Source organism: Rhodococcus sp. IEGM 1370, from assembly GCF_033142325.1.
Taxonomy (GTDB): Bacteria; Actinomycetota; Actinomycetes; order Mycobacteriales; family Mycobacteriaceae; genus Rhodococcoides.
In genome coordinates, this window is record NZ_JAWLRY010000006.1 from 168,628 (window position 1) to 226,298 (window position 57,671).

At 64.8% G+C, this 57,671-nt stretch carries 48 protein-coding genes (2 of these 48 only partly in view); 31 read left to right on the forward strand and 17 right to left on the reverse strand.

Going from position 1 to position 57,671, the window contains the following annotated elements:
* Nucleotides 1-1,538: the 3' portion of a PhoX family phosphatase gene (locus R4P47_RS11465; RefSeq protein WP_317784789.1), read on the forward strand. It extends 520 nt beyond the left edge of the window; only the last 1,538 of its 2,058 coding nucleotides appear in the window; its start codon lies beyond the left edge, outside the window; it ends in the stop codon at nucleotides 1,536-1,538.
* 73 nt (nucleotides 1,539-1,611) lie between these two features.
* Here the strand turns inward: R4P47_RS11465 and R4P47_RS11470 are convergent, their stop codons facing one another.
* Nucleotides 1,612-2,322 (reverse strand): glycoside hydrolase family 25 protein, encoded by a 711-nt coding sequence (locus tag R4P47_RS11470; RefSeq protein ID WP_411567325.1) that lies wholly within the window; start codon nucleotides 2,320-2,322, stop codon nucleotides 1,612-1,614.
* A 199-nt stretch (nucleotides 2,323-2,521) separates the two neighbouring features.
* On the opposite strand from R4P47_RS11470, the gene R4P47_RS11475 reads away from it, so the two are divergent.
* A complete protein-coding gene (locus R4P47_RS11475; RefSeq protein ID WP_317784790.1) occupies nucleotides 2,522-3,208 on the forward strand; it encodes a thioesterase domain-containing protein in 687 nt (228 codons plus the stop codon).
* A 7-nt stretch (nucleotides 3,209-3,215) separates the two neighbouring features.
* Here the strand turns inward: R4P47_RS11475 and ggh are convergent, their stop codons facing one another.
* On the reverse strand, nucleotides 3,216-4,553 hold the full coding sequence (gene ggh / locus R4P47_RS11480) for a glucosylglycerate hydrolase (RefSeq protein WP_094638385.1): 1,338 nt from the start codon (nucleotides 4,551-4,553) through the stop codon (nucleotides 3,216-3,218).
* A 106-nt stretch (nucleotides 4,554-4,659) separates the two neighbouring features.
* Between ggh and R4P47_RS11485 the strand changes: the two genes are divergently transcribed.
* Together R4P47_RS11485 and R4P47_RS11490 are read left to right on the forward strand one after the other, a co-directional pair.
* On the forward strand, nucleotides 4,660-5,175 hold the full coding sequence (locus R4P47_RS11485) for a DinB family protein (protein WP_317784791.1): 516 nt from the start codon (nucleotides 4,660-4,662) through the stop codon (nucleotides 5,173-5,175).
* A gap of 13 nt (nucleotides 5,176-5,188) precedes the next feature.
* Nucleotides 5,189-5,860, forward strand: coding sequence for an SDR family oxidoreductase (locus R4P47_RS11490; protein ID WP_317549102.1), 672 nt, complete (start codon nucleotides 5,189-5,191; stop codon nucleotides 5,858-5,860).
* Between the two features lie 173 nt (nucleotides 5,861-6,033).
* Here the strand turns inward: R4P47_RS11490 and R4P47_RS11495 are convergent, their stop codons facing one another.
* Nucleotides 6,034-6,408 carry a LuxR C-terminal-related transcriptional regulator gene (locus R4P47_RS11495; protein ID WP_094638547.1) on the reverse strand — a complete coding sequence of 125 codons (375 nt, stop codon included), beginning with the start codon at nucleotides 6,406-6,408 and terminating at the stop codon, nucleotides 6,034-6,036.
* Nucleotides 6,409-6,693: 285 nt separating this feature from the next.
* Here R4P47_RS11495 and R4P47_RS11500 point away from each other — a divergent pair, with 285 nt between their 5' ends.
* The gene (locus R4P47_RS11500; RefSeq protein ID WP_317784792.1) at nucleotides 6,694-7,881 is read left to right on the forward strand and encodes a TetR/AcrR family transcriptional regulator; all 1,188 of its coding nucleotides are present in this window, start codon (nucleotides 6,694-6,696) and stop codon (nucleotides 7,879-7,881) included.
* A gap of 66 nt (nucleotides 7,882-7,947) precedes the next feature.
* On the forward strand, nucleotides 7,948-8,373 hold the full coding sequence (locus R4P47_RS11505; protein ID WP_317784793.1) for a pyridoxamine 5'-phosphate oxidase family protein: 426 nt from the start codon (nucleotides 7,948-7,950) through the stop codon (nucleotides 8,371-8,373).
* Nucleotides 8,374-8,392: 19 nt separating this feature from the next.
* Here the strand turns inward: R4P47_RS11505 and R4P47_RS11510 are convergent, their stop codons facing one another.
* Both R4P47_RS11510 and leuS read right to left on the reverse strand, forming a co-directional pair.
* Complete coding sequence (locus tag R4P47_RS11510; protein WP_317784794.1) at nucleotides 8,393-9,667, reverse strand: lipase family protein; 1,275 nt, start codon at nucleotides 9,665-9,667, stop codon at nucleotides 8,393-8,395.
* Nucleotides 9,668-9,747: 80 nt separating this feature from the next.
* Nucleotides 9,748-12,570, reverse strand: coding sequence for a leucine--tRNA ligase (gene leuS, locus R4P47_RS11515; protein ID WP_317784795.1), 2,823 nt, complete (start codon nucleotides 12,568-12,570; stop codon nucleotides 9,748-9,750).
* A 68-nt stretch (nucleotides 12,571-12,638) separates the two neighbouring features.
* On the opposite strand from leuS, the gene R4P47_RS11520 reads away from it, so the two are divergent.
* The 4 genes from R4P47_RS11520 to R4P47_RS11535 are packed head-to-tail and all read left to right on the forward strand — an operon-like array spanning nucleotide 12,639 to nucleotide 16,437.
* On the forward strand, nucleotides 12,639-13,043 hold the full coding sequence (locus tag R4P47_RS11520; protein WP_094611645.1) for an SdpI family protein: 405 nt from the start codon (nucleotides 12,639-12,641) through the stop codon (nucleotides 13,041-13,043).
* Nucleotides 13,044-13,047: 4 nt separating this feature from the next.
* Nucleotides 13,048-14,028 carry a DUF1648 domain-containing protein gene (locus R4P47_RS11525; protein ID WP_149408151.1) on the forward strand — a complete coding sequence of 327 codons (981 nt, stop codon included), beginning with the start codon at nucleotides 13,048-13,050 and terminating at the stop codon, nucleotides 14,026-14,028.
* Between the two features lie 9 nt (nucleotides 14,029-14,037).
* Nucleotides 14,038-15,039, forward strand: coding sequence for a bile acid:sodium symporter family protein (locus R4P47_RS11530; protein ID WP_149408152.1), 1,002 nt, complete (start codon nucleotides 14,038-14,040; stop codon nucleotides 15,037-15,039).
* A 36-nt stretch (nucleotides 15,040-15,075) separates the two neighbouring features.
* Entirely contained in the window at nucleotides 15,076-16,437 is a 1,362-nt protein-coding gene (locus R4P47_RS11535) for a glutamate decarboxylase (protein ID WP_269596176.1), read from the forward strand.
* Between the two features lie 69 nt (nucleotides 16,438-16,506).
* On the opposite strand, the gene R4P47_RS11540 is transcribed toward R4P47_RS11535, so the two are convergent.
* Both R4P47_RS11540 and R4P47_RS11545 read right to left on the reverse strand, forming a co-directional pair.
* The gene (locus R4P47_RS11540; RefSeq protein WP_068047637.1) at nucleotides 16,507-17,124 is read right to left on the reverse strand and encodes a YqgE/AlgH family protein; all 618 of its coding nucleotides are present in this window, start codon (nucleotides 17,122-17,124) and stop codon (nucleotides 16,507-16,509) included.
* 88 nt (nucleotides 17,125-17,212) lie between these two features.
* Nucleotides 17,213-17,902 carry a TetR/AcrR family transcriptional regulator gene (locus R4P47_RS11545; RefSeq protein ID WP_149408154.1) on the reverse strand — a complete coding sequence of 230 codons (690 nt, stop codon included), beginning with the start codon at nucleotides 17,900-17,902 and terminating at the stop codon, nucleotides 17,213-17,215.
* Between the two features lie 118 nt (nucleotides 17,903-18,020).
* Between R4P47_RS11545 and R4P47_RS11550 the strand changes: the two genes are divergently transcribed.
* From R4P47_RS11550 to R4P47_RS11560, 3 genes are read left to right on the forward strand one after another with little or no spacing between them, the layout of a single operon-like run.
* Entirely contained in the window at nucleotides 18,021-18,953 is a 933-nt protein-coding gene (locus R4P47_RS11550; protein WP_149408155.1) for an NAD-dependent epimerase/dehydratase family protein, read from the forward strand.
* A 24-nt stretch (nucleotides 18,954-18,977) separates the two neighbouring features.
* Complete coding sequence (locus R4P47_RS11555) at nucleotides 18,978-20,264, forward strand: MFS transporter (RefSeq protein WP_149408156.1); 1,287 nt, start codon at nucleotides 18,978-18,980, stop codon at nucleotides 20,262-20,264.
* Nucleotides 20,265-20,323: 59 nt separating this feature from the next.
* Complete coding sequence (locus R4P47_RS11560; protein ID WP_149408157.1) at nucleotides 20,324-21,823, forward strand: DUF4185 domain-containing protein; 1,500 nt, start codon at nucleotides 20,324-20,326, stop codon at nucleotides 21,821-21,823.
* A 53-nt stretch (nucleotides 21,824-21,876) separates the two neighbouring features.
* Here the strand turns inward: R4P47_RS11560 and R4P47_RS11565 are convergent, their stop codons facing one another.
* A complete protein-coding gene (locus R4P47_RS11565) occupies nucleotides 21,877-23,328 on the reverse strand; it encodes a CCA tRNA nucleotidyltransferase (protein WP_149408170.1) in 1,452 nt (483 codons plus the stop codon).
* On the opposite strand from R4P47_RS11565, the gene R4P47_RS11570 reads away from it, so the two are divergent.
* From R4P47_RS11570 to R4P47_RS11605, 8 genes are all read left to right on the forward strand, one after another.
* Nucleotides 23,220-24,005 (forward strand): NUDIX hydrolase, encoded by a 786-nt coding sequence (locus R4P47_RS11570; RefSeq protein WP_410482269.1) that lies wholly within the window; start codon nucleotides 23,220-23,222, stop codon nucleotides 24,003-24,005. The two genes, R4P47_RS11565 and R4P47_RS11570, sit on opposite strands and share 109 nt — an antisense overlap.
* Nucleotides 24,002-26,413: a glycoprotein gene (locus R4P47_RS11575; protein ID WP_188078878.1), complete on the forward strand. Its 2,412-nt coding sequence runs from the start codon at nucleotides 24,002-24,004 to the stop codon at nucleotides 26,411-26,413. The genes R4P47_RS11570 and R4P47_RS11575 overlap by 4 nt, the downstream gene beginning before the upstream one ends.
* Complete coding sequence (locus R4P47_RS11580) at nucleotides 26,410-30,603, forward strand: murein biosynthesis integral membrane protein MurJ (protein WP_188078879.1); 4,194 nt, start codon at nucleotides 26,410-26,412, stop codon at nucleotides 30,601-30,603. Before R4P47_RS11575 ends, R4P47_RS11580 begins: the two co-directional genes overlap by 4 nt.
* Before the next feature lie 99 nt (nucleotides 30,604-30,702).
* The gene (gene sigM, locus R4P47_RS11585) at nucleotides 30,703-31,284 is read left to right on the forward strand and encodes an RNA polymerase sigma factor SigM (protein WP_094687344.1); all 582 of its coding nucleotides are present in this window, start codon (nucleotides 30,703-30,705) and stop codon (nucleotides 31,282-31,284) included.
* Between the two features lie 59 nt (nucleotides 31,285-31,343).
* Nucleotides 31,344-32,072: a hypothetical protein gene (locus tag R4P47_RS11590; protein WP_149408159.1), complete on the forward strand. Its 729-nt coding sequence runs from the start codon at nucleotides 31,344-31,346 to the stop codon at nucleotides 32,070-32,072.
* A 126-nt stretch (nucleotides 32,073-32,198) separates the two neighbouring features.
* Complete coding sequence (gene trxB / locus R4P47_RS11595; RefSeq protein ID WP_094638551.1) at nucleotides 32,199-33,188, forward strand: thioredoxin-disulfide reductase; 990 nt, start codon at nucleotides 32,199-32,201, stop codon at nucleotides 33,186-33,188.
* A 34-nt stretch (nucleotides 33,189-33,222) separates the two neighbouring features.
* Complete coding sequence (gene trxA / locus R4P47_RS11600; RefSeq protein WP_068047667.1) at nucleotides 33,223-33,555, forward strand: thioredoxin; 333 nt, start codon at nucleotides 33,223-33,225, stop codon at nucleotides 33,553-33,555.
* A 136-nt stretch (nucleotides 33,556-33,691) separates the two neighbouring features.
* On the forward strand, nucleotides 33,692-34,885 hold the full coding sequence (locus R4P47_RS11605) for an N-acetylmuramoyl-L-alanine amidase (RefSeq protein ID WP_149408160.1): 1,194 nt from the start codon (nucleotides 33,692-33,694) through the stop codon (nucleotides 34,883-34,885).
* Nucleotides 34,886-34,919: 34 nt separating this feature from the next.
* On the opposite strand, the gene R4P47_RS11610 is transcribed toward R4P47_RS11605, so the two are convergent.
* The 9 genes from R4P47_RS11610 to rpmH form a co-directional block, all read right to left on the reverse strand.
* Complete coding sequence (locus tag R4P47_RS11610; protein WP_149408161.1) at nucleotides 34,920-35,600, reverse strand: GNAT family N-acetyltransferase; 681 nt, start codon at nucleotides 35,598-35,600, stop codon at nucleotides 34,920-34,922.
* A 234-nt stretch (nucleotides 35,601-35,834) separates the two neighbouring features.
* A complete protein-coding gene (locus R4P47_RS11615) occupies nucleotides 35,835-36,911 on the reverse strand; it encodes a ParB/RepB/Spo0J family partition protein (protein WP_149408162.1) in 1,077 nt (358 codons plus the stop codon).
* 4 nt (nucleotides 36,912-36,915) lie between these two features.
* A complete protein-coding gene (locus tag R4P47_RS11620) occupies nucleotides 36,916-37,926 on the reverse strand; it encodes a ParA family protein (protein WP_149408163.1) in 1,011 nt (336 codons plus the stop codon).
* Between the two features lie 81 nt (nucleotides 37,927-38,007).
* On the reverse strand, nucleotides 38,008-38,685 hold the full coding sequence (gene rsmG / locus R4P47_RS11625) for a 16S rRNA (guanine(527)-N(7))-methyltransferase RsmG (protein WP_068047690.1): 678 nt from the start codon (nucleotides 38,683-38,685) through the stop codon (nucleotides 38,008-38,010).
* 1,728 nt (nucleotides 38,686-40,413) lie between these two features.
* A complete protein-coding gene (locus tag R4P47_RS11630) occupies nucleotides 40,414-41,088 on the reverse strand; it encodes a protein jag (protein ID WP_262498635.1) in 675 nt (224 codons plus the stop codon).
* A 25-nt stretch (nucleotides 41,089-41,113) separates the two neighbouring features.
* Complete coding sequence (gene yidC / locus R4P47_RS11635; RefSeq protein ID WP_149408164.1) at nucleotides 41,114-42,205, reverse strand: membrane protein insertase YidC; 1,092 nt, start codon at nucleotides 42,203-42,205, stop codon at nucleotides 41,114-41,116.
* Between the two features lie 4 nt (nucleotides 42,206-42,209).
* The gene (gene yidD, locus R4P47_RS11640; RefSeq protein WP_149408165.1) at nucleotides 42,210-42,539 is read right to left on the reverse strand and encodes a membrane protein insertion efficiency factor YidD; all 330 of its coding nucleotides are present in this window, start codon (nucleotides 42,537-42,539) and stop codon (nucleotides 42,210-42,212) included.
* Nucleotides 42,536-42,916 carry a ribonuclease P protein component gene (gene rnpA, locus R4P47_RS11645; protein ID WP_149408166.1) on the reverse strand — a complete coding sequence of 127 codons (381 nt, stop codon included), beginning with the start codon at nucleotides 42,914-42,916 and terminating at the stop codon, nucleotides 42,536-42,538. Before rnpA ends, yidD begins: the two co-directional genes overlap by 4 nt.
* 30 nt (nucleotides 42,917-42,946) lie before the next feature.
* Nucleotides 42,947-43,090, reverse strand: coding sequence for a 50S ribosomal protein L34 (gene rpmH, locus R4P47_RS11650; RefSeq protein ID WP_026347786.1), 144 nt, complete (start codon nucleotides 43,088-43,090; stop codon nucleotides 42,947-42,949).
* A gap of 621 nt (nucleotides 43,091-43,711) precedes the next feature.
* Between rpmH and dnaA the strand changes: the two genes are divergently transcribed.
* The 10 genes from dnaA to R4P47_RS11700 all read left to right on the forward strand — a co-directional run.
* Nucleotides 43,712-45,244, forward strand: coding sequence for a chromosomal replication initiator protein DnaA (dnaA, locus tag R4P47_RS11655; RefSeq protein ID WP_068047705.1), 1,533 nt, complete (start codon nucleotides 43,712-43,714; stop codon nucleotides 45,242-45,244).
* A gap of 584 nt (nucleotides 45,245-45,828) precedes the next feature.
* Complete coding sequence (dnaN, locus tag R4P47_RS11660; protein ID WP_068047709.1) at nucleotides 45,829-47,013, forward strand: DNA polymerase III subunit beta; 1,185 nt, start codon at nucleotides 45,829-45,831, stop codon at nucleotides 47,011-47,013.
* A 65-nt stretch (nucleotides 47,014-47,078) separates the two neighbouring features.
* The gene (gene gnd, locus R4P47_RS11665) at nucleotides 47,079-48,005 is read left to right on the forward strand and encodes a phosphogluconate dehydrogenase (NAD(+)-dependent, decarboxylating) (protein ID WP_149408167.1); all 927 of its coding nucleotides are present in this window, start codon (nucleotides 47,079-47,081) and stop codon (nucleotides 48,003-48,005) included.
* Nucleotides 48,006-49,256 (forward strand): DNA replication/repair protein RecF, encoded by a 1,251-nt coding sequence (recF, locus tag R4P47_RS11670; protein WP_149408168.1) that lies wholly within the window; start codon nucleotides 48,006-48,008, stop codon nucleotides 49,254-49,256.
* Entirely contained in the window at nucleotides 49,253-49,816 is a 564-nt protein-coding gene (locus tag R4P47_RS11675; protein ID WP_149408169.1) for a DUF721 family protein, read from the forward strand. The genes recF and R4P47_RS11675 overlap by 4 nt, the downstream gene beginning before the upstream one ends.
* Before the next feature lie 169 nt (nucleotides 49,817-49,985).
* Nucleotides 49,986-50,903, forward strand: coding sequence for a metal-dependent hydrolase (locus tag R4P47_RS11680; RefSeq protein WP_269596186.1), 918 nt, complete (start codon nucleotides 49,986-49,988; stop codon nucleotides 50,901-50,903).
* Nucleotides 50,904-50,935: 32 nt separating this feature from the next.
* The gene (locus R4P47_RS11685; RefSeq protein ID WP_149408173.1) at nucleotides 50,936-52,033 is read left to right on the forward strand and encodes a PDR/VanB family oxidoreductase; all 1,098 of its coding nucleotides are present in this window, start codon (nucleotides 50,936-50,938) and stop codon (nucleotides 52,031-52,033) included.
* A gap of 257 nt (nucleotides 52,034-52,290) precedes the next feature.
* Complete coding sequence (gene gyrB, locus R4P47_RS11690; RefSeq protein ID WP_094638409.1) at nucleotides 52,291-54,333, forward strand: DNA topoisomerase (ATP-hydrolyzing) subunit B; 2,043 nt, start codon at nucleotides 52,291-52,293, stop codon at nucleotides 54,331-54,333.
* Between the two features lie 68 nt (nucleotides 54,334-54,401).
* A complete protein-coding gene (gene gyrA, locus R4P47_RS11695) occupies nucleotides 54,402-56,945 on the forward strand; it encodes a DNA gyrase subunit A (RefSeq protein WP_068047539.1) in 2,544 nt (847 codons plus the stop codon).
* Nucleotides 56,946-57,671, forward strand: partial view of a DUF3566 domain-containing protein gene (locus tag R4P47_RS11700; protein WP_317784796.1) — the 5' portion only. The gene runs 639 nt beyond the window's last position; 726 of the gene's 1,365 nt are visible here — the first part of the coding sequence; its start codon is at nucleotides 56,946-56,948; its stop codon lies beyond the right edge, outside the window.

Sequence of the window (57,671 nt, forward strand, 5' to 3'; positions counted from 1 at the left end):
TGGTGGTCAATCACGAGTACACCACCGAGCCGGCGATGTTCAAGGGCTACGACGAGGAGAAGCCGACGCGCGCGCAGTTCGACATTGCGCTCGCCGCGCACGGGCTGACGGTGGTTCAGGTTCAGGGCGAGGGCAACTCGGGCAAGCTCACCCCTGCGATGGGCCGCTACAACCGCCGTATCACCGGCACCACGGAGTTCGTCGTCACCGGCCCCGCCGCGGGCAGCGACTTCCTCAAGACGAGCGTCGACCCGACGGGCACCCGAGTGCTCGGTACGTTCAACAACTGCGCCGGCGGCCTGACGCCGTGGGGCACGGTGCTCTCCGGCGAGGAGAACTTCAACCAGTACTTCGGCAACGCGGAGTCGGTCACCGAGACCGTCGCCGCCGAGCGGCTCGCCCGCTACGGCATCGAGGGTGCAGCCAGCGATCGCAAGTGGGAGACCTTCGACAAGCGCTTCGACATCGCCCAGGAGCCCAACGAGCCCAACCGATTCGGGTACATCGTCGAGGTGAACCCGTGGGATCCGCAGTCGGCTCCGATCAAGCACACCGCGCTGGGACGCTTCAAGCACGAGGCCGCCACCATCTACGTCACCGACGACGGCACCGTCGTCGCCTACAGCGGTGACGACGAGCGCTTCGACTACATGTACAAGTTCGTCTCGAGCCGCAAGATGATGCCCGGCACCGGCGCAGCCGCGATGCGCAACAACCTGACGCTGCTGGACGCGGGCACGCTGTACGTCGCCACGCTCACCGGCGACTCCCCGGACGAGATCGACGGCTCCGGTGCCCTTCCCGCCAGCGGCGAATTCAAGGGCACCGGAACGTGGGTGCCGCTGCTGCGCACGAACGAGGACGGCCGCGGCGAGTCCCTCGTCGACGGCATGACCGCCGAGGAGGTCGCGGTGTTCACCCGTCTGGCCGGCGACAAGGTGGGCGCGACCAAGATGGACCGCCCGGAGGACTTCGAACCCAATCCGGTGACCGGCAAGGTCTACGTCGCGTTGACGAACAACGCCAACCGAGGCACCGAGGGCAAGGCCGGGGCAGACGAGGCCAACCCCCGCAACACCAACAAGAACGGCCAGGTGCTCGAGCTCGAGGACGACCACGCGGGCACGTCGTTCACCTGGAACCTTCTGCTGGTGTGCGGTGACCCGAACGAGGCCGACACGTACTTCGGCGGCTTCGACAAGAGTCAGGTCAGCCCCATCTCGTGCCCCGACAACCTCGCGTTCGACTCGAAGGGCAACCTGTGGGTCTCCACCGACGGCAACGCTCTCGACTCCAACGACGGCCTGTTCGCCGTGGTGCTCGACGGCCCACGCCGTGGTGAGACCCGCCAGTTCCTGACGGTTCCCGCGGGCGGCGAGACCTGCGGTCCCATCGTCTCCGACGAGCGGGTCGTGGTGTGCGTGCAGCACCCGGGCGAAAGCGACGACGCCACCGCCGACGCACCGATCTCGCATTGGCCCGACGGCGGCGACACTCAGCCGCGGCCGTCCGTCGTCGCCGTGTGGAAGTCGGCGTAGTAGCGGTATTCGTCAGCGCCGGATCGCCGCGAGGTCATGGACCTTCGCGGCGATCACGGCGTGGTGGGGTCGACTACCAGCGAGCCAATGTCCTCAACGATTCCGATGTGCCCGCATAGTGGTTGATATCGGTACGCCCGTCGATTCCGGGAATCGTGCCGCGGTCGGTGAACTGCCAGAACAACCAGTCGGTCCAGCCGCCGGGCAGCGGCCCCAGCTCGTCGTCGTAGTCGGCGATCCACAGCGGATAGCCGTTGAACTCGTGGGTGTCGGCCATCGCCGTCCGCCAGAAGTTGGGATACGTGTAGATGATCGGCTGACGTCCGGTCAGCGTCTGGACGGTATCGAGATACCGGTGCGTCCAGTCGATCACCTCGGCCGGCGACCTACCCTTGGCATCTTCGAGGTCGAGCACCGGCGGCAGATCGCCTGGCCCGTTGATGCCCAGCACCAGTGCCGAGTAGTACGCGCCCTGCAGCTCGGGTGACAACGTCACATCGGCGTAGTGGTACGCCCCGCGCGCCACGTTCGCCGTGCGCATGACGATCGAGTCCTCGACGAAGTACGGGTTGACGTAATCCAGCCCCTCGGTGGCCTTGACCATCGCGAAGCCGTGGCCCGCAGCCTTGACGGCATGCCAGTCGATCGCGGTGCCGTCGATGTGCTGCCACGACGAGACGTCCGGACCCTGCGGAACAGCGGACGCGATCCCGGGCGCAGCGCAGGCGATGACGCCGACCGAGAACAATCCGAACAGGGCACGCACCGTGCGGGAGAAGACCACCCGGGTGAGGTTAGGGGCCCGGACCTGGGCACTCAATGGTGAACAGTCACTAATGCGTTCTGTCCACAGACGTGATTGAGTCGTCGGTGATGAGACGTGGGTAACACTCACGCTGCCGATGGCGACATACCCAGAGTCGGCACGAACAAACAAGTCCAATGGAAACACGAACTACATCTCTTGGCTCGGAGGCGCACCCATGACTGTCGTGAACGATCTCTCGCATCTGGCTCTCACGGAGCTCGACCCGTCCGACTACGCGGTGCCGACAATCGCACCGATCCGAACCACCGGACACCTCGACCCCGTGTTCTGCATCCACCCCTTGGTGGGTCTGGTCGATTGCTACGCGAGCCTGACCGCTCACGTGGACGACGACCGCCCCATCTACGGCGTCCAGGTACCCGCGTCCGGTGAGCGCGCCGAATCCCTCGCGGCACTGGCGGCGCAGTACGCCGACGACATCGTTCGCATTCAGACCGACGGTGCCGTCCACCTCCTCGGCATGTCGTTCGGTGGAGTTCTCGCTCACGCCATCGCCGTCGAACTGCAGAATCGGGGCGTCACGGTCGGCGCACTGACGCTGCTCGACAGCGACCCTGTCCGGGCCCGCGCCGAGGGTGCCGATCTCCTCGCCGCCATGGGTGACGAGATCGATCGCAGCCATGTCGAAGAGCTGCTCGCCGTCGCCTCGCACAACGACGAACTCGTTCAGCGCCACCTGCCCGGCATCTACTTCGGCGACATCCTCGCCGTCTCGTCCCTGGGGACCGACTCCGGTTCCGCGTGGCATCCCTTCGTCTGCGGCACCGTCGCCAAATACCTCGTGCCCGACGCCACCTCGTTCGACGTCGTCGGCCCGTTGGTCGACAGCTACCTCAGCTGATCTCGCGCTACCCCAGCCAGTCCAGTACGGCCGCGGCCGTCCACGATTGCTGCATGCTGCCGAGCGGCTTGCCGGTGAACGGCTCGTAGTATTCGGCGAAGCTGCCGTCGCTGGCCTGGCGCAGGCCTTCGTCGCGCAACGACAGTGACCGCTCGGACCACCCACGACGCGCGAATGCCCACGAGAACAGCCACGTCATCACCGGCCACACCGGCCCGCGCCAGTACTCACGGGCACGGAAGTCCTTGGAGACCGGGGACGTCGACGGCGGGACGGCATACCGCAGATCCGGGTGCCCGCAGAATCTCGTGCCCTCGAAGATCCGAAGCAGATTGCGTTCCTGCTCGCGGGGCAGGCCGCCACACAGCAACGGCGCGAACATCGCGATGGTCTCGGTGCCGATCCACTGGCCCGTCCGCAGATCGAAGTCACGGGCCCCGCCGGAGCGCGCGTCCGTCGTCGCAATCACTCCCTTGCGGAACTTCTCCGCCCACGACCGCAGCTCCCGAACATCGGAGTGCGGACGCGAATGGTCCTCGCCGATGGTCGCGAGCACATCGCAGGCCACCGCGAAGATGGCGCTGACGAACACATCCTCGACGGCGAAGCTCATCTTCGTCTTCAATGCGTCGTCGTCGTACCCGACCTGCTTCATCTCCTCCACGAGCCAGATGTAGCGGTCGTACTCGAGATTGCTGGGCCGCTGGGAGGCGTCGCTGATGACCGCCTTGTCCTCCCGGAAGTATGGATCCATTTCTCCGGGAACCACATTCGCGTAGGCCGAGTCCCACCGCGGCGAGTTGTCCATCCCCGACTCCCAGCCGTGGAAAACCGCGATTCTTCCGTTGTCGTCGACATCGCGGGCCTGGGCGAGCCAGCGGTGCCACCGCACCAGATCACCCCAGCGGCGATCGAGAAACTCCTCGGCGACGGCACGCGTCGTGCGTCCGTGGCGCTTGGAGTGGTCCAGGATGCGCTGCACCGCGATCGCGTGGACCGGCGGTTGGGTGATGCCCGAGGTCTGCGGGCTCATCGGTGCGTGCGACGCGAGCGTGCCGGTGGCCCACCGCGCCGGGCCGGGGAAGTAGCCGTCGACACCGTTGGCGAACACGATGTGCGGGATCATCCCGTTCTTCCACTGCGCGGAGAGCAAGGTGTCCATCTCCACCACGGCCCGCTCCACGCTCAGCGGGGCCAGTCCGACGGAGACGAACGCCGCATCCCAGCTCCACATGTGCGGATACAGCCGCGGAGCCGCACTGGTCATGGTGCCCAGGTCGTTGCCCCTGAGCAGATATGCCGCGCGCGCTGCCAGCTGCGTGGAAGTGAAACCTCGATCGCCCATGCAGACAGTTTGCGTGCACAGGCGACATTCCGCTCGTTTGAGATTGCGGACCGAACCTGTCCTCGATCGCTCCTACTGTGAACATCACCAACCACCAGGAGGAACAATGACCACCGAGAACACCGACATCGTGAAGATGCTCGACGAACAACGCGCCAATTTTCACATCACCGTCCGCGGAATCACCGAGGAACAGGCGCGCACCCGCACCACCACGAGCGAATTGACCCTCGGTGGGCTGCTGCATCACGTGATCAGCAACGAGCGCCATTGGATGAAGGTGATCGCCGACCTGGACGAGAACGCGGAATTCGACATGGAATCCGCCGGCGGCGAATACGTCGTGGCCGAGAACGACACCGTTGCGGGGTTGATCGCCGAATGGGAAGAGGTTGCGCGCTCCACCTCGGCTGCGCTCGAGACGTTGGACCTCGACCTGTCGGTCCCGGTGCCGACAGCACCCTGGGCACCCGAACGCATCTGGCAGAGTGCGCGATTCACAGTGCTGCACATCCTGCGCGAGATCTCCCAGCACGCGGGACACGCGGACATCATTCGTGAGGAACTCGACGGAGCGAACACCACCCGGACCTGGGCAGCCGAAGCCGGTATGAGCTTTTGAGTAACCTGCTTTCATGACTCGTACTGCGTTGGTGACCGGAGCAAGCCGTGGCCTCGGGGCCCATATCGCCCGACTGCTCGCGCCGGATCACCACGTACTGCTCGGCGGACGATCGGCCGAATCTCTCGAGCCGATCGCGTCGGAACTGGCAGGAGCTACCCCGTGGCCGGTGGAACTGACCGATCCCGACGCCGTTGCGGCGGCTGCGTCGGGCATCGATTCTCTGGATGTGTTGGTGCACAACGCCGGAGTCGCGGCGCTGGGGACGGTCGAGGAGTCGACGGCCGATGATTGGCGTCGGCAGTACGAGGTGAACGTCATCGCCGTCGTCGAGCTGACGCGATTGCTTCTTCCTGCACTGCGAAAGGCGAACGGCCATGTGGTGCTGATCAATTCGGGTGCCGGAATTCGCGCGAACCCCGGTTGGGGCGGTTATGCGGCGAGCAAGTTCGCGCTACGGGCCTTCGGAGACGCACTGCGGCAGGAAGAACCGTCGCTACGCGTGACATCGGTGCATCCCGGACGCATCGACACCGAGATGCAGCAGGAGATCGTCGCGCACGAGGGTGGGGAGTACGACGGCTCGAAGTTCCTGCAGCCCAGTACCGTTGCCCGTGCGGTACGCAATGCCATCGATACGCCTGCCGACGCACATCCCACAGAAGTGGTGCTGCGCACCAGGTGAGCGAAAGTCCCCTCGGTCGTTGCGCAGGCTCCACTCCGGCCTCGTAGTGGGGGTCAAGTTTCCGCTCACAACAGAGGGTTCGGCGTGAGTCTGGTAGTTCGTTGGCCAGACGACTTGCGTGGGCCCCTCGGCTACGCACGTTGCCTGCAATCAACCCCGCCGACCTTCGTCGCTCAGAGGTCGTCGAGTTTCACTATGCCGTCTTGCAGGGCCCTGGCGACGAGTGCCGCCTTGGTCGGCGCTGCCCGACCGACGCGGGAGTATTTGTCTCGAATTCGTGTCAGGTGGGTGTTGACGGTTCCCAGGGCGATGTGGAGGCGCGCACCGACTTCGACTTTGGAGTCGCAGTCCAACCAGACTTTCAGGACTGCAACTTCACGCTCGGTCAGTCCGGGTGACGCGTACGTCGGCGCTGGTCGTCGGCCCTGGACTCGCCCCGATGCAAGAGTGGAACGAGTGACGGGCGGCCTCGGGCCGAGGGGGTTGCGCACTGTCCCGGGCACTGCGACGCGCGTCTGGACTTGGGGTCGACGATCGATCAACACCATCGGGTCCTCCTCGAGATACCGGCCTTGAGGCCGATGAGTATCGGACCACGGACCGCGAACCCCCCTGCAACACAAACCAATTCGAGAACAACATCGATTCGAGTGTTACGACTACACAGACATGTAGTCAGAACTAAACACTGCGAGCTCGGTCACTGGGTTGCTATGGTTCGTGATCCATTCAGGTGCTGTGAAGTCCAGTGAAGGCGGTTGACGTTGAACCCTAGGCCCGTCCCGCGTGAACAATTTCTCCACGCCGGATACCGGCTCCTGAACGACGTGGACATGACCCACCTCGCCCGCTCGCTGTCCATCTCGGCGGTGGTCGACGGTGCCGGGCTGTCGCATCAAACGTTCCACAACACCTACCCAGGCAACTCTCGCAGTGGAGGTTCCGGCGGCAAAGAAGCGTTCGTGGCGGATCTTCTCGACAACCTCACCGTGAATTACATCGGCACGACGCCCATCGACCCGCCTGCCGGGCTGCGAGACGCGGCCGCGCCGGTGTCCGCCCTGTTCGAGGACCTGACCTCCGGCCTGATGCGTCGGCGCCTGGTCGCCACCCTGCTCGCCAGCGACCACGACGGGGCGCGCAAAGCCGTCACCCCCGAATTCGAGCGACTCGATGCCGACCTGCGCACCATGGTGGGTCGGGCCATCCAAGCTCAGGGCGGGTCCGTGCGTCGGCCACTGACGTTGACGTCCCTGTCCACTGCCCTGGGCGCACTTCTCGACGGCTACGCTCTTCGCGAGATGCTCACGCCCGGTTCCGTTGCCACGAGCGAGGTAGCCGAGGCAGTCACCTCGATCCTGCGTTGGGCCGTCGACCCAGTGCATTCCGATCGGAACTCGACCGAACCCGACCCCGTCGACGTGCTCGACGGCGCAGCCTCCCTCCGCCCCGACCTGGAGGCCGACGTCATCGCGGCCACGGAAGCGCTCTTCCTCGACAACGGATACTTCCTGGTGACGCTCGCCGACATCGCCGCAGCAGCAAAGATCCGAGTAGAGGATCTCCGACGCCTGTTTCCCAGCAAGGTAGACATCATCGTCGCCGCACTGAAACCCGAGTTCGATCGCGTCCTACGCCTGCGCCGAGCCGACGAACGCCTCGGCATCGAGCCCGCGATCGCACTGCAGCGCACGTTGATTGCGGTGGGCGAGTTCGTGATCGACAACCGCGCGATGAGCACAGGGATGCTCCTGGCGCTCAGCTTCGAGCAGTTCCAACAGCCGAGCACGATCACGACCGTGATGGAGAACCTGTACCTACCTGCCGCCGTCGTCCCCATCCTCGAACGCGGACGCGAAACCGGCGTGTTCAGCGACGAGGCACCGACGATCGAGGCGGCAGTCATGCTGACCAACAACGTCCTGTTTCGCTGCTTGACGCGGCCGACCGAATCGGCAATCGACGTTGCCGACGGCGTTCTCCGACTACTCATGCCCGGCATCTCGACCAGGACGCCCTGACGTCACCCGGCCCCAGGGTTCGTCTCAGGTCTGGTCCATCGGCTGTGAAAGTCCTACGGTTGTTCCATGGCACTGTCGAAGGCAGAACGCGAAGAATTTCTGGCCGAACCCCACATCGCCGCGCTGTCCGTCGCTGCAGGCCCTGATCGTGGGCCGTTGACTGTTCCCATCTGGTACGACTACACCCCCGGCGCCCAGGCGTGGGTCCTCACCGGGAAGACGTCGAAGAAGGCTCAATTGATCAGAGCTGCAGGTCGATTCACGCTGATGGTCGAACAGTCGGACCCGAGGATCAGGTACGTCTCGGTCGATGGATCCGTTGCGCGGGAAGAACCGAGTACACCGGAGTTACTGCGCACCATGGCAGCGCGCTATCTGCCGCCGGAGAAGGTCGACGGCTACCTCGAGATGGCCGACAGTGAGCACGAAGAGAACGTGGTGTTCTACCTGCTACCGGAGCATTGGCTGTCGGCCGATCTGGGCGCGATCTGACAGACCAACCGGGTTGGTACTACGGAGTCGGTGCCAGACTGTTTCCGGGCGGGATGGTTCCGCAGTTGCTGCGCGTCGGCCCACCGGCGAACCGCTCGGTCAGGAATTGCAGACTCTGAGCCTCGAAAGCCGGAAAGGCTTCGCTGTGCGACAAGCCGTCGTACTGCGCGTACTGCACATCGACGCCCCGGCCGCAGTATTCGTACGCCAGTCCCTGTACATCCGCGGTGATCATGACGGAATCGCCGATCGGATCGGCTTGCCCCACAGCCAGGAACATCGGCGTCCGCGGAGTGCCCTGGCTACCCATGATGTTGTCGTCGATCGCCGCCACCACCTCGGGTACGTCGAGCATGGAGGTGTACGGAGCCTTGACCATCGACGCGTCGGTGAGCGTCGGGTAGTCGTCGGCGAACTGGGCGATGCACTCCTGATCGACCTGATCGATCACCTGGCGACCGTAGTCGGAGATGAAATCGTCCAGGTCGAGACCGTAGGCGCGTTGGTAGGCGACGATCAGAGCCGGAATGACGCCCGCCCACTCCTTGCTTCCGCTGACGTACGGCAGGTTGTGAGCCAGGTCGACCGGCAGCCCGCCGGCCGCCGCTCCGACGAGGTTCAGCTCGGGTGCGTACTCGGGGGCAATCTCGGCACCCCACTGCGTCGGCACGGAGCCTCCGGAGTATCCGACCATGCCGACGGGGGTGTTCGACGGAAGCTGCAGAAAGGACTGTGCCGCGCGAACGCCGACCAGAGCTGCGTACCCCGACTGCCGTCCGATCGTCCACTCGAGTTCCTCGCCCTCGTAATCCGGCACGACGACGGTGTAACCGGCTGCGAGATAACCGGCGATGACCACCTGTTCCGCACCGGCAATAGGACTCGTGGACCCGCCGCTGAGGGTGTACGAGGGATTGCACTGGGACCCGAGGGCGTCGTATGCCATGTGGTACGACACGATTCGCGTCGGGCCGGCGATCAGGGGCCTCAGCACCGTGGCGACCGTGACGACGGCGTCGCCCTGCTGGTCGGTACTTCTGTACAGAACCTGGCTACCGGTGACCGGCGTCGGCTGGTTCGGCGTTCGGAAGGTCATGGGCCTCGACCGAAGCACCGTTCCCGGGGAGACGTCCAGGCCGCCGTCCCAATCGTAGAACGGATCGTCGGCCGGAATCGGTGAGCCGGGCCCCGGATCTGCCTGTGCAACAGGGACACTCACGAGTGTAACGGACCCGAGAACCAGGACGACGGAGGCCACCAGCCTCACCACGAATCCTTTACCGACCTGTGACATGCAACAAATTAAAGCCCCGACCTCGAAGTTATGGACGGAAATCGCCAGATTTTCATCCATAACTTCGAGCTCGGCGGGGCCTACTTCAGGACGATGTTCACCATTCGACCCGGGATCACGATGATCTTGGTCGGGGCCTTGCCGTCGAGCAGGGCGACGATCTTCTCGTCGGCCAGTGCAGTCTTCTCGACGTCGTCCTTGGTCGCATCGGCCGGGACGGTGATGCGGCTGCGCACCTTGCCGTTCACCTGGATGGGGTAATCGACGGTATCGGCGACGAGCCACTTCTTCTCCACACGCGGGAAGGGACCGTGTGCCAGCGACTTCTCGTGGCCGAGCTTGCTCCACAGTTCCTCGGACAGGTGCGGAGCCAGCGGAGCCAGCATCAGGATCAGCGGCTCGACGACCCCACGCGGAGCACCGTCGGGATAGGCCTTGGTGATGTGGTTGGTCAGCTCGATGAGCTTGGCACCGGCCGTATTGTCGCGCAGCGCAGCGTAATCCGCGTGCACACCGTCGATCACACGATTGAGCACGCGCAGTGTGTCCTCGGTGGGCTTGTCGTCGGTGACGCGGACCTCGCCGGTCACCTCGTCGAGCACCAGTCGCCACACCCGCTGCAGGAACCGCTGTGCGCCGACGACGTCCTTGGTCGCCCACGGCCGCGACGTGTCCAGCGGACCCATCGACATCTCGTAGAAACGCAGGGTGTCGGCACCGTACTCGGCGAAGATCTCGTCGGGGGAGACCGAGTTCTTCAGGGACTTACCCATTTTGCCGTATTCACGGTTGACGGGCTGGTCCTGATGGAAGTAGCCGCCGTCGCGCTCGACGACCTCGGCCGCGGGTACGTAGACGCCTCGGGCATCGGTGTAGGCGAAGGCCTGAATGTAGCCCTGGTTGTAGAGGCGACGGTACGGTTCGCTCGAGCTGACATGGCCGAGATCGAACAACACCTTGTGCCAGAAGCGCGAGTACAGCAGGTGCAGCACCGCATGCTCGACGCCACCGACGTAGAGATCGACTCCGCCGGGATCGTTGGGTCCGTGGATCTCCGGACGCGGTCCGACCCAGTACTTTTCGTTCTCCGGGTCCGCGAAGGCCTCGGAGTTGGTGGGGTCGATGTAGCGCAGCTGGTACCAGGAACTACCGGCCCACTGCGGCATGACGTTGGTGTCGCGGGTGTAGGTCTGCAGCCCGTCGCCCAGATCGAGTTCGACCTGGACCCAGTCCGACGCCTTGGCCAGCGGCGGGGACGGCTCGGAGCCGGCGTCGTCCGGATCGAAGGAGACCGGTGCGTAGTTCTCGACCTCCGGAAGTTCCACCGGCAGAGCAGAATCCGGCAATCCGTGCGGGTTGCCCTCGGCGTCCCAGACGATCGGGAACGGCTCGCCCCAGTAGCGCTGGCGAGCGAACAGCCAGTCGCGCAGCTTGTACTGGATGGTGCCGCGGCCGGTGCCGTCTGCCTCCAACCGCGCGATGACGGCGGCTTTGGCCTCGTCCACCGGCAGACCGTCGAGGAAGTCGGAGTTCACCAGGCCGCCGTCGCCGACGTACGCGGCCTCGGTGACGTCTCCGCCCGAAATGACCTCGCGCACCGGCAGACCGAATGCCGTCGCGAACTCCCAGTCGCGGGCATCGTGTCCGGGAACGGCCATGATCGCGCCGGTACCGTAGCCCGTCAGCACGTAGTCGGCGATGAACACCGGAACCTGCTCACCGTTGACCGGGTTGCTCACGTAGGCACCGATGAAGACGCCGGTCTTCTCCTTGTTCTCCTGCCGCTCCAGATCGGACTTTGCGGCAATCGAAGCACGGTATGCCGCAACGGCTTCCGCGGGAGTTGCGGCTCCGCCGGTCCACTTCTCGGATACGTCGGAAGGCCACTCGGGTGCAACCAACCCGTCGACCAGTTCGTGTTCGGGGGCGAGCACCACGTAGGTGGCACCGAACAGCGTGTCCGGGCGAGTGGTGAACACCTCGATGTTCGAGAACGAGACCTGCGCACCGCGGGATCGCCCGATCCAGTTGCGCTGCATGGTCTTGACCTTCTCCGGCCAATCCAGGTACTCGAGATCGTCGACAAGACGGTCGGAGTACGCGGTGATTCGCATCATCCACTGCCGCAGGTTCTTTCGGAACACCGGGAAGTTGCCGCGATCGCTGCGTCCGTCGGCGGTGACCTCCTCGTTGGCGAGCACCGTACCCAGACCGGGGCACCAGTTGACCATCGAGTTGGACTCGTACACCAGACGGAAGCCGTCGATCACCTCGCGGCGCTCACCGACGGTCAGCGATTCCCAGGAGCGGCCGTCGTCCAACGTGCGCTCACCCGAGGCGAACGCCGCCTCCAGTTCCGAGATGGGCCTGGCTTTACCGAGGTCCGCGTCGAACCACGAGTTGAAGATCTGCAGGAAGATCCACTGTGTCCAGTGGTAGAAGTCGACGTCCGTCGTCGCGAGGGACCGTCGGCGATCGTGCCCGAGGCCCAGCCGACGCAACTGGCGTCGCATGTTGGTGATGTTGTTCTCGGTGGTGCTGCGCGGGTGCGTGCCCGTCTGCACGGCGTACTGCTCGGCCGGCAGACCGAACGCGTCGTAGCCCAGCGCATGCAGCACGTTGCGGCCCTGCATGCGGTGATACCGCGCGAAGACGTCGGTGGCGATGTAGCCGAGGGGGTGACCGACGTGCAGGCCACTGCCCGACGGATACGGGAACATGTCCTGGACGAACAGCTTGTCCTTCGGGACGTCTCCGGCGAGGGTTCCGACCGGGTTGGGAGCGTCGAAAGTGCCCTGTGTCTCCCACAGGTCCTGCCACTGCTCCTCGATGTGCCCGGCGAGTTCGGCTGTGTAGCGGTACTCGGGGGCGGACTCGGTGGGTGCTTCAACGGAATCGGTCACACCTACCAGCCTAAAGTGTGATGCGGCCCGCCTGGTACCAGGACCTCGCTGCGCCGTATCCTGGCCAGGTGGTCATCGTCTCGGTTGTGTTGTTCGTGCTCGCGCTCGTCGTCGGCGCTGTCGCTGCCCTGTCGCTGCTGGGTCGGCTCCCACGCAACCGCTTCGCCGGTGTCCGCACCGCCGAGGCCATGCGTGACGACGAGACGTTCACCCTCGCCAATCGCGTCGCCGGACCCACGACAGCCGCATCGGCGCTGGTACTGGCCATCGGCGCGGTGGCCGCCCTCGCACTGAGCGGTATCGCCGCCGTCGTCGGCGTCGTCGTTGCCCTCGTGGCCGCGCTGTTCATCGCCGCAGCCGGCGGATCCATCGGGGCCCGCGCAGCAGCGGCCGTTCCGCCACCCGCCGAGGCGGACGGATGCGGAAGCTCGTGCATCTCGTGCAGCCTCAAGGACGCCTGCCAGCCGAGCTGAGCGGATGAAGGCGAAGGCACTACGCACGTTCGACCCGGCCGGGGTCGTGTTCGGCGTTGCCGTCCCCCTGGTCGTTGCCGCACTCGGACTCGTCCTGGCGTACCTGTGGCAAGGCCGTCTGCCCGAACAGGTCGCCACTCACTTCAGCGGAACCGAACCGGACGACTTCTCCAATCCACTCTCCAACGCCTGGACCCTCGCGATCGTGATCGTGCTGGTGGGCGGCGGGTGCAGTGCGGTTGCGTCGTTGACTCGGGTGCTGCTGATCATGCGTCGAACCATGCTGATCATCGGGCTGACCGTCGTCGGAACGATCGGTGTTCTGCAGATCGCGACCCTCGTCCGAGAGTTGGACATGGCGTCCGAACGGAGCGTGACCATCCCCGGCTGGGCGATCGCGGTGGGGACCGTCGTCGGATTCGCGGCCGGGTTGTTCGGTGCGTCCAGGCTGCGTGACTACCGCGAACGCGTCGACGCCACATCACCGCCGCACGTAGATCTTCCGCGCTGCAGCCCGGAGTTGCCGCTGGTGGTCCGCGTCGGAGCCAGCCGGGTCGCCGGCATCACCGTCGTGGCAGTCTCTCTGGCCGGAGCCGCTCTGACGTGCTGGCTGTCCGGCTCACTGTGGCCGATCTTCCTGTTCGCCCCACTGACGATTCTGATTCTGTCCCTGCTGCGCTTCACGGTGCACATCGACAGCGACGGCCTCTTCGTCTCGAGCCTGGGCATGGCGGCATTCGACTACGACATCGACGAGATCACCGGCGCCTCGGTGCGGGCGGTCGATCCGTCGAAGGAGTTCGGTGGTTGGGGACTTCGGGCCAAGGGACGCGGGAACTACGCCGTCGCCACCGACGCCGGTCCCGCGGCCTTCGTCACCTTCGCCAATGGCGATCGGCTCACCATCGGATCCGTGCACGCCGAGAAGATCGCGGGCACGCTCACCACCCTGACCGCCCGCACTCGCAACGCCACGGTGGATTGAGTTAGCCAAGTGAAGTTGTTGCGGGATACCGTGCTGGATCCCTTCCTGTTGGGCATCTTCGCGGTCGCAGCGCTGGCAAGCCTGTTCCCTGCCACCGGCACAGCGGAGGACGTCCTGGGCTGGGTGACGCGCATCGCCATTGCTCTGCTGTTCCTCATCTACGGCGCTCGACTCTCGCCGCGCGACGCCTGGAACGGCGTCAAGCACTGGCGGCTGCACTCGGTGATCCTGGCGTGCACGTATCTGCTGTTCCCGGCACTCGGGCTGGCCCTGCGGATTCTCGTCCCCGGCGTGATCAGCGACGACCTCTACACCGGAATGCTGTTCCTCTGCCTGGTCCCGTCGACCGTGCAGTCCTCGATCGCCTTCACCTCCATCGCCCGCGGTAACGTCGCCGGTGCCGTGGTGAGCGCCTCGTTCTCCAACATCATCGGAGTGTTCGTCACCCCACTGCTCGTGATCGCCCTGATGACCACGACCGGTTCCGTTACCATCGACCCCAGCTCGGTACTCGATATCGCCCTGCAACTGCTGCTTCCGTTCGCCGTCGGTCAGTTGATCCGGCCCTGGGTGACGGGCTGGCTCACCCGGCACAGCGCGCCGACGAAACTCGTCGACCGTGGTTCGATCCTGCTGGTCGTGTTCGCCGCGTTCAGCGAATCCATGAACCAGAACGTGTGGTCCTCGGTGCCGGTGTGGCGCATCGGCATCGTCGTCGCAGTGTGCGCTGCGCTGCTCGCGGTGGTGCTGGCGATCACCTGGTACGGAGGCAAGTGGCTGGGCTTCGCTTTCGAGGATCGGGTGGTGCTGCTGTTCTGCGGATCCAAGAAGAGCCTGGCCAGCGGGCTGCCGATGGCCGCAGTGCTGTTCGTCGGCCAACCCGTCGGACTGATCGTGCTGCCGCTGTTGATCTTCCACCAGATTCAGCTGATGGTGTGCACCGTGATCGCCCAGCATCTCGCGCGACGACCGGAATCGGAACAGAGCCCGGTGGGCAGCGTCGCGGACTAGATTGGGTGTCACTCGAGCCGATCACGGGAGAAGACGATGACCAGGAAAATCCATGCCGACGGTATCGTCTCTGCGGCCTACACCGGCCGCCTCGCCACCAATCCTGTACCCGCACTGCGGCTTCCCGAGGAACAGCTCGATCCCGACGCCGCCTACCGCTTCATCCACGACGAACTGATGCTCGACGGCAGCTCACGCCTCAATCTGGCGACGTTCGTCACCACCTGGATGGATCCCCAGGCCGAGAAGCTCATGGCCGAGACGTTCGACAAGAACATGATCGACAAGGACGAGTACCCGTCCACCGCCGCCATCGAGGAACGCTGCGTCAACATCGTCGCGGACCTGTTCCACGCCCCTGGACTCGACCGGGAGGACCCGTCGTCGGCCACCGGGGTCTCGACCATCGGCTCCAGTGAGGCCGTCATGTTGGCCGGCTTGGCACTCAAATGGCGCTGGCGAACGAGGGGAGCAGGTACCGGCACTCCGAACCTGGTGCTCGGCAGCAATGTTCAGGTGGTGTGGGAGAAGTTCTGCCGCTACTTCGACGTGGAGCCCAAGTACCTGCCCGTCGAGCGCGGACGCTACGTCATCACCCCGGAACAGGTTCGAGATGCAGTGGACGAGAACACCATCGGTGTCGTCGCGATCCTCGGCACCACGTTCACCGGAGAACTCGAACCGGTACAGGAGATCTGCGCTGCACTGGACGAGATCGCGGGCGGCGGCGGACCCGACGTACCGGTCCATGTCGACGCAGCCAGTGGCGGATTCGTCGTACCGTTCCTGTACCCGGAGCTCGTGTGGGATTTCCGATTGCCTCGGGTCAAGTCCATCAACGCCAGCGGCCACAAGTACGGACTGACCTATCCGGGAATCGGATTCGCCGTCTGGCGAACCAAGGAAGACCTGCCCGAGGACCTCGTGTTCCGCGTCAACTACCTCGGCGGCGACATGCCCACCTTCACGCTGAACTTCTCCCGGCCGGGCAACCAGGTGATCGGGCAGTACTACAACTTCCTACGCCTCGGCAGATCCGGTTACACCGACATCATGAAAGCGCTGCGCGACACCGCAGTTCGCGTCAGCCGACACCTCGCGAAACACCCCGACATCGAGGTCATCACCGACGGATCGGCCATCCCGGTCCTGTCGTTCATGCTGAAGGATCACTGCGAGTTCACCGTCTTCGACGTCTCCCACGAACTACGCGCCCGCGGCTGGCAGGTGCCGGCATACACGATGCCCGACAACGCAACCGACGTCGCCGTGCTCAGAGTCGTAGTGCGAGAGGGTTTCAGCGCGGACCTGGGCCGAATGCTGTGCATCGCCATCGACGAGGTGCTCGCCGGCCTGAAGTCAGGTGGACACTCGACGGCGCAGGCTTTCGCTCACTGAGCGCTGCGCGCATGTGAGCGGAAACTCGACCCCTGCTACGAGGTTTCGCTCACGTGCGGCGCAGCCGCTCTAGTTGCGGTCGACGTCGATCGGATGAGATGCCAGCAGCGCCAACGGCATCGGCTGCCTACGAAGTACGTGTGCCCACAGGTCGATCCGCGGCGGACCGATCACGTCGGATGCCAAGGCCGACAACACGATCCAGTCGTCGCGGTCGAGTTCGCCTTCGAGTTGCCCGAACGTCCAGCCCGAGTATCCGGCGAAGATGCGCACGCCCTCGACGAGTGGGGCGATATCGGCAGGATCGGAATCGAGATCGACCATCACCACTCGGCCGTCGACGCGGCGCAGACCGGGAACACCGTCGATCGACACACCGGTCCGCAGCGTCGCCAGGCACAGGGCCGAATCGCGCTTGACCGGGCCACCGACGTACAGCGCCTGCGGTTTGGCTGCCAGCTCGGACCAATTGGGCAGCACGTTCTGCACCGCCGTCTCGCTGGGACGGTTGATCACGACACCGAGGCTGCCCGCATCGTTGTGTTCGATGATGTAGATGACGGTGCGCCGAAACGTGGGCTCGACGAGTTCGATGGACGACACCAACAGACTGCCGGGACGGACATCGCGCAAGGCCGATGCCGTCTGGTCCTCGGGTTCCTCCGCATGCGCTGCCACGCTAGTCATTGTGGCACCGCCCACCGCCGGATGTGGCGCAAGCGATACGGCCAGTCCTCATGGGTCGTTCCGCAGGCTCCACTCCCGCCCTTGTTACCTACTCGAGCCCGGCGACCTTCGTCAACAATCCCAACTGGTACTCGAACAACGCGTCCCTGCTGGAGAACGTCGTGGCACCGTACTGATCGAACACATCGAAGCTGATGGCCCCGAACAGCGACGCCCACACCATGACGCCCAGTGCGATCAGCCCGTCGGGCAGGTCCATCTCCATCTGCGCACGGATGTCCTCGAAGCTGCCGTGCAGTGACGCCAGCTCGGGCGGGTCGGTCTCGACGTCCGGTCGACGTGTCTGCCACGCCGAGTTCAGGACGGCCACCAGGGTGGTGATCACCCTGGTGCCCGGCCCGGTGGTCTGCTCCGCGGGGGCGTGATAGCCGGGCACGGGGCTGCCGAACAGCAACGCATACCGCGCCGGCTCCCGCAATCCCCACTGGCGAACCGTCCGACCGAGAGCCAGGAACTTCTCCTTGGGCCCGTCGGCCGCGTCGACCGCTGCGTCGACGGTGTCCCCGAGCTCGGTGTATCCGTCGACGACGAGCAGGGTCAGCAACTCATCGCGACTGGCGACGTAGCGGTAGACGGCCGAGGAGACGACACCGAGGTCCCGCGCGACAGCGCGCAACGACAGAGCCGCGGCACCGTCGGCGGCCAGGTGTTCGCGGCCGATGCGCGTGATATCGGCCAGGGTCTGGGCGCGGGCTCGGGTGCGGGGAGTGCTCACCATGGCTGCCACTGTAACTGCTGCTCTTTTCAGAGAGCAGTGCTCTTGCTTTATCGTCGCCGCGGGTGCACACTCTTCGCAACAGAGAGCACCGCTCTCGTTTTCCTCGAATGGAGCGATCATGACCGAACTTCACGTCGTCACCGGAGCCGGGCCCGTCGGCTGGACAGTTGCCGAACAGCTTGCAGCACAGGGTCATTCGGTGCGGGTCCTGACCCGATCCGGCAGCGGGCCCGAGCACCCGATGATCGAACGCCGCGCAGTCGACATCGAATCCGACGATCTCCGTCGACACCTCGACGGAGCCACCGCCGTCTACCACTGCACCCACGTCGCCTACGAGAACACGGTGTGGCGGAACAAGCTCGTCGCCATAGAGAACCGCGTGCTCGACGCGGCCGCGGGCACCGTTGTCGCGTTTCCCGAAAGTCTGTACGCCTACGGCCGAGCCGACGGACCGATACGCGAGGACTCACCCCGGGATGCGACGTTCCGCAAGCTGGGTGTGCGCACGCAGCTACTCGCCGCGCGCGACGCTCACGCGACCCCCACCGTCAGCGTCGCCGCCTCGGATTTCTACGGGCCTCGGGTGATCACCTCGCACATGGGTGAGCGGGTGATCTCGCCGATTCTCGCCGGAAAGCCGGTCCGCGTCCTCGCCTCCGCCGACCTTCCTCACTCGTTCACCTACGTCCCCGATCTGGCAGCTGCGATGATCACGGCCGCGGCCTCACCGTCGATGTGGAACACCGTCCTGCATGCGCCCACCGCGCCCGCGGTCTCGCAGCGCACGATGATCGAGATGTTCTCGGCTGCTGCAGATCTGCCGACTCCGAAGGTCGGTGCCATTCCGGCCTGGGCACTGCGACTGCTGAGCGCGGTACCCGGTCCGATGAAGGAGCTCGGCGACACCCTCTACCAGTTCCGCTACCCCTACCTTCTCGACTCGAGCCGCAGCGAGGCGATCCTCGGGCTACAGCCCACTCCACTCGCCGACGGCACGGCCGCAACGATGGCGTGGTGGACAGCCTCGACGCCCGCCGTCTCCGTATGACGGGCGGGGGCTAAAGTCCCGTCGGTGAGCGACGCTTCCTTCCGTACCCGACTGCGTGAGTCTCCGGGGGTCGGCAAGCTGACGACCATTCGGTTCGCCGGTCAGTTCGGCGACGGGTTGTTCCAGGCCGCGCTCAGTGGTGCCATTCTGTTCAACCCCGAGCGCGCGACCAATCCGGCCGAGATCGCGGCCGGATTCGCGGTGCTGTTGGTCCCGTATTCCTTGGTGGGTCCGTTCGCCGGAGCGCTTCTCGACCGCTGGGATCGCCGGTCGGTCCTGCTGTGGGCCAACATCGTTCGTATGGTGCTGATCGTCGCCACCGCAATCCTGCTGTGCGCCGGGGTGGATGCCACACCGTTGTTGCTGTTGGCTCTGGCCACCGTAGGGCTCAGTCGGTTCGTGCTCGCGGGAGCGTCTGCGTCGCTGCCGCACGTGGTTCGGCAATCGTGGCTGGTACCGATGAACTCGGTGCTGGCCACCGTCGGATCCGGTTTCGCAGCGGCAGGTGCGGGTCTCGCCGTAGCGGTGATCGGAGTGATCGGTGCCGGGGATTTCGGCTCGGGTGTCGCCGTGGGTCTCTCGGCCACCGGGTCGGTCGTCGGGGCGCTCGCCGCCGCGCGGTTCCGACCACGATCCCTCGGACCGGGCATCGAGAACCGCACCGACAGTCCACTGAAAGACGTTGCTGCAGGACTGAAGTCGGGTGCCCAGGCCGTCTGGCGCTCCGCCGGTGTCACGACCGCGATGCTCGGCATCGGCGCGCACCGCATCGTGTTCGGCATCAACACACTGATCATGGTGTTGGTTCTCCGCGAAACGACGAGCAGCACCCTGCCCGGCGGCCTTGCCGGCTTCGGCATCGCCGTCGGTGCCTCGGCGGTCGGCATGTTCCTCGCCGCCCTGATCACCCCCTTCGCCGTTCCCCGGTTCGGGCGCACCCGCACGATCGCTGCCGCTCTGGTGCTCGCCATCGTGGCGCAACTCGGTGCCGTCTCGGGCCTGACGCAGACCAGCCTGCTGCTCGGAGCCTTCCTCCTGGGTATCGCCGGGCAGACCGTCAAACTCAGTGGCGACGCTGCCATGCAGATCGAGATCGACGACGCCCATCGCGGACGCGTCTTCGCGTTGCAGGACACCGTGTTCAACGTCGCCTTCGTCGCCGCCCTCGCTGCTGCGGCCTTCGCCGTCGGCCCCGACACGACCGATCTGAGCCAGGACCCCACCGCGCACATCCTGGTGTTCGTCGGGGCAGGTATCTACGCCCTCGGCCTGGCGGCAGCGGTGGTGAACACCGGGCGCACACGCCGCTGACGTGGTGTATCTTTCCGTATCGGACCGATGGGTTTCGTCGGAGAACACGGGGGCACCGCATGCACGGCCGCTTGACGTCACTCGGCTGCATACTCGCGGTTGCCGCAGGTACGGCCGTTCTCGCTGCGCCACCGGCGTTCGCGGCGCCGCCTCCGCCGGTGAACTCCTGTGGCGAAACAGGATTCGACCCCAAGGACTACCCACCCGAGCCCATCGGACCGGGCAATCCACCACAGCTGCCGCCGTTGCCGGATCGTGTGGTGATCCCCGTGCCCTATCCGTCGATCGAACTCGTACCGGTTCCCGATTTGGCCCCGAACAACACCCGCGTACGGGCCGAACCGTTGACCGACCCGTGTGCGGACCCGTGCCCCGATCTCACCGACGACACCGATTCACCGACGCCGGCAACGGGCTCGGCAGACCATCTGCCGTTCCCGCGCATCGAGATCGACCCGCAACCCGAGACCATCCCGATCCCGATTCCCGGCCCCGCTGCCCCGGGAACGCCGCCGCCCGCGCCCGCCGTCAACCCAGCGGAGCCAGGACCCACGACGGTCCCGCCAGGAGCACCTGCCGTCGGACACGTCGAGGTCGTCTCCCAGCTGACCGGACCGGGATCGGAGAACCGCACCGACAAGCGATGGCAGGTGAACGGAACCGACCTCGGCATCATGTGGGAGAGCAAGCCCGGTGAGGTCGCCGTCGCCTTCGGCGATTCCTTCGGCAAAGGGTGGGAATTCGGCGTCGTGGGCGGCGACGACTGGCGTTCGAATGCGCTCGGCCACAGCACCGACACCGACCTGTCCGACGGCATGACCCTGGACTCCAGGGTGCAGGATTCCCGTTGTCACGCAGCCGAACTGCTGCCGTCGCGCAAGATCAAGAACTGGGAGACAACGGTCATTCCCACGTCCGGTTTCGCGATCGACGACCGGCAGTACATGTCGTACATGTCCATCAGGCGCTGGAGCACGATTCCCGGCATGTGGTGGACCAACTACGGTGGCATCGCCTACTCGGACGACAACGGTTCCACCTGGGTCAAGGACGAGCATGCCAAGTGGGACAACGTCTTCGGCTTCTCCAAGTTCCAGGTGTCGACGATGGTCCCGGCGGGGGAGTACGTCTACATGTTCGGCACCGTCAACGGACGCGCCGGACAGGTCGGGCTCGCCCGCGTCCCGAAGGCCGACGTGTTGAACAGGACCGCCTACCAGTACTGGGTGAACGGCACCTGGGCTCCCGTCGGATCGAACGAGGCCACCCCCATCGCCGACGGTATGGCCGGGGAACTGTCGGTCCATCACGACGAGGCCCGAGGCCTGTGGCGGTTGACGTATCTCGATCCGCTGCGCGGCGATATCGTTCTGCGCGAGTCGAATTCACCGCAAGGTCAGTGGACCGCGCCGACCACCCTGATCGACACCGCCGAGTACCCCAAGACCTACGGCGGGTTCGTTCACCCGTGGTCGACGGCGAACGAGCTGTACTTCACCGTCTCGGAATGGGACAGCTACAACGTCTATCTGGTCAAGGCCGAGCTTCGCTCGTCGTGAGCGGAAACTCGTAGCAGGCTACGAGGTTTCGTGCACGTGCGGCGCAGCCGCTCCTACTGCCTGGGCCACCACTCGAGCAGCGCGGCCTCCGCGTCCTCGCGGGAGAGCGGTCCCCGGTCGAGACGCAGTTCTTTCAGGAACTTCCACGCCTTGCCCACGTCGGGTCCGGCCGGGATGTTCAGCAACTCCATGATCGCGTTGCCGTCGAGGTCGGGCCGCACCCGCGCCAGATCCTCCTGCTCGGCGATGCGGGCGATGCGTTCTTCCAGGTCGTCGTAGGTGGCCTGCAGCGCGGCGGCTCGACGCTTGTTCCTGGTGGTCGAGTCGGCCCGAACCAGCTTGTGCAGCTTGGGCAGTAGCTCACCGGCATCGGTGGCGTAGCGCCGCACGGCGGAGTCGGTCCACTGACCCTTGCCGTAGCCGTGGAAACGCAGATGCAGGAACACCAGATGCGAGACGTCCTCGATCATCTTCTTGGAATACTTCAAGGCGCGCATGCGCTTTCGCACCAACTTGGCACCGACGACCTCGTGGTGATGGAAGCTGACTCCGCCGCCCGGCTCGTTTCGCTTGGTATCGGGCTTGCCGATGTCGTGCAGCAATGCGGCCCAACGCAATACGAGGTCCGGATCGCCGTCCTCGAGATCGATGGCCTGCTTCAGCACAGTCAGCGAGTGGGTGTACACGTCCTTGTGCTGGTGATGCTCGTCGATCTCGAGCTTCATGTTGGGCACCTCGGGAATGATCCGCTGGGCCAGGCCCGTCTCGCACATCACGTCGATGCCGTCGATCGGGTGCTCGCCGAGGATCAGCTTGTCCAGCTCCACCTGGATTCGCTCGGCGGTGATGCGGTCGATCTGCTCCGCCATGTCCTCGATGGCCCGGTGCACCCGTGGCATCAGAGTGAACCCCAGCTGAGAGACGAACCGCGCGGCCCGCAGCATGCGCAGGGGATCGTCTCCGAACGAGACCTCCGGTGCCGAGGGAGTATCGAGAACGCCCTCGAGCAGCGCGTCCATGCCGCCGAGCGGATCGACGAATTCCTGGGCGCCGTCCGCTCCGAGACGTACGGCCATGGCGTTGACGGTGAAATCGCGTCGAACGAGATCTTCTTCGAGGCTGTTGCCGTACTGCACCTCGGGATTGCGGGAGACCTGGTCGTAGGAGTCGGTGCGATAGGTGGTGATCTCGATCGTCTGGTCGTCCTTGGCCGCGCTGATGGTCCCGAACGCGATGCCGGTGTCCCACTGATGGTCCGCCCAGCCCGACAGCAACGCCTGAACGTCCTCGGGCCTGGCGTCGGTGGTGAAATCCAGATCGGTTCCGAGTCGACCGAGAACTGCATCGCGCACCGAGCCACCGACGAGGAAGAGCTCGTGCCCCGCCGCGGCGAACAGTGCGCCCAGCGGAGTCAACACCGGAGCGAGTTCGCGCAGCGTCACAGCAGCTCCCGCCAGCAACCTCTCCCGGCGGGCATCGGTCTGCTCGGCGGAAACGGAGGACAGGGACTGATCGGCCACGATGGGAGAGCCTACTTGCGCCGAACCGATCGAATGTCCCGGCCTTCACCCCGCGGTGCGGCACGGTAGAAGAGTGCGCACAGGCAACTAGTATGGATCGGGTGTCTGCTGCCGAACGTGCGAACAGGAGCCGCCGCAACCCGCGGCGGCGTCAGGCACGCGCCGACACCGAAGCACCCAAGCTGCGGACCGTCCGCGAGACCTCGGCAGGCGGCCTGGTGGTCGACGGCCTCGACGGCCCGCCGGCCAAGCGCTGCGCCGCCCTCATCGGCCGCACCGACCGCCGCGGACGCCTCCTCTGGTCCCTGCCCAAGGGGCACATCGAGCAGGGTGAAACCGCCGAGCAGACGGCCATGCGCGAGGTCGCCGAAGAGACCGGCATCCGCGGTACCGTCCTGGCCTCGCTGGGCAGCATCGACTACTGGTTCGTCACCGAGGGCCGACGCGTCCACAAGACCGTCCACCACTACCTGCTGCGATTCCTGGGCGGCGAACTGTCGGACGAGGATCTCGAGGTGACCGAGGTCGCATGGGTCCCTCTGACCGAACTGCCCTCTCGACTCGCCTACGCCGACGAACGCAAGCTCGCCGCCATCGCCACCCGTCTGATCGAGGACATGAGCAGCGGCAACTCGGGCGCACCCATCCCCGGCGGGAAGTGATCGTGCGGGCCCGGAAGGTCGCTGCCGCCGCATTGACCACGTTCGTTCTTGCGGTGGCACCGTCGGTCGGCTCCGCAGCACTGGTCCCCACGCAGCTTCCGAACGCCGCGGCCCAACCCGACTCCTCCGTCGGCGATGCGTCCGGCACCACCAGCGCCGTTCCGGACACTCCGATGACGCAGGACGGCAATCCCTTCCTGACGCTGAGCATCGAGACCGTCGCCCCCTCCACTGTCACCACCAGCAGCGACCCGTTCGTCACCGTTCGCGCCACGGTGACGAACACCGGGGACCGCCGCGTCGACGACGTCAGTGTCCGGATGCAGGCCGCTGCCGCCGTCGACACCACCGCGGGCCTGCGGACCTCCCTGACTCTCGACCAGGACCGATTCGAGCGGGTGGGCGATTTCGTCACGGTCGCCGACTCACTGGAGAAGGACGAGAGCCGCCAGTTCGACATGTCGATGCAGCTGCGCAGCACCACCGAACCTTCACTGGGAATCGAGGCGCCAGGCGTCTACCCGCTGCTGCTCAACGTCAACGGCACCCCCGAGTACGGCGGAACCGCACGACTCGACGACGCTCGCTTCCTGCTCCCGGTCGTCGGACTGCCCCGAAACCCGGGTGAGATGGACCCGACCGCACCGGGCGCGATGCCGCTGCCCCCGAACACCCGCAACCCCGTCGCGATGACGGTCCTGTGGCCGCTCGCCGACATCCCTCGCCTCGCTGCCGGAATTCCCGGATCCGTCGACGAGCGTGTGCGACTGATCGACGACGAGCTCGCCGGCGAACTCGCCACCGGCGGGCGACTCGACACCCTCCTCAAGGCCGTCGAGTTCGCGACGCAACCCGGCCTCGATCCCGACGGCAGACTGGCGTCGAGCCTGTGTATCGGCCTGGACCCCGACCTGCTCGTCACCGTCTCGAACATGACCCGCGGCTACCTCGTCGTCGACAACCCGGCCGATCCCGCCAGCACGACGCGTGAGGGCACCGGAAGCGCAGCCGCAGGTCAATGGCTGTCCCGACTCGAGACGGTCGCGTCGAGCACCTGCGTGACGGCGATGCCGTTCGCCCAGACGGATCTGGGGGCAGTGGCCGACATCGGCGATCCCACGTTGCTGAGCAGTGCGGTCAGCGCCCCGGCAGACATCGTCGACGGCATCCTCGGCATCACCTCGACGCGCGGTTTCACCTGGAGCACCACCGGTGGCGTGGACGCGGACACCGCCGATGCCCTGCGCACGGCAGGAACCGGCACCGTACTGGTCGCCGACAACAGCATCAGCCCGCCGACATCGGCCCCGACATCGCTGCTGGTCTCGTCCGAGACCCAACCGTCGGACACCCAGCAGACCGAGACGCTGGCCGCCACCCACTACGACGCCGCCGCCGCAGCGGCGCTGGCCGGCGTCGGAGACACCCCGTCCACCCCCGCCCTGACCCCCGCCGAGCAGCGCTTCGACCTCGCCACCGACTCTCGTACCGCACGCCTGCAGGACGCGCTCGGAGCCGTCAACTTCCATGCGCTCGTCGGCACCGATCGGCCCGGGCGCACCGTCACCGTCGCGCCCCCGCAGTACTGGACCGCGGGGGGCGACGAACCGTCGGCCATTCTGTCGACGGTGTCCTCGCTGCTGCGTTCGGGGTTGGCGACGCCGCGCCCGCTGGCCGAGCTGCTGGCCGAGCCCACGTCCGGACCTCCGGTGACCGGCATCGATGCAGCCACCGAACTCGATACCGGCACCATCGGCCTGGTGCAATCGCAGAGCGCCCGGGTCGACACTCTGATGCAATCACTCGTCGAGGACCCGCAGTCGGCGCTGACCCCGCGCCTGTACACCGCCCCGCTGCGCGAGGACATGCTCCGCGCGCTGTCGACGGCCGGGCGCGCCAGCGCCGCCAGTGACGAGACCGGCGTGATGGCGCGCGACCGACTCGCCGCCATTCGCATCGGGCTGGACACCATCTACGGGTCGGTGACCGTGCTGGCCCCCGGCGGTGTCTACACCCTCGCCTCGGAGCAGAGTCCGCTGCTCCTCGTCGCCCGCAACGACCTTCCGGTCCCGGTCAACGTGCTGCTCAGGGTCGATGCGCCGCCGGAGATGACGATCAGCGACGTCGGCGTCACCCAACTTCCGGCCCGTGGATCACGGACCATCACCGTGCCGGCCGAAGTGGACGACACGCGCAATCTGTCGGTCGACTTCTCCGTCACGACGCTCGACGGGTCCCGGCTCGGTGAGGTCTCGACGGTGTCCGTGCGATCGAACGCATACGGCCAGGCACTGGCGATAATTACCGCCTGCGCCGGTGCTCTCCTACTGTTACTTGCAGGTCGACGCCTCTGGCACCGATTCAGAGGTCAACCCGACCCGGCCGACGAAGGGTACGAGAGACCATGACAGGCAACGTCCCGTACGACGGCGACCTGCCGCGCTCACGCATGCCCGCATCGCAGGTGTTCCGACGCACGACGCCACCGCGGTCCGCCCCCTGGGAGCGGCAGTCGCGGCCGGAGCTGCGCTCGTACCCGGCACCGCCGTCGCTCGACGGTCAGCCGGCCGCCGACGACACCGTCACGCAGATGATCCCGCGATTCCGGGACGAGGACTACCCCTATCCTTCGTCGAGCACAGCACCGTCCGGGACGGTTCCGCCGACGAGAGTTCCGCCGGGCGGGTCCGACCCGGCACCGCAGCCCGAGCCGAGGCCGCAGAAGTCACTGCTGGCCGCGTCCGGTTCGATCGCGGTAGCGACCCTGGTCAGCCGAATCACCGGATTCGCCAAGCAGGTCGCCATGACGGCCACCCTCGGCGCGGCGCTGGCCAGTGCGTTCACCGTCTCGACCATCCTGCCGAACATGATCTCCGAGCTCGTCCTCGGCGCAGTGCTCGGAGCCATCGTCGTGCCGGTGTTGGTCCGAGCCGAGCAGGAGGACGCCGACGGCGGGCGGGCATTCGTGCGACGCCTCTTCACCATCGCGGTGGCGCTGCTCGGAACCGTGGCGCTCGCGGCGACGATCGCAGCCCCGCTGCTGGCGCGGCTGATGCTCGACGGCGATCCGAAGGTCAACGAGGACCTGACCATCGCGTTCACCTATCTGGTGCTGCCCGCGCTGATGTTCTACGGACTGTCCGGCCTGCTGACGGCCGTGCTCAACACCCGGCAGAACTTCAAGCCCGGTGCCTGGGCACCGGTGTTCAACAACCTGATCGTGCTCGCGGTGTTCGCCCTGTACCCCTTCGTCCCGGGCGAGATCACCGCGAACACCATCGAGATGAGCAACCCCAAAATCCTCGTTCTCGGCCTCGGTGTGACTGCGGGTGTGATCACCCAGGTTCTCGCTCTGATCCCGGCCCTGCGCCGCGAACGCATCGACCTGCGTCCGCTCTGGGGATTCGACGAGCGACTCAAGAAGTTCGGCGCGATGGCCGCCGCGATCGTGCTGTACGTCGTCATCAGCCAGATCGGACTGATCGTCGCCACCAGGATCGCGTCGGGCACCGACGATGCGAGCAACGTGATCTACTCGCAGGCCTGGATCGTGCTGCAGCTGCCCTACGGCATCCTCGGCGTGACGGTTCTGACGGCCATCATGCCCAGACTCAGCCGCAACGCCGCCAACGGTGACACCCCGTCCGTCGTCGACGATCTGTCGGTCGCGACCCGCCTGACGATGGTCGCGCTGGTGCCGATCGTGGTGTTCCTGACCTTCGCGGGTCCGTCGGTGGGCGAGGCGCTGTACGGCTTCGGCCGGTTCGCCGAGGTCGCACCCAGACTCGGCGAGGCCGTCAGCTGGTCGGCGTTCTCCCTCATCCCGTACGCCCTGGTGCTGATCCACCTGCGTGTCTTCTACGCCCGCGAGAAGGCCTGGACGCCGACGTGGATCATCCTCGGTATCACCGCCGTCAAGATCGGCCTGTCGTTGCTCGCCCCGATCGTCGCGTCCTCGCCGGAGCAGGTGGTGCTGCTCCTCGGCGCAGCGACCGGTCTGGGCTACACCGTCGGCGCGATCATCGGCGGATACCTGCTGCACAAGAGCCTGGGCAGTCTGCGGATGGCCAACGTCGGCAAGACGGTCTGGCTGGTACTCATCGCCTCACTGGCCGGCGGCGCGGCCATGCTCGCGATCGACCGGATCCTCGGGCTCGACGCCATGATGAACGGCTGGGTCGGCAACTTCGCCCGCGTGGCGATCGACGCCGTCATCATGCTCGGCATCACGTTCTCGATCCTCTGGTTCGGCAAGATTCCCGAAGTTCTGGCGGTCACCGTGGCCCTGAGCCGCCTCGTCCGCAGGTTCCGCGGCGGATCCGACACGCGGGACGCAGATCTGGCCGCTGCAGAAACCGGCGTTATTCCGGTTATTCGAAGCGAGCCCACATGGGACACTGCGCGGGATCGGCTCCCGTACCCTGGTCATCGGCACCCGGGGGCACAAGCTCATGAGGGTCGACCGTTCGTAGATCAACACGGGGCATATTCGCCTGAAGGAGTGACAGTGACCGACGACGAAGTTGCTGGGGGGCCGGCACAATCTCCAGCAAGCGAAGCCGACCGAACGAGCGGCGGCGTCGAGGTCGACACCCAGGACCGCACCGAGCCCGTGAAGGCCGAGGCTTCTTCCTCCAAGACTCCGAATCCCGCCGAGACGCCGGCGAAGACCGCGCCCGAATCGAAGACTGCAGCCGAGTCGAAGGCACCTGCTCCCGAGAAGGACGTCGAAAAGTCCGCCGACGAGCCAACGGCCGTCGAGCCCGCTGTCGACAAGCCTGCTGCCGCCAAGTCTGCTCCGAAGCCGGCCGACAAGACCGTCTCCATCTCCAAGGCTGCTCTCGCGGCGCGTCCGACCGACAAGACCATCTCGATCTCCAAGGCCGATCTGCCGGTCGAGACCGAAGACGAGAAGTCCACACAGGAGTCGAAGCCCGCGGCGGATGCGGATTCCGAGAAGACCGCAGCAGTACCGGCCACACCCGCTAACGACGACTCGTCTTCCACGGACAACGTCGATACTGCTGCGGCTGCGGCGAGCGCTCCCGGGCGCACGCTCCGCGGCCCGACGCTCATTCCCGGTGCCTCCGTTGCCGGTGGACGGTACCGACTGCTGGCACCGCACGGCGGCGCGCGCGGCCTCAAGTTCTGGCAGGCCCACGACGTCAAGCTCGATCGCGAGGTCGCGCTGACGTTCGTCGACGCCGACCAGCAATCCACCGCCTCGACCGACGACCGCACTCAGGGACCGCAGGCGATCCTCTCGCGCACGCTGCGTCTGGGTCGGATCAATTCGCCCGGCCTCGCACGCGTGCTCGACGTGGTGCGTGGCAGCTCCGGCGGCATCGTCGTCGCGGAGTGGACGCCCGGCCGGTCACTGCGCGAGATGGCCGACACCGTGCCTGCACCCACCGGCGCGGCACGCGCGATCAAGGTCCTGGCCGCAGCGGCCGAGGCCGCACACCGCAGCGGAGGTGCGCTGTCGATCGATCATCCCGATCGCGTGCGCATCAGCTCGAGCGGCAATGCCGTCCTCGCCTTCCCCGCAACACTGGCCGACGCCGACCCCAGTTCGGACGTCCGCGGACTCGGCGCGATGCTCTACGCCCTGATCACCGCCAGGTGGCCCCTGTCCGACACCACCGGCGGCGCCGTCGTATCCGGCGACGCAGCTCCGGCACGCAGCGTCGGCGGTATGCGTCCGGCCGACCGCGACGACAAGGGTGCCCCGCTCGAGCCGAGGCAGGTTCGTCCGGACGTTCCGTTCGAGATCTCCGCCGTCGCAGTGCGGGCGCTGGAACAGAACAGCGGAATCCGTACCGCTGCCACCGTGCAGCACGTCCTCGACCAAGCAGCCGTGGTCAACGACAAGACGGATCTGATGCCGGCTCTGCGATTGGGCCAACGTGCGCCGGGTGCCAGTGGTCATTCGCTCGCCGACCCCGAGGAGATCGCCGCCGAGAAGGCGAAGTCGATGCGCACCAACATCGCCATCGCCGTACTCGGCGCCTTGACGGTCGTCGTGCTCGCGTTCGCGGGCTTCTGGCTGTTCACCTCGATCGCAGGCGACAACACCGAAACTCCGCTCGACACCCAGGACTTCGGACTCACGACTCCGGCCGAGGCACCGCCCGCAGCCGATTCCGCGGCCCCCCCGGCTCCAGCCGGTGGCCCGGTAGCGATGGACGACGTCAGCGTCTTCTCACCCCAGGGTTCCGCCGACAACCCGAGCACCGCGTCCAACGTGATCGACAACGACCCCAGCACCGCGTGGACGACCGACTCGTACTTCCAGCAGTTCCCGGCTCTCAAGAACGGCGTCGGCCTGCTCGTGTCCATCCCGTCCTCGACGCTGCAGAACGCCTGGATCGAATCGACGTCTCCGGGAACCGTCGTCGAGATCCGGTCGGCCCCGAACGACTCACCCAGCCTGAGCGACACCACGCTGCTCGGTGAGGCCACGTTGCAGAACGGCCGAACCGACATCGCCCTCAGCGACGCGGAGCCGACCGGGAACGTCCTCGTCTGGATCACCAGTCTCGGCGAACAGGGTGGCCGCATCGCCACCTCGATCTCCGGGATCGGTTTCGACACCTAATTCGGGCATTCGGTAATCAATACCGGCTCGTTTCGTACTTCACGGTATTCATGGCCTAGGCTCCCCCCAATGCGTTAACACGGGGGGAGCCGTTTTCGTATGACCGAACGTTTCGATTCGGCGCCAGGGGAGCGCACGGATGCGGAGCTTCTGGCTGCTCATGCGGCCGGAGAGCCGAACGCCTTCGCCACGCTGATCTACCGACACCACGAACACCTGTGGCTGACGGCTCGGCGCACCAGCTACACGCCCGAGGACGCCTCCGATGCTCTGCAGGAGGCGTTGCTCTCCGCTCATCGCACGGCCGGGTCGTTCCGCGCCGACGCCGCGGTCCGAAGCTGGTTGCACAAGATAGTCGTCAACGCCTGCCTCGACCGCATCCGCAGGAACAAGGCACGACCGTCGGTTCCGTTGAGCGAGAACGAAAGTCACGAGCCCGTATCTCCCAGGGATCGAATTTCCGAGACGGAGACCAGCATTCTCGTTCGGCAGGCTCTGATGACGTTGCCACCCGACCAACGCGCAGCCGTCGTCATCGTGGACATGGAGGGCTACTCGGTGGCCGACGCTGCCGACCTGCTCGGCGTTCCCACCGGTACCGTGAAGAGTCGATGCGCCCGCGGTCGACTCAAGCTCTCGACGCAACTCGCGTACTTGAAAGATGCAGGGAACCGAATCTGACCCCCTCGCGTCTATACCGTGTGAGAGAGAAAGCAGACTCGGCGAAGGGAGGCAGGATCGTGCCGTCGAGCACCGACGCTCTACAAGCCCCGTTCTCGCCGGAGCTACTCGCCGATCTGCATGCCGATGCACTTCCCGAGGACGTCAGTAGGCGACTGTGGCCACTGGTTCGCCTCGACGAGGATTCGCTGCGGATCCTCGCCGGTCTCGACGCCGTCTCGGCTCGACTGCACGAGTTGGGCGAGGACCCCACCGGGACGTTGTCGATTCCGCCCGACGTCGCCCAACAGATCGATCGCACCCTGCACACGGTCGAGCAATCGACGTCCCCGGTGGACGTCGTCGTTCCGCTCCGTCCGCGCAGACGCCGTATGGTTCTCGGAACCGCCGCTGCCGCAGCACTTCTGACGGCCGGATCGGTTGCTGTCGCGGCGGCCGTGTTCACTCCGGACGAGCCCGAATCGATCGTTGCCGACCCCACTCAGGCTCCGGATTCGTCTCTGGTGCTCGATTCCGCCGACCTCGACTCCGGTTTCGCGTTCGGCATCATCGGCAAGCGGGATCCCGGAGCATTGGCCGATCCGGCCGACCTCGCTGCCTGTCTGCAGTCCAACGACGTGGATCCGGCCACCACCGTTCTCGGATCGAGTCGAGTGCGCGTCGACGGCCGAGACGGAACGCTGCTCATCCTCGCCGGAGAACAGCCCTCACAGTTCATCGCCCTTGCGGTGGGCAACGACTGCAGCACTGCGAACCCGGACGTGCTGACGCGTCGCGATATCGGCTGACAGATCTCTCACCGGGGAACAACTGCCTCTAGGGTGGTGTTGACCAGATGTACGTCGACCGGCGTGTGCGCTGAACACTCGCTTGTCGACTGCACGTATACGCCGCACATGATCGGAAGGTCTGCATTGAGTACCCCCAAGGTTCACGATCTCATCATCGTCGGCTCGGGACCGGCCGGTTACACCGCCGGCGTCTACGCCGCACGGGCGGAGCTGGAGCCGATCCTGTTCGAGGGAACACAGTTCGGCGGTGCGCTGATGACCACCACCGAGGTCGAGAATTTTCCCGGGTTCCGCGAGGGCATCATGGGCCCCGATCTGATGGAACAGATGCGCGAACAAGCGGCGCGATTCGGTGCCGACATCCGGACCGAGGACGTCGAGGAGCTCGATCTGACGGGCCCGATCAAGACGGTGTCCGCCGGCGGCGAGACCTACCGGGCTCGGGCGATCATCCTCGCCATGGGCGCAGCAGCTCGCTATCTGTCCATCCCGGGTGAGGAGAAGTTGCTCGGACGCGGCGTCAGCGCCTGCGCCACCTGTGACGGCTTCTTCTTCCGTGATCAGGACATCGCCGTCATCGGTGGTGGCGACTCGGCCATGGAGGAAGCAACCTTCCTCACTCGCTTCGCACGCAGCGTCACGATCGTGCACCGCCGCAGCGAGTTCCGCGCGTCGCGCATCATGCTCGAGCGCGCCAAGAACAACGACAAGATTCGATTCCTCACCGACACCAAGGTGCTCGAGGTCCTCGGTGACACCAGCGTCACCGGGCTTTCGCTCGAGCACGCCGAAACCGGCGAGAAGACCACTCTGGACGTGACCGGAATGTTCGTCGCGATCGGCCACGATCCGCGCAACGAGCTGGTCAAGGGCCAGGTCGAGCTCGACGACGCCGGCTACGTCAAGGTCGCGTCGCCCACGTCGGCCACGTCCGTCGAGGGCGTCTTCGCTGCCGGAGACCTCGTCGACCACGTGTACCAGCAGGCCATCACCGCTGCGGGTACGGGCTGCACCGCGTCGATCGACGCCGAGCGGTGGTTGGCCGAGCAGGGCGACATCACCAGCAACACGCTCGAACACGCCGACCAGCCGGTCGACGCCGTCAACGCCTGACAGGCACCGAACTTCCACATCGAGGAGATAGAAAATGTCCGACGACAAAAGCACTGTCACCATCACCGACGCGTCGTTCGCCGACGACGTCCTGACCAGTGAGAAGCCCGTCCTGGTCGACTTCTGGGCCACCTGGTGCGGCCCGTGCAAGATGGTCGCCCCGGTTCTCGAGGAGATCGCGGCCGAGCACAAGGACAAGCTCACCATCGCCAAGCTCGACATCGACGCCAACCCGCAGGCCGCTCGCGACTTCAAGGTCATGTCGATTCCGACGATGATCCTGTTCCAGGGTGGCAAGCCGGTCAAGCAAATTGTCGGCGCAAAGGGCAAGGCCGCGCTGCTCAAGGACCTCGAAGGCGTTATCTGACTCACCTGCACACAGTGTGGATTGCAGCGGAAGCCAGTCTTTCTGCGACAATCATCTGATGTGCCGATGCTTCGGCATCGGCACATCAGCCGCAAGGTGTGAGTGCCGTCGGAACGATCGAGAGGCTTTGTCGAGGATGCAGGAACTCAGTCACGGCGATTCCGGACCCGCCGTCGCCGAGGTCCGCGGCACTCTGTCGGCTCTCGGCTTTCTCCACGAAGCGGTAGTTCCCCCCGGTCCCATGGACGACGGCCACTGGACGGCTCCCGGTTCCGTCTTCGACGGTGCCCTCGGAGGTGCTGTCCGCGCGTTCCAACAGCACCGCGGTCTGTTGGTCGACGGCGTCGTAGGCCCGGCCACATATCGCGCACTCAAAGAAGCGTCGTACCGCCTCGGCGCTCGAACCCTCATCTACCAGCTGTCCGCTCCGCTGTACGGCGACGACGTCGCCTCGTTGCAGACGAGACTCCAGGACCTCGGTTTCTACAGCGAGCGCGTCGACGGCTTCTTCGGTCCCCGCACGCACGAGGGACTGTCCTCGTTCCAGCGCGAGATCGGCCTCTCCCCGGACGGCATCTGCGGACCGGCAACTCTGCGCTCTCTCGACCTTCTCGGCACGCGCGTCACCGGTGGATCCCCGCACGCCATGAGCGAGGAAGAACTCGTCCGTAAATCGGGACCGCAGTTGACCGGCAAGCGCATCGTCATCGATCCAGATCTCGGCGGAGCAGACACAGGACGCATTGTCGACGGAACGTTCGGCCGCGTCTCCGAGTCCGAGATCCTGTGGGATATGGCGAGCCGACTCGAGGGCCGCATGGCCGCGACCGGCATGGAGACCTTCCTGTCCCGTGCGCGCGGCACCAACCCCTCGGTAGCCGACCGCGCCGAGACCGCCAACGCCTGGGGTGCCGATCTGATGATCTCGCTGCGCTGCGCATCGAGCACCAGTCCCGTGGCCAACGGCGTCGCCAGCTTCCACTTCGGTAACTCGCACGGCTCCACCTCGATGATCGGTCAGGTACTGACCAGCTACGTGCAGCGTGAAATTGTCGCTCGCACACCACTTTTGGACTGTCGCAGCCATGGCCGCACGTGGGATCTGTTGCGTCTGACCAACATGCCGACCATCCAGATCGATCTCGGCTACCTCACCAACGAGTCCGACGTCGAGGTGCTCAGCGATCCGCGCTTCCGCGACATCATCGCCGAAGCAATTCTGATCGCCGTCAAGCGTCTGTACCTACTCGGTCAGGACGATCAGCCGACCGGAACGTTCACCTTCGCCGAGTTGCTCGCCGAGGAACTCGCTGCTTCCGATCGCCCCTGAACCACCGCGCGGGAACGCGTCGGTGGGTGAGGTGTCACCGCGCCCCGACCGTCGACTTCTGCTCGATGTCGACGACGGAGATGCTGGCTGCGATCAGTAGCTGCTCGAGTGCAGATTCGACGTCCTGCTTCCAGCCGTGATCGCGATCGAGCTCGAGCCGCAGTCTCGGAAATCTGTGGTGGGGAGCAATCACCTCGAACCCGACCTTCTTGAGGAAGTCCGCTTCGATCATGCACGTCGACGCCGAACACATCAGCTGTGCCGTGGCGTTCGGAACCACCGGCGCAGCATCGTCGGCGTTGCGTCGAATGCCGAACGCTTCCAGAGCACGGACTCCACGATTGACGAGATCGCCCACGACGGCCTGGATCAACGTGGCCGAATGCATGTCGGCGTCATCCGGCGAATCGATTCGCAACTGAGTCAGTAGAACTGCATCGTGGCTCACCGGCGACGTCGGGAACGTGCCGGCTCGTGGAACTGCTCGGGGTGGGCAGTAGAGCGCGCAGCCGATGGTCTTGCCGTCGACGGACAGCAACTGTCCGCAGGATCCCCATTCGAGCATGATCGTCGACAGCCATACTTCGTTCTCGAATTCGAGATCGACCGAGGAACTCTCCGACGCGGGATCGAGTACCCAGAAGCTGCACCGCCGCGAATGCGTCGGCAAGTGCTCGAACGAACCGAGCGTCACTCCGGTCACCATCGCCGACACCGCTTACCTCAGCCTTCGTGCACTCGTTCACCGCGAGAATTCTCGATCGGAGCCGATCTGCCCCTCGATCAGGATAGGCGATTGATTCGCTTGACCCGTCGGGTGGAGCCGATCATTCAAATGTGTTGTTTCACAGTACTTTTCGAGCAGATTTTGAGATTTCGGGACCACCTCCGACCGAGCTACGTCACAGTGACGTTTCGACCGGGTATGACTGGTCCTGAAAAATCGTGGCTACTTTTTCTTCTGTGCTTCCATCATCTCGACGATCCTCTGAAGGTCATCGACGGATCCGAATTCGACCACGATCTTGCCTTTTCGCTTGCCAAGGCTGACCGTGACCCGCGTATCGAACGAATCCGAGAGGCGATCGGCGACGTCTTGGAGGCCCGGCATCTGGATGGGCTTGCGCCGGGGCGCCGGTTCCGGGCTCTTCCCGTCCTCTCGGTTGGCGAGGGTGACGGCTTCTTCGGTCGCGCGGACGGAGAGACCTTCGGCGACAATTCGCGCCGCCAATGACTCCTGCGCATCCGACCCCGCGTCCAGAGATAACAGAGCGCGAGCGTGTCCGGCCGACAGAACCCCGGCCGCGACTCGTCGCTGCACGGGAATCGGCAGCTTCAACAGACGAATCATGTTGGTCACGACCGGACGCGACCGACCGATTTTCGCGGCCAGTTCCTCGTGCGTGACATCGAATTCTTCGAGTAGCTGTTGGTACGCGGCTGCCTCTTCGAGCGGATTGAGCTGGACGCGGTGGATGTTCTCGAGCAATGCATCGCGCAACATCGCGTCGTCCGCGGTCTCCCGAACGATCGCCGGAATCGACTCGAGGCCGGCTGCCTGGCTTGCACGCCACCGACGCTCGCCCATGACGAGCTGATATTTTGCATCTCCGGCCGCAGCGGAACCCGACACGAGACGGACAACGATGGGCTGCATGAGCCCGAATTCACGGATCGAGTGGACCAGTTCGGCCAACGATTCGTCGTCGAAGACGTGCCTCGGCTGCTTGGGATTGGCTTCGATTCGATCCGGTGCGATCTCTCGGTAGACGGCACCGACGGGGGAGAGGTCGTCTCCGTTCAGCACCGGCGGGGTCGGTGTGGGTGCCGTCGCGGTCTCCGTGAGTTCATCCGCCGGTGCAGTCCGTTTCGGCTTGGTGGACGTATCCGGCCGGTCCTTGGCGTTGCGATCCGCGCCGATGATCACGTCTGCCGCCGCGTTGCCGAGGCGTGGTCCGGCATCGGGTCCGGTGGGGATGAGTGAGGCCAGGCCGCGGCCCAGACCACCCTTACGTGTGGAACTCATCTGTTCACTTCTTCCGTGCTTCGTCGATGCCGGCCGATCGGGCAGCGAGCTCTCGTCCGGCGTCCAGGTAACTCATCGCTCCGCGTGAACCGGGGTCGTAATCCAGCACCGTCATGCCGTATCCGGGAGCCTCGGACACCTTGACGCTGCGAGGGATCACGGCGCGTAGGACGGCGTCGCCGAAGTGCTTGCGTACCTCTTCCGCGACCTGGTCTGCCAACTTGGTGCGCCCGTCGTACATCGTCAGGATCACGGTGGAGACGTGCAGTTCGGGATTCAGATGCGACTGCACCAGCTCGATATTGCGGAGGAGCTGACCCACACCTTCGAGCGCGTAGTACTCGCACTGAATGGGGATGAGTACCTCGGTCGCTGCGACGAGTGCATTGACCGTCAGCAGACCGAGCGACGGGGGGCAGTCGATGAGGATGAAGTCGGCGTCGATACCGGAGAGTTCCTCCACCGACAGGGCCGTCTTGAGGCGACCTTCGCGGGCCACCATCGACACCAACTCGATCTCGGCGCCGGCGAGGTCGATGGTCGCCGGGATGCAGAACAACCTGTCGCTGTGCGGACTCTTCTGCACTGCGTCCTTGGCGCTCACTTCACCGATGAGGACCTCGTAGCTCGACGGCACACCCGAGTGATGCTCGACGCCCAACGCCGTGCTGGCGTTGCCCTGAGGGTCCAGATCGACCACCAGAACGGTCAGTCCTTGGAGGGCTAGCGCGGCAGCAAGGTTCACGGCGGTCGTCGTCTTCCCGACGCCACCCTTCTGATTGGCGATCGTCAGCATGCGTCGCTTCGCCGGCTTCGGCAGCGACACCGATCCGGGATGCAGAACCTGGCTGGCTCGATGTGCCGCGGCGCCGATCGGGGTGTCGTTCGGAGAGATCGCGTTGGTGTACTCGAACCCGGAGCTGGCCGCCACCCCCGACTGTTTCCCCGAGTTGCTCGACGCGTTCTTCTTGGACGCTGTTTCACGTGAAACAGCGCGATCGGACCCACCCGACATATGTGCTCCTTAGTGCGGAACTGACTGTGTTCAATACGATCGATCGGATCGAGCGCGGGATGTGTGAGCCCACGATCGAAATCAGTGACGACTCAGTCTCCGCGGCTCACGCACCGCTCTGACGACGATGGTGGGAGTGGGCAACAGACCCACTCCGCACTCCACTACCTCCAGCTTGCCAGCACCCATCCGGGTGAGGGAAGTCCGGTCGCGTTCGATCTCTTCGCCGGCGCTCGATCCCTTCAGAGCCAGCATCCGCCCGTGCTCGTGCACCAGAGGGAGCGACCACTTGGCGAGCTTCTCCAATGGTGCCACCGCCCTGGACGTGACCACATCGGCACCGCCGGCTTCCTTCTTTACGCCGGGCTGTTCCGCGCGCCCGCGCACGACCAAGATGTTCAGATCATGTTCCTCGATGAACTCTGCGAGATAGACGGTTCGGCGGAGGAGGGGCTCGACGAGCGTCACCCGCAAGTCAGGCCGCGCGATCGCCAACGGGATACCGGGCAAGCCGGCACCGCTGCCGATATCGACGACGGTCTCGCCCTCGTCGATGAGCTCACCGATCGCCGCGCAGTTGAGGATGTGTCGCTCCCAGAGCCGTGGAACTTCACGCGGTCCGATGAGTCCTCGTTCGACGCCGGCCGTAGCCAACGAGTCGTGGTACCTCCGTGCCAACTCGAGCCGATCACCGAAGATCTGCTCCGCCACGGCCGTCAACTGATTGCTATCCGAGCCTTCTTGTTCCACGTGAAACATCTTCCCGTGCCCGGGCACGGAACGCCAAACGACATCGCTGTAACTCGATCGAATCGATGTCGAACCGCCGAGATCAGGTACCAACGCGACCGACAGGTGGCCGGCCGCGCGGGGGTCCTCGATGAGTGGATCCGTCGCGATTCTCAGCGCGGGCGGACCATCGGAATCGATCTCCCGTTTGTTTCGGTCCGACTATCTGCCGACTCCGCACGGTTCGACAGACCGCCCGTCCGCCGGCCCCGCCAGTTGGTCCCGCCGCGACTGGGGTGTCTCGATGCCCCGCGCTGTTTCACGTGAAACTGCTTTGCCATTGCCTCACTATCGTCAGTGCCGCGTGACGGCTCGATGACGTATTCAGCGTTGACTCTCAAGGATCTCGACAGCAGGCATCGGTGTCGGAAGAGCGGTTCGTACATGCTCGGACGACAGATAACCGACCTGCACAAACCAGGGACTCGGTCCAACAGGCGTAGTACCGACCGACCCTGTACCGCGAGCGGCTGACGCCATTCCAATCGAACACATTTATGCCTCCGTCCGGCTGGCGAGGTACGACTGATCGGCTCGTGGATGTTTCACGTGAAACTACGTACCTGTACGAGTCCTACGTTTCTGAAAGGTGTTGATCGACAACCGTCAGCCGGTGGAGATTTGAACGAGTCTCTGGCAACCACGAGGACAGTTCCGGGCACCTCGATGCCGTGACACACATAGTCGGAGGACACCCGCAGGCGTGCTTCCATTCTCGGACGCGTCCCCGATCGACCGGGAAATCTTTTCGGTGCATCCGAACTTCGGCCGTCGTCCGGGCTCACGGTGGTCTCGATTTCCCACGAGCTCAGCGGTCCCACACGTTCGTACTCTCGAAGTGTCGTCGTCCAGACATTCGTCATGCCGATTCCAGCCCTCGAATTGAGACTGCCAAGATTCTCGATCGGCAAAAGTCGCGGGAACGTCAGGTCGCCCGCCGCGTTGCCCGGATGAAGACGAACACATCCGGACTTTCGATAGCGCGATCCCTGAAGCTCGATCGCCGCGGATACATCCACCATCGAGATGACATCGATCGGGCGTCGCAAATTTTCCGTACACCGGCAATACCGACCGACGCAGCTTCCATCGACCGTCGGACGAAGAAGTCACGGAATCGTCGACTGCGTGAACCGTAGTGCGTCGCTCGGTAGCGGCGCCGAATCCGACAAGACCCACTGGAGTCAGATTCGATCCTTCCCTGAGTCGGACCACGTTCGACTCGATCGCACGTGCTCGTCGATAGGTCGAGGCATCCATGATCGCCCGCAATGTTTCACGTGAAACTGCACCGACTACAGACCGTGTCGATCCGGCACTCAGATCTCGGAACCTAGGGGGGCTCTGGAGATCGTTCTACCCCGACCCTATAGATAGAACGACAGTCCCCGAATACAGAACTCACACGGGCGTATCGGCAACAAATTCGCTCACTTCGGATGCCGCCTGTTTCACGTGAAACAAACGCGACCGAGGCGAGCAACAGGTAAGAAAGACACCATCGACTTTGCCGTCACAGTGACGAAAGCGCAGTGCATGACTGATCTCGAGAATCCGGCGAGAAAATCGATCGCACCCGCGCCGACGTCCGCCATGGTCGAGCAAATTACATCGATGACATTCGACCGAAGGATCTACCACATCCGGATACGACGATGGCCCCCACCGAAGTGGGGGCCATCGACTGGGGACGCTCTGTTACGCCTTGACGACGACTACTCGTCGAGCCGGCTCGACGCCGGTGCTTTCGCTCGCGACGCCGTCGATCTTGGCGACCGCGTCGTGCACGATCTTTCGCTCGAACGGAGTCATCGGGGTCAGCTCTTCGCGCTCACCGGATTCGAGTACACGACGCGCAGCTTCGGCACCGAGGTTGCCGAGTTCGGTGCGCCGATTCGCACGCCAGCCCGCGACGTCGAGCATCAGCTTGCTGCGCTCACCCGTCGACTGCTGGACCGCGAGGCGAGTCAGCTCCTGCAGTGCATCGAGAACCTCACCCTTGCGGCCCACGAGCTTGGCGAGATCGTCGCCACCGTCGATGCTGACGATGGCGCGGTCACCTTCCACATCCAGATCGATGTCGCCGTCGAAGTCCAGGACGTCGAGGAGTTGCTCGAGGTAATCGCCGGCGATCTCGCCTTCCTCGACGAGGTAGTCCTCGTCGTCCTCGTCGTCGTCATCCGACTCGTCGTCGGTCTTGTTCTCGACGACGCCCGAGTCCTCGGACTTCTCTACCACGGGAGTCTCGTCTGCCTCCACGTCGACTGAACTCACCTGATCGGCCTCGACCACCACGTTACTTGCTCCATCCCCGGATACCGCCCCAGCTGTCTGCACTTCGTCGTTCTGACCTTCTTCTACGTCCGCTGCCATGTTCGTCCTTCTCTCGACGCGTCGGTCAGCGCCGCTTGCGCTTGGTCGACTTGTTCCGGTTCGCCTGCGGTCTCGGTTTGGCCGGCGATGCGGCACCGGACGTCGAACCGGCGATACCCTCACCGGTCTCGGCCGTCGCCGAATCACTCGTCGGCGTCATCTTGGAGAGCTTGGGGCGAGCGCCGGGCTTCGGCTTGGTGGTCGACACAGGCTTCACACCGGGCTTCGGCGCATTCTCGGAACGCTTCTCCACTGCGGCAGCGGCCTTGGCAGCTTCTTCCTTGTCGATCTTTCCGAACACCAGGTGCTGCTGCGCGTAGGTCCAAGTGTTGTTGCTGACCCAGTACAGCAGGATGGCGATGGGAAGCAGGGCACCGAACACCAGCACACCGAGCGGGAACACGTACAGGGCGAGCTTGTTCATGATGGCGGACTGCGGGTTCGCTGCCGCAGCGGCGCTCTGACGGGCCACGGACGCGCGCGAGTTCATGTGCGTCATGATCGCCGCGATGATCATCAGAGGAACGGACACCGCGACAATGACCCAGGTGGACGGAATGGTCGCGCCCGGTCCCACGGCGAATGCGTTGAGCTGGTCCTGCGGCATCGTGATCCACGCCGAGATCGGCGCACCGAACAGACGAGCGTCCAAGAAGGACTGCACGTCCGACACGTTGAACGCGTAGTTGGACAGCTCGCGGTTCTCCTCGGGAGTCAATCCGAGCTGGCCGATGCCGGTACCGGTGCGGTTGAACGAGCGCAGCACGTGGAACAGACCGATGAACACCGGCGCCTGCGCCAGCACCGGCAGGCAGCCCATCAGCGGATTGAAGCCGTGCTCCTTCTGGAGCTTCTGCATCTCGACGGCCATCTTCTGCTTGTCTTTGCCGTACTTCTTCTGCAGAGCCTTGATCTGCGGCTGTAGCTCCTGCATCTGCCGAGTGGTGCGGACCTGCTTGACGAAGGGCTTGTACAGAATCAGGCGGAGGGTGAAGACCAGGAAGACGACGGACAGTGCCCAGGCGAACCCATTGCTGGGATCCTGGAACACAAAGCCGAACACCTTGTGCCACACCCAGAGAATCCAGGCAACCGGGTAGTAAATGAAGTCGAGCACGGCTCTATGTACTCCTCTGTTCTTCCACTCGCGCGAGATCGTGGTGTTCTTCGGTTTCGGTCAGCTCGGTGACGGTCGCGCGCCACCTACCGGGTTCGGGCACCGGGTCCCACCCTCCAGAGTGCCAGGGAGCACATTTGAGGAGGCGGACGACTGCCAGCAACGAGCCCTTCGTCATCCCGTGCACCTGGAGCGCCTCGATGGCGTACTCACTACAGGTGGGGGAGAAGCGACAGGTGGGAGGCCTCATCGGGGACACGTACATCCGGTACAACCCGATGAAGTAGACGAGTGTTCGAGCAGGAATGGAACGAAGGTTGCCCATGAATGTCATGACGGCGGACCCTTCGGAGCTTCGAGAAGACCGAGCTTCTTCAATCCTGAACGCAGTTGAATCAGTAGATCTGTCGAGGACGCGCTCGCGGCTCCGGGCAATGCGCGGATCACCACGTCGGTGGTCTCGGGGAGTTCACCGATGACGTCGGTACAGATATGCCGAAGCCGGCGCGCAACTCGATGACGAGTTACGGCCGGCCCGACTGCCTTGCTGACGATCAATCCGAATCGTGGACCACGAACAGTCGATGCGATGTCCTGTTCGTCACGCACGACGGCGTGAACCACAAGATCCGATCTACCCATTCGGCGTCCTCGACGCACCGCTACGGAGAAATCACGTGCTCGGTGTAGTCGATTCGGCTCAGGAAGCATCCCGAGCTCCAAGCTTCGGACGAACAGATATCAGGCTGTGAGTTCTTTACGGCCCTTGCCGCGACGTGCGGAAACGATTGCACGACCCGCACGGGTACGCATACGAAGACGGAAGCCATGAACGCGCGCGCGGCGGCGATTGTTCGGCTGGAACGTCCGCTTGCCCTTGGCCACGGTCAACACTCCTCGAGATTGAAAAGACGCCGTTCGTCGGCGCCTGCTGGAAAGGTACTCAGCGAGTCCGGATGGACTTGCTTGCCTCCCGAGCGAGAAATCCGAGTGAAGACAGACTGTAAGCAGCCAGCAAGCATCGGCCACCTCGCTATTGGGTGACTGTTCGAGAGTACTGATCGAGTCACCGCCGGTCAAACTCGCTCTCGAGCGGACAGTGTCGTCGTTCATGCACAGGCAGCGTCGGTTTCCGGCCGCAGACGGTGTGATGTACGTCGAAATCGCCACCGGACGGCCGCTCGCTCCGACGCACGTCGTCCGATCGCACTACAGACAGTCGACATCGGTGCAGGTCAGACTGGCGTAATTGCCATAGCACGGGCCGGAACGCGTTCTGGGGTCACATCGGTGTCGTTTATCCACACCTGTGGATAATTGTGTGGAAACACAGTTCAGGTGGCATATTCGTACCTTGCGGGGTCCATCCACGGACCCTGGTCTCGGCCGCAGCGACGCACGAACGACGACGCTATCCGACGACGTTGCCGCGCGGGTACGAATCGGCGCGCGGATTCCTGCGTCGAACACCGCCCGAGACCAATGCTCGACGACGGAGGGCCCAACGTGAACGACGATCCGGATGCGCTCGCGCGCATCTGGCCCGAGGTGGTCGCGGAGCTCACATCCGACCGACACAGTGGGTCTCCGCTGACCAAAGGCCAGAAGGCCTGGCTCGCTCTGGTCAAACCGCTGACCTTGACGCAGGGGTTCGCGCTGCTCGCAGTGCCGTCGACTTTCGCGCAGGAAGCGATCGAACGAGATCTTCGCGAACCCATCCTCGGCGCCCTCGGCCGTCATCTGGGACAGGGTGTCGAGGGACTCGGCGTGCGTATCTCCGCTCCCGAGGACGAGAAGATCGACTCCGAGCGATCGACGTATCCCGATGCCGCCAGCTCTCCGACGTACCGGCGCCGCGTCCTGACCAGCAGAGACGACGAGCCGTCGGACTCCGAGACGGCCGACTACGAAGAGGTCGACGACGAACGCGAGGCTCTCGCCAGCGTCCAGAACTCGTGGCCGACGTACTTCACGAAGCCTCCCGACTCGACGCCTCCGTCCTCGGGTGCCAACAGCCTCAACTCCAAGTACACCTTCGACACCTTCGTCATCGGTGCCTCCAATCGGTTCGCCCACGCAGCTGCGGTAGCGATCGCCGAAGCACCTGCTCGCGCGTACAACCCGCTGTTCGTGTGGGGGGCGTCGGGTCTGGGCAAGACTCACCTCCTGCACGCGGCCGGGCACTACGCGCAGCGCCTGTTCCCAGGCATGCGCGTCAAGTACGTCTCCACCGAGGAATTCACCAACGACTTCATCAACAGTCTTCGTGACGACCGCAAAGTGGCGTTCAAGCGCCGCTACCGGGAGACCGACGTGCTGCTGGTCGACGACATCCAGTTCATCGAGGGCAAGGAAGGCATCCAGGAGGAGTTCTTCCACACCTTCAACACCTTGCACAACGCGAACAAACAGATCGTCGTTTCCTCCGACCGCCCACCCAAGCAGTTGGCCACCCTCGAGGAGCGGCTTCGTACCCGCTTCGAGTGGGGCCTGATCACCGATGTGCAGCCACCCGAGCTCGAGACGCGGATCGCCATTCTGAGCAAGAAGGCTCGGATGGACCGGCTCGATGTGCCACACGACGTGCTCGAGCTCATCGCCAGCCGAATCGAACGCAACATTCGTGAGCTCGAAGGCGCCCTCATTCGAGTGACGGCGTTCGCATCGCTGAACGGACAAGCACTCGACCTCACTCTCGCCGAGGTGGTTCTCCGCGATCTCATCCCCGACTCGTCGAGTCTCGAGATCAATGCGGCGACGATCATGGCTGTGACAGCCGAGTACTTCAACACCTCCATCGAGGACCTGTGCGGGCCGGGCAAGGCCCGAGCACTGGCCATGGCCAGGCAGATCGCGATGTATCTCTGTCGCGAGCTCACCGATCTGTCGTTGCCCAAGATCGGGCAGACGTTCGGTCGGGATCACACGACGGTGATGTACGCGGACAAGAAGATCCGCAAGGAGATGACCGAGCGTCGCAAGGTGTACGACCAGGTTCAGGAGCTCACTGCGCGGATCAAGCAGCGCTCCAAGCGGTAGCCACCGAAGACGGACGGACTCCGAGAAGACGGCACCGAATCCCATCGAGGGTTCGGTGCCGTTGCTGTTTCCGGTCGTTCGTCGGACCGATTCTCGACGCGGATTCGGCGAGTTTTCGAGCCGTCGACCATTGATTCACACCTGTGGATAACCATGTGGACAACATCGAAGTTCTGGGGATGGAATGTGGGCGCCTGTGCACCGATGTGATTCGTCCACAGGCAGCCGCGCGTCAACCGCGTATTGGTCCCGAGTTCATCCCCACGACACCACGCTCGGCCACCAGCGGATCGAACGGTCCGTGCACAGATTCCACAGGACCTATTAATACTTCTGTTTTCTCCTTGAAAGAACTTCTTTGAAAACAGGTGTTGGGGAACGATCCGTTCACAGGCCCTCCGAGAACCCCCGAATCCCACGTTCGACGTGAACCTCGCGCTTTCGTCTTCGCTTCGGAGGGCATACGGTGTGCTTGCGCTGGATGTGCCACACTCGTCGTTGCAGCGGTTCGAGCCGCAACCATCGTGGTTGCACCGCTCCGGCCGTAACGCCGAACACCACCGAACGAGAGGAAATGCCGAGCGATGGAGCTTGGAAGTTTGAAGTTTCGCGTTGCTCGTGAAGATTTTTCCGATTCCGTCGCGTGGGTAGCCCGCAGCCTGCCGTCTCGGCCGCCCGTTCCCGTTCTCGGCGGAGTTCTTCTCGCTGCCGACGAGCAGGGTCTGACGGTTTCCGGATTCGACTACGAGGTCTCCGCTCAGGTCAAGGTGTCGGCCGAGGTTGCCACTGCAGGTCGAGTTCTGGTGTCGGGCAAGCTACTTGCCGATATCACGAAGTCGTTGCCGAACAAGCCGGTCGACGTCACGGTCGACGGAACCCGCGTTCTGGTCAACTGCGGAAGCGCCAAGTTCTCACTGCCCACGATGCCGGTGGAGGACTACCCGCAGCTCCCCGAGTTGCCCAGCAACACCGGCTCGCTGGCCGGTGATGTCTTCTCCGAGGCAATCGCCCAGGTCGCCATTGCGGCGGGCAAGGACGACACGCTTCCGATGCTCACCGGTATCCGCGTGGAGATCGACGGCACCAACGTCGTTCTCGCGGCCACCGACCGTTTCCGGTTGGCGGTTCGTGAAGTGGAGTGGGCTCCCGCCGGTGCCGACACCACCACCGCGGTGCTGATTCCCGCCAAGACTTTGTCGGAGTCGGCGAAGACTCTGGGCGGCAACTCCGGCTCACCGGTGGAACTGGCCCTCGGTTCCGGCTCGTCCATCGGTAGCGACGGTTTGCTGGGCATCGTCAGCGACGGGCGCCGCACCACGACCAGGTTGCTCGACGCAGAGTTCCCGAAGTTCCGTCAGTTGCTGCCCGCCGAACACACTGCGGTGGCGACCCTCGACATCGCATCGCTGGTCGAGGCCATCAAGCGTGTCGCTCTCGTCGCCGAGCGTGGTGCGCAGGTGCGCCTGGAATTCAATTCGGACGGTGTGTTGCTGTCCGCAGGTGGCGACGACGCCGGCCGCGCCGAGGAAGCTTTGCCTGCCGACTTCCAGGGCGAGGCACTGACCATCGCCTTCAACCCGGGATACCTCATCGACGGGTTGTCCTCGCTGCACAGCGAGAAGGTCACCTTCGGATTCACGACGCCGAGCCGGCCTGCAGTGCTGCGGCCGACCTCCGACGAGGAACTCGTGCCCGACGACGCAGGCAAGTTCGCGGCGCCGAAGTCCGAATACACGTATCTGCTGATGCCCGTCAGGCTGCCGGGCTGATCCTGCCTCGTTACTGTTGAATCCGCGGGAATTTTCGCACCTGACACAGACAAGGACGCGTCATCATGCAGCTCGGCTTGGTCGGTCTCGGAAAAATGGGTTTCAACATGCGCGAGAGATTGCGCGAGCACGGTCACGAGGTGATCGGCTACGACCCCCGACCCGAGGTGACCGATACCCCGTCACTGGCCGGGCTGGCGCAATCGTTGACGGCGCCCCGGGTGGTGTGGGTGATGGTCCCGTCCGGTCAGATCACCCGCGACACCGTCAACGGCCTTGCGGATGTGCTCGAGCCCGGCGATCTGGTGATCGACGGCGGCAATTCACGCTTCACCGATGACAAGCCCAACGCAGAGTTGTTGGACGCCAAGGGAATCGGTTACATCGACGCCGGAGTATCCGGCGGCGTCTGGGGTCTGAAGAACGGCTACGGCCTGATGGTCGGCGGCCAGGACGAGCATGTCGCCAGAGCGATGCCGATCTTCGACGCGTTGCGTCCCGAGGGCGAGCGCGCGGACGGTTTCGTGCATGCCGGCCCGGTCGGTGCCGGTCACTACTCGAAAATGGTGCACAACGGTATCGAATACGGGTTGATGCAGGCCTATGCCGAGGGGTACGAGATCCTCGAAGCCGAAGAGCTCGTGCAGGATGTGCAGGGCGTGCTGCGGGCCTGGAGCAAGGGCACGGTCGTGCGGTCGTGGCTGCTCGATCTGCTGGTCGAAGCTCTCGGTCATGATCCGGAGTTCAGTGAGATCTCCGGGTACACGGAGGACTCCGGTGAGGGTCGCTGGACCGTCGAGGAAGCCATCCGTCATGCCGTCCCTGCGCCGGTGATCTCAGCGGCACTGTTCGCCAGATTTGCTTCGCGGCAAGAGGATTCGCCTGCCATGAAGGCTGTCTCTGCCCTGCGGAACCAGTTCGGCGGGCATGCGGTCAAGAAGGCCGACGCCGACGAGACCCTGCGCGCCCCGGCGCCGAAGAACACCGAGTAAGTGTTCGTCCGGTCTCTGCAGCTACACGACTTCCGATCCTGGGACGACCTGACGGTCGACCTCGGACCGGGCTCGACCGTGTTCGTAGGGCCCAACGGACACGGAAAGACAAATCTGCTCGAGTCACTCAACTATCTGTCGACGTTGTCCTCCCATCGTGTGTCCTCGGATGCCCCCATGATCCGGGCAGGTGCCGCCAAAGCATTCGTGGGTAGTGCCGTGGTCAATCACGGTCGCGAATTGATCATCGACGTCGAGCTGCTCGAAGGCCGGGCCAACAAGGCTCGGATGAACAGGTCGCCGCTGCGTCGCCCACGGGAGATCCTGGGCGTGTTGCAGAGTGTGTTGTTCGCTCCAGAGGATCTCTCGCTCGTCCGCGGTGATCCCGGTGAGCGCCGACGCTACCTCGACGAGCTGCTCACCACTCGAATTCCTCGAATGGCCACTGTCCGTGCCGATTACGACAAGGTTCTGCGGCAACGATCGGCTCTGCTCAAGACCGCGAGTGGATCGTTGCGCCGCGGTTCGTCGTCGGGTGACGGCGCCAGCGCTCTTGCCACCCTCGACGTCTGGGACGGGCATCTCGCGGCGCACGGTGCTCGATTGCTGGCTGCCAGAATATCTTTGGTGCACGAGCTGATGCCTTTCGTACAGCAGGCCTACAGTTCGATCGCGCCGGAATCGCGGTTGGCCGCAGTTGCCTATCGCTGCAGTCTGGCCGATGCGCTCCCACCGGAATTCTCCGATGCCGATCGCGCACCCGAACCCGATGACACCGAGGTGCTGGAAGCAGCGTTCCTGCATCAACTTTCGGTGATGAGACAGCGCGAGATCGAACGCGGGGTGTGTCTGGTGGGACCGCACCGCGACGACTTGGAATTGATGCTCGGTGATCAACCGACGAAAGGCTTTGCCAGCCATGGTGAGTCGTGGTCGTACGCACTGTCTTTGCGGCTCGGGTCATTTGCGTTGCTGCGGGAAGACGGTACCGACCCGGTTCTGATGCTCGACGACGTGTTCGCCGAGCTCGACCGCAAGAGGCGCGCGGCGTTGGCGACGGTGGCCGCCGGCGCAGAGCAGGTGCTCATCACCGCGGCGGTACCGGAGGACGTACCTCCCGAACTCGATGCTCGGCGGTACGGGGTCGAAGCGACGCAGAATTCGGATTCCGGTGCAGCAGGACGTATCTCGCGTATCTCGGACCTGTCGGCCGATACCGGCACCGCAGCTTCGGAAGGTGAGGTTCGATGACCGACGACGATGCAGCGCCCACGGACAACGGTGAGGTACCGGAACTGAAAGGTGTCGATCTGGCGCGTCGAGCACTGGAGGACGCCCGAGCCGCAGCCAAGGCCAGTGGCAAATCGGTGGGGCAGGGACGGTCGTCTCCTACCGGCGGGGTTCGAGCACTGCGGGGGCGTCGTCGACGTGGTTGGTCGGGAGCCGGGCCGGACGACCGTGATCCGCAGGCGTTCGGGGCGTTGGCGAACTCGATCGCGTCCAAGCGTGGGTGGTCGGCCAAGGTGTCCGAGGGCGCGGTGTTGGGCCGGTGGCCCAGCGTGGTCGGCGAGGACATCTCGGCTCATGCGGAGCCGACCGGTCTCAAGGACGGTGTGTTGAGCATTTCGGCGGAGTCCACGGCGTGGGCGACGCAGTTGAGGCTGATGCAGTCGCAGATTCTGGCCAAGATCGCGGCCGCCGTGGGTCACGGCGTTGTGACGTCTCTGCGCATCACCGGTCCGACGACGCAGAGCTGGAGAAAAGGTGAGCGCCACGTGCGTGGGCGGGGCCCGCGCGACACTTACGGATAGTGAGACGTCCCAACGTAGGCTTCTCGAAGCGCCTGGTCCAGGTGATCCTCAACAGATGTTGGGGCCAGTGTTGCTGTGACATGGTCGATGTGCGTAGCGTGATTCGCGACACTCAGCGGTCGGGGGATCGATGAAGATGTTCTACGCGGCCATCGGACGAGGAGAAGTTGTGTCTGCACCAACGAAGAAGGCATCGACGGCGGCCGTCGATGTCGACGGGACCCCCGAAGACCGATTCGTTCTCCATGCCCGGAATGTCGAGTTCGACTGGAATTCCCTGCCGTTGCACTACATGGACGGCAATCCGCTCGCGACGCACCTGATCAATGTGATGCACCTGCTCCTGCCCGAGGGTGAGGAATGGTTCGTGCGCACCTTCAAGGAAGCGTTGCCGCTGATCCACGACGATCAGCTGCGCGACGACGTGATCGGGTTCATCGGTCAGGAAGCCATGCACGCGCAGGCGCACACCGATATCCACGATCAGCTTCGGGCACACGGCATCGATGTCGACCCGTACGTCGATCAGATGAAGTTCCTGTTCGGCCGCGCTTTGGGCAACAGGTCCGGTCACGGTCAGAACAGTCTGGTCGAACGTCTCGCCCTCATCGCTGCCGCAGAACACCTGACCGCCTTCCTGGGCGATTGGGTGCTCAATGCCTCGGAGTTGGACGAGGCCGACGTCGATCCGATCATGCTGGATCTGCTGCGGTGGCACGGAGCCGAGGAGGTCGAGCATCGGTCGGTGGCCTACGAGGTGATGCGGTACTTCGACGTCCGCCCGGCCCGCCGTATTCGTACCTACGTCGTCATCGCGCCCACGTTGGTGTGGTTCTGGACCCGCGGTGTTCGCTTTCTGATGAGCCAGGATCCGACGCTGGCGCACCTGCCACCCAAGCAGCGCACACCGTCGTTCCGAGAATTCCGTCGAGTTGCCCAGGCCGGCCTGTTCCCGACCCCGATGTCGATGGTGAAGGCGTCGTTGCGTTACTTCAAGCGCACCTACCACCCTTCCCAGGAAGGTTCGACGGCGCAGGCAGTGCAGTATCTGGCCACCTCACCGGCAGCTCGGTCCGCCGATCGATGACCAAACGCACGTTGCGGAGCAAGCTCGGCGCAATGGCACAGATGGTGGACTCGTTCCGGGCTGGACGCACCATTCCGAAGAATCTGTACGGCCGTGACGAGCCCGATCAGACCGTGTCTCTGGTGACCGATGCGCTCGACAAATGGTTCGCTCTGCTCGACGGTGACGACTACGACGCGTCGTTCGCTGCGCCGCCCGTGGCTCGGACCCGGTTGCTGACGTTGGTCTCGCGCGAGGTGCTGTGCGTCGACGAGCAGGTGGTCCAACTGACCTTCTCGGCCGCCGACGGTGAGGTGCTGCCCGCGTGGGCACCGGGAATGCATCTGGACTTCTATCTCCAGTCCGGACGTCGTCGGCAGTACTCGTTGTGTGGGCAGCCGGATGCCGACTCGTACTCCATCGCGGTGCGCTTGGTGCCCGACGGCGGCGGTGGGTCGCGTGAGATGCACGATCTGAAGGTCGGCACCGAGGTCGCAATTCGCGGGCCGCGCAACGGTTTTCCGTTCGTACAGTCCGAGCACGCGGTGTTCGTGGCCGGCGGAATCGGCATCACAGCCATCATCTCGATGGTGCGTCGCGCTCGAGAGACGGGGATGGATTGGCACCTCGTCTACTGCGGCCGCTCACGTGAATCGATGCCGTTCCTCGACGAGATCGCCGGCTGGGACGCCGACCGCGTGACGGTGCGGACCGACGATGTGGACGGCATGCCGTCGAGCATGGATCTGCTCGGTGCCGCGGCACCCGGCGGTTCGGTCTACGTGTGCGGACCTCCGCCGATGATCGATCTGGTTCGGGCGTCGTTCGACTCGTTGCCGGCGACGCATCTGCACTTCGAGCGTTTCTCACCGCCGCCGGTGAAGAACGGCGCGGAGTTCGAGGTGCAGCTCGTCGATTCCGGACAGATCATCGCAGTGGCTCCGGACGAGACTGCGTTGCATGCCATTCGGCGTCTGAGGCCCGATGTGGCGTACTCCTGCCAGCAGGGGTTCTGCGGCACGTGTCGCGTTCGAGTACTCAGCGGAACACCGCAGCATCGGGAGAACCGGCTCACCGCCGAGGAGCAGGAACACGAGATGTTGATCTGCGTGTCCCGTTCCGAGGGTGAACGGATCGTGCTCGATCTCTAGCCGAGCCGCCGCATTTACCCTTCATCTTTGTCGCCCGGCACCCTGAAAATGCGCCTGTGAAGCAATCAGAGGCCTTTTAGGGGTGTCATCGTGCCCATGCTGTCGCAGGCAACCAGTACTATGGACCGGTACGACATCAAGCCCGGAACAACGCATGGACCCGGGCGCGGCCGGAATCGACTGCGCTCGCCCCTGCGGTAGCACCCTGTCGGGGTGTGAGCGGGGTAGTGGACGCGTAGAAGGAGAACCAGCTAACCGTGGCTGCCCAGAAGTCAGGTAACAACGAGAACAGCAAGGATTACGGCGCTTCGTCCATCACGGTCCTCGAGGGCCTGGAGGCGGTTCGTAAAAGGCCCGGTATGTACATCGGTTCCACCGGTGAACGAGGCCTGCATCACCTGATCTGGGAGGTCGTCGACAACTCCGTCGACGAGGCCATGGCCGGTTATGCCTCCACCGTCGGCGTCACCATTCACGTGGACGGCAGCGTCGAGGTCACCGACGACGGTCGAGGAATTCCCGTCGCCATGCACTCGTCCGGCGTCCCCACCGTCGAGGTCGTCATGACCCAGCTGCATGCCGGCGGCAAGTTCGACTCCGATTCCTACGCGGTGTCCGGCGGACTGCACGGTGTCGGTATCTCCGTGGTGAATGCCCTCTCGACCAAGGTCGAACTGCAGATCGCGCGTGACGGTCACCGCTACACCCAGACCTACGACTACGCCAAGCCCGGACCGCTCGAAACCGTCGGGAACACCGACGAGACCGGCACCACCGTCCGCTTCTGGGCCGACGGCAAGATCTTCGAGACTCTCGACTACAGCTTCGAGACCGTGCACCGCCGCCTGCAGGAGATGGCGTTCCTGAACAAGGGACTGACCATCAACTTCACCGACGAGCGAGTGGCAGCGACCGACGCCACCGAGGAGGAATTGGGCGAGACCGCCGAGGCCCCCAAGACCGCCGAGGAAGAGCAGGCCGATGCGGCCAACGCGAAGCCGGCCAAGGTCCGCAAGCGGACGTACCACTACCCCGACGGCTTGGTCGACTTCGTCAAGCACATCAACCGCACCAAGACCGCGATCCACAACTCGGTCGTGGGCTTCACAGGCAAGGGTGAAGGCCACGAGGTCGAGATCGCGATGCAGTGGAACGCCGGTTACTCCGAGTCGGTGCACACCTTCGCCAACACCATCAACACGCACGAGGGTGGTACCCACGAAGAGGGCTTCCGCACCGCGTTGACCTCGACGGTGAACAAGTACGCCCTCGAGAAGAAGCTGGTCAAGGAAAAAGACATCAAGCTGACCGGCGACGACATCCGTGAGGGCCTCGCCGCGGTCATTTCGGTCCGAGTCGGTGAGCCGCAGTTCGAGGGGCAGACCAAGACCAAGCTCGGCAACACCGAGATCCGATCGTTCGTCCTCAAGGCCTGCAACGAGCACCTCTCGCACTGGTTCGAGTCCAACCCGGCCGACGCCAAGACGATCATCAACAAGGCGGTCTCCTCCGCGCAGGCCCGGATGGCTGCGCGAAAGGCCCGAGAGATGGTGCGCCGCAAGAGCGCAACCGATATCGGTGGCCTACCCGGCAAGCTCGCTGACTGCCGATCCAACGACCCGAGCAAGTCCGAGATCTACATCGTGGAGGGCGACTCCGCAGGCGGCTCGGCCAAATCCGGACGCGACTCGATGTTCCAGGCGATCCTGCCGCTGCGCGGAAAGATCATCAACGTCGAGAAGGCTCGCATCGACCGCGTCCTGAAGAACAACGAGGTCCAGGCGATCATCACCGCCTTCGGAACCGGCATCCACGACGAGTTCGACATCACCAAGCTGCGCTATCACAAGATCGTGCTGATGGCCGACGCCGACGTCGACGGTCAGCACATCTCGACGCTGCTGATGACTCTGTTGTTCCGGTTCATGCGTCCGTTGATCGAGAACGGCCACGTCTACCTCGCCATGCCGCCGCTGTACAAGCTCAAGTGGAGCCGCGGTGAACCCGACTTCGCCTACTCCGATCGTGAACGCGACGGACTGCTCGAGGCCGGCATCGCCAACAAGCGCAAAATCAACGTCGAGGACGGCGTCCAGCGCTACAAGGGCCTCGGCGAGATGAACGCCAAGGAGCTGTGGGAAACCACGATGGACCCGGCTGTGCGAGTGCTGCGTCTGGTCACCCTCGACGACGCGGCCGCGGCAGACGAATTGTTCAGCGTCCTGATGGGCGAGGACGTCTCCGCACGCCGAAGCTTCATTGCCCGCAACGCGAAAGATGTTCGCTTTCTTGACGTTTAGTCACTTCCCTTCACGCACCGATGAGGTTTCTCGGTGCGTGGAGGTGACCGTTTCTCGAGGAGATTTGCATGTCTGACATCACCGAACCGCCGGTAGGACCCCCGCCGGGTTCGACCACCAACGCCGAGGGCGGAGACCGGATCGATCCGGTCGACATCCAGCAGGAAATGCAGCGCAGTTACATCGATTACGCCATGAGCGTCATCGTCGGTCGTGCCCTGCCCGAGGTGCGTGACGGCCTCAAGCCGGTGCACCGTCGCGTCCTGTACGCGATGTACGACTCGGGCTTCCGCCCCGACCGCAGCTACGTCAAATCCGCACGCCCCGTTGCCGAAACGATGGGTAACTACCATCCCCACGGCGACACCTCGATCTACGACGCACTGGTGCGTCTGGCTCAGCCGTGGTCGATGCGGTACCCACTGGTCGACGGCCAGGGCAACTTCGGCTCACGCGGCAACGACGGTGCCGCAGCCATGCGATACACCGAAGCCCGGTTGACCCCGCTCGCGATGGAGATGCTGCGCGACATCGACGAGGAAACCGTCGACTTCATCCCCAACTACGACGGCAAAACCCAAGAGCCGACGGTACTTCCGTCGCGGGTGCCGAACCTGTTGATGAACGGCTCCAACGGCATTGCCGTCGGTATGGCCACCAACATCCCGCCGCACAATCTGCGTGAACTGGGCGATGCGGTGTTCTGGGCCCTGGACAACTTCGAGGCGGACGAGGAAGCAACCCTCGCCGCGTGCATGGAACGCGTCAAAGGCCCTGACTTCCCCACCCACGGACTCATCGTCGGCGGCCAGGGCATCCAGGACGCGTACTCGACCGGTCGCGGCTCCATCCGGATGCGCGGCGTCGTCGAGATCGAAGAAGACTCCAACGGTCGCACCACGATCGTCATCACCGAGCTGCCCTACCAGGTCAACCCGGACAACCTGATCACCTCGATCGCCGAGCAGGTACGCGACGGCAAGATGTCCGGTATCTCCAAGATCGACGACGAGTCGTCCGACCGAGTCGGTATGCGCATCGTCGTCACGATCAAGCGCGACGCGGTCGCGAAGGTCGTGCTCAACAACCTCTACAAGCACTCGCAGCTGCAGACGAGCTTCGGCGCGAACATGCTCTCCATCGTCGACGGCGTACCGCGCACGCTTCGCCTCGATCAGATGATTCGCTTCTACGTCACCCACCAACTCGACGTGATCGTTCGGCGTACTCGGTACCGGTTGCGCAGAGCGGAGGAACGGGCTCACATTCTGCGTGGCCTGGTCAAAGCGCTCGACGCACTCGACGAGGTCATCGCGCTCATTCGTGCGTCGCAGACGGTGGATCTCGCCAAGCAGGGCTTGATCGACCTGCTCGACATCGACGAGATCCAAGCTCAGGCGATCCTCGACATGCAGCTGCGGCGCCTCGCAGCTCTCGAGCGTCAGAAGATCATCGACGAGTTGGCAGAACTCGAACGCACCATCGCAGACCTGCAGGACATCCTGGCCAAGCCTGAGCGACAGCGACAGATCGTGCGGGACGAGCTCGCCGAGATCGTCGAGAAGTTCGGCGACGACCGTCGCACGCGCATCATCGCCGCCGACGGGGACGTCAACGACGAGGATCTGATCGCGCGGGAGAACGTGGTCGTCACGATCACCGAGACCGGATACGCCAAGCGCACCAGAACCGACCTCTACCGCTCGCAGAAGCGCGGCGGCAAGGGAGTGATGGGAGCGGGCCTCAAGCAGGACGACATCGTCAGCAAGTTCTTCGTCTGCTCGACGCACGACTGGATCCTGTTCTTCACCACCAAGGGTCGCGTCTACCGGGCCAAGGCCTACGAGCTGCCCGAGGCGAACCGAACCGCCCGCGGTCAGCACGTCGCGAACTTGCTCGCCTTCCAGCCGGACGAACGCATCGCCCAGGTCATCCAGATCAAGACCTACGAGGATGCCCCCTACCTGGTGCTCGCCACCAAGGGTGGTCTCGTCAAGAAGTCGCGTCTGACGGATTTCGATTCCAACCGCAGCGGCGGCATCGTCGCGGTCAATCTGCGCGGCGACGACGAGTTGGTCGGCGCGGTTCTCGCGTCCTCGGACGACGATCTGCTGCTGGTCTCGGCGCAGGGTCAGTCCATCCGGTTCTCGGCCACCGACGAAGTGCTGCGCCCGATGGGTCGCGCCACCTCGGGTGTGCAGGGCATGCGATTCAACGGCGAGGACGCGTTGCTCTCGCTCAACGTCGTCAGCGAGAACAAGTTCTTGCTGGTCGCGACGTCGGGTGGCTATTCCAAGCGCACCGCGATGGAGGATTACCCGCAGCAGGGCCGCGGCGGAAAGGGAGTGCTGACAATTCAGTACGACCCGAAGCGTGGCACGCTGGTGGGAGCTCTCATCGTCGACGACGAGGACGAGCTGTACGCCATCACGTCCAGTGGTGGTGTGATCCGGACCGCTGCCAAGCAGGTTCGGAAGGCCGGCCGACAGACCAAGGGCGTGCGGTTGATGAATCTCGGTGAAGGCGACACCCTGCTCGCGATCGCGCGCAACGCCGACGAGATCGAACCGGATTCTCTGGGCACCGAAGACGATGCAGCGAAGGAGTCGTAAGTGAGCACTCCCAACCGGCCTGGTAGCAGGCCCGGCCCCAGCGGTGGACCGGACAGCCGGGAGGCCGAGCAGCCCGCGCGTCCCGCGCCGCCCGAGGGAGCTCGCCCGGGCAGCCGCCCGCAGCCGGCCAATCGTCCCGCGCCCGCCGCGGGTCGTGGCCCGGCCCCGCAGGGGGGTGCTCGTCCTCCGATCCGACCGGCACCCGGAAATCCGAACGGTCCGGCACGCCCGGCTCAGGGACCTCCGCCCCCGCAGCGACCGCCTGCACCTCAGGGACCGCCGGGGGCTGCCACTCAGCGTCCGCCTGCACCCCAGCAGGGACAGGCTCCCGCCGGTCCGCCTCAGTCCCAGCCGCCGCAGGCTCCCGGACGGCCCGTCGGTCCGCCGCCGAACGGCCAACCGCCGCAGCGGCAGGCACCGGCCGGTCAAGCTCCTCGGCAGGCAGCCCCGCAGCCCTCGGGACAGCAGCCCTCGGCCGCGCCCAACGAGACCGTCCGCACACCGCAGGTATCCGCCGACTCGGCTGCCACCGGTGACGGATCTCGTGCATCCGAGTCCGCTCGGGGTCAGGATCAGGCCGGTCCCGCAGCAACTCAGGCAATGCCGGCTCAACAGAACGACGATCCGCAGGCCGGCGCCGGAACCCCGCCCTGGCAGCGCGGTGCCGCCCAGCGGCCCGCATCGCAGGGAACGGACCGGCAGCAGCCGCAGAATCAGCCGCAGACC

What these genes read in the sequence shown, in the direction of transcription:
- trxA (WP_068047667.1), top strand. Translation starts at nt 33,223, where the DNA reads ATGTCCGACGACAAAAGCACTGTCACCATCACCGACGCGTCGTTCGCC.
- R4P47_RS11500 (WP_317784792.1), top strand. Translation starts at nt 6,694, where the DNA reads ATGACCCACCTCGCCCGCTCGCTGTCCATCTCGGCGGTGGTCGACGGT.
- R4P47_RS11475 (WP_317784790.1), top strand. Translation starts at nt 2,522, where the DNA reads ATGACTGTCGTGAACGATCTCTCGCATCTGGCTCTCACGGAGCTCGAC.
- R4P47_RS11510 (WP_317784794.1), bottom strand. Translation starts at nt 9,667, where the DNA reads ATGTCACAGGTCGGTAAAGGATTCGTGGTGAGGCTGGTGGCCTCCGTC.
- gyrA (WP_068047539.1), top strand. Translation starts at nt 54,402, where the DNA reads ATGTCTGACATCACCGAACCGCCGGTAGGACCCCCGCCGGGTTCGACC.
- R4P47_RS11605 (WP_149408160.1), top strand. Translation starts at nt 33,692, where the DNA reads ATGCAGGAACTCAGTCACGGCGATTCCGGACCCGCCGTCGCCGAGGTC.
- R4P47_RS11685 (WP_149408173.1), top strand. Translation starts at nt 50,936, where the DNA reads ATGGCACAGATGGTGGACTCGTTCCGGGCTGGACGCACCATTCCGAAG.
- rnpA (WP_149408166.1), bottom strand. Translation starts at nt 42,916, where the DNA reads ATGCTTCCTGAGCCGAATCGACTACACCGAGCACGTGATTTCTCCGTA.
- R4P47_RS11675 (WP_149408169.1), top strand. Translation starts at nt 49,253, where the DNA reads ATGACCGACGACGATGCAGCGCCCACGGACAACGGTGAGGTACCGGAA.
- rsmG (WP_068047690.1), bottom strand. Translation starts at nt 38,685, where the DNA reads ATGTTTCACGTGGAACAAGAAGGCTCGGATAGCAATCAGTTGACGGCC.
- R4P47_RS11620 (WP_149408163.1), bottom strand. Translation starts at nt 37,926, where the DNA reads ATGTCGGGTGGGTCCGATCGCGCTGTTTCACGTGAAACAGCGTCCAAG.
- R4P47_RS11495 (WP_094638547.1), bottom strand. Translation starts at nt 6,408, where the DNA reads ATGGTGTTGATCGATCGTCGACCCCAAGTCCAGACGCGCGTCGCAGTG.
- dnaN (WP_068047709.1), top strand. Translation starts at nt 45,829, where the DNA reads ATGGAGCTTGGAAGTTTGAAGTTTCGCGTTGCTCGTGAAGATTTTTCC.
- R4P47_RS11525 (WP_149408151.1), top strand. Translation starts at nt 13,048, where the DNA reads ATGAAGGCGAAGGCACTACGCACGTTCGACCCGGCCGGGGTCGTGTTC.
- R4P47_RS11545 (WP_149408154.1), bottom strand. Translation starts at nt 17,902, where the DNA reads ATGGTGAGCACTCCCCGCACCCGAGCCCGCGCCCAGACCCTGGCCGAT.
- R4P47_RS11580 (WP_188078879.1), top strand. Translation starts at nt 26,410, where the DNA reads ATGACAGGCAACGTCCCGTACGACGGCGACCTGCCGCGCTCACGCATG.
- yidD (WP_149408165.1), bottom strand. Translation starts at nt 42,539, where the DNA reads ATGACATTCATGGGCAACCTTCGTTCCATTCCTGCTCGAACACTCGTC.
- R4P47_RS11630 (WP_262498635.1), bottom strand. Translation starts at nt 41,088, where the DNA reads ATGGCAGCGGACGTAGAAGAAGGTCAGAACGACGAAGTGCAGACAGCT.
- R4P47_RS11540 (WP_068047637.1), bottom strand. Translation starts at nt 17,124, where the DNA reads ATGACTAGCGTGGCAGCGCATGCGGAGGAACCCGAGGACCAGACGGCA.
- R4P47_RS11505 (WP_317784793.1), top strand. Translation starts at nt 7,948, where the DNA reads ATGGCACTGTCGAAGGCAGAACGCGAAGAATTTCTGGCCGAACCCCAC.
- R4P47_RS11490 (WP_317549102.1), top strand. Translation starts at nt 5,189, where the DNA reads ATGACTCGTACTGCGTTGGTGACCGGAGCAAGCCGTGGCCTCGGGGCC.
- R4P47_RS11550 (WP_149408155.1), top strand. Translation starts at nt 18,021, where the DNA reads ATGACCGAACTTCACGTCGTCACCGGAGCCGGGCCCGTCGGCTGGACA.
- sigM (WP_094687344.1), top strand. Translation starts at nt 30,703, where the DNA reads ATGACCGAACGTTTCGATTCGGCGCCAGGGGAGCGCACGGATGCGGAG.
- R4P47_RS11615 (WP_149408162.1), bottom strand. Translation starts at nt 36,911, where the DNA reads ATGAGTTCCACACGTAAGGGTGGTCTGGGCCGCGGCCTGGCCTCACTC.
- R4P47_RS11535 (WP_269596176.1), top strand. Translation starts at nt 15,076, where the DNA reads ATGACCAGGAAAATCCATGCCGACGGTATCGTCTCTGCGGCCTACACC.
- R4P47_RS11485 (WP_317784791.1), top strand. Translation starts at nt 4,660, where the DNA reads ATGACCACCGAGAACACCGACATCGTGAAGATGCTCGACGAACAACGC.
- gnd (WP_149408167.1), top strand. Translation starts at nt 47,079, where the DNA reads ATGCAGCTCGGCTTGGTCGGTCTCGGAAAAATGGGTTTCAACATGCGC.
- ggh (WP_094638385.1), bottom strand. Translation starts at nt 4,553, where the DNA reads ATGGGCGATCGAGGTTTCACTTCCACGCAGCTGGCAGCGCGCGCGGCA.
- R4P47_RS11560 (WP_149408157.1), top strand. Translation starts at nt 20,324, where the DNA reads ATGCACGGCCGCTTGACGTCACTCGGCTGCATACTCGCGGTTGCCGCA.